The sequence below is a fragment of the Bradyrhizobium sp. OK095 genome (assembly GCF_900109945.1).
Classification (GTDB): Bacteria; Pseudomonadota; Alphaproteobacteria; order Rhizobiales; family Xanthobacteraceae; genus Bradyrhizobium.
In genome coordinates this window covers 1-57,671 of record NZ_FOBX01000008.1, presented here as the reverse complement: position 1 = coordinate 57,671, position 57,671 = coordinate 1, and the positions used below count along the sequence as shown (strand labels likewise).

The 57,671-nt window shown below is 64.4% G+C and carries 49 protein-coding genes; 15 read left to right on the top strand and 34 right to left on the bottom strand.

Annotated features, from left to right (window positions below; all coding sequences use genetic code 11):
* Positions 1 to 63: 63 nt before the first annotated feature.
* From BMW89_RS21370 to BMW89_RS21330, 9 genes are all read right to left on the bottom strand, one after another.
* A complete protein-coding gene (locus tag BMW89_RS21370; RefSeq protein ID WP_177196227.1) occupies positions 64 to 2,160 on the bottom strand; it encodes a 3-hydroxyacyl-CoA dehydrogenase NAD-binding domain-containing protein in 2,097 nt (698 codons plus the stop codon).
* 2 nt (positions 2,161 to 2,162) lie between these two features.
* Positions 2,163 to 3,446 (bottom strand): acetyl-CoA C-acetyltransferase, encoded by a 1,284-nt coding sequence (locus BMW89_RS21365; protein ID WP_092028989.1) that lies wholly within the window; start codon positions 3,444 to 3,446, stop codon positions 2,163 to 2,165.
* Positions 3,446 to 5,713: an acyl-CoA dehydrogenase gene (locus BMW89_RS21360; protein WP_177196226.1), complete on the bottom strand. Its 2,268-nt coding sequence runs from the start codon at positions 5,711 to 5,713 to the stop codon at positions 3,446 to 3,448. The genes BMW89_RS21365 and BMW89_RS21360 overlap by 1 nt, the downstream gene beginning before the upstream one ends.
* Positions 5,714 to 5,891: 178 nt before the next feature.
* Positions 5,892 to 6,515: a flavin reductase family protein gene (locus BMW89_RS21355; RefSeq protein WP_092028987.1), complete on the bottom strand. Its 624-nt coding sequence runs from the start codon at positions 6,513 to 6,515 to the stop codon at positions 5,892 to 5,894.
* A 70-nt stretch (positions 6,516 to 6,585) separates the two neighbouring features.
* Complete coding sequence (locus tag BMW89_RS21350) at positions 6,586 to 7,185, bottom strand: TetR/AcrR family transcriptional regulator (protein WP_092028986.1); 600 nt, start codon at positions 7,183 to 7,185, stop codon at positions 6,586 to 6,588.
* Positions 7,186 to 7,218: 33 nt separating this feature from the next.
* A complete protein-coding gene (locus BMW89_RS21345; protein WP_092028985.1) occupies positions 7,219 to 10,356 on the bottom strand; it encodes an efflux RND transporter permease subunit in 3,138 nt (1,045 codons plus the stop codon).
* 179 nt (positions 10,357 to 10,535) lie between these two features.
* The gene (locus BMW89_RS21340) at positions 10,536 to 11,642 is read right to left on the bottom strand and encodes an efflux RND transporter periplasmic adaptor subunit (protein WP_092028984.1); all 1,107 of its coding nucleotides are present in this window, start codon (positions 11,640 to 11,642) and stop codon (positions 10,536 to 10,538) included.
* A 144-nt stretch (positions 11,643 to 11,786) separates the two neighbouring features.
* Complete coding sequence (locus BMW89_RS21335) at positions 11,787 to 14,267, bottom strand: caspase family protein (protein WP_244547646.1); 2,481 nt, start codon at positions 14,265 to 14,267, stop codon at positions 11,787 to 11,789.
* A gap of 204 nt (positions 14,268 to 14,471) precedes the next feature.
* Positions 14,472 to 15,803 (bottom strand): MFS transporter, encoded by a 1,332-nt coding sequence (locus BMW89_RS21330; RefSeq protein WP_092028982.1) that lies wholly within the window; start codon positions 15,801 to 15,803, stop codon positions 14,472 to 14,474.
* Positions 15,804 to 15,882: 79 nt separating this feature from the next.
* On the opposite strand from BMW89_RS21330, the gene BMW89_RS21325 reads away from it, so the two are divergent.
* Positions 15,883 to 16,317, top strand: a complete 435-nt coding sequence (locus tag BMW89_RS21325) for a ribosomal maturation YjgA family protein (RefSeq protein ID WP_177196225.1) — start codon at positions 15,883 to 15,885, stop codon at positions 16,315 to 16,317.
* Here the strand turns inward: BMW89_RS21325 and BMW89_RS21320 are convergent.
* Positions 16,314 to 16,865, bottom strand: a complete 552-nt coding sequence (locus tag BMW89_RS21320; RefSeq protein ID WP_092028980.1) for a TetR/AcrR family transcriptional regulator — start codon at positions 16,863 to 16,865, stop codon at positions 16,314 to 16,316. The genes BMW89_RS21325 and BMW89_RS21320 overlap by 4 nt on opposite strands.
* A gap of 115 nt (positions 16,866 to 16,980) precedes the next feature.
* Between BMW89_RS21320 and BMW89_RS21315 the strand changes: the two genes are divergently transcribed.
* The gene (locus BMW89_RS21315) at positions 16,981 to 17,832 is read left to right on the top strand and encodes an oxidoreductase (protein ID WP_092028979.1); all 852 of its coding nucleotides are present in this window, start codon (positions 16,981 to 16,983) and stop codon (positions 17,830 to 17,832) included.
* Between the two features lie 50 nt (positions 17,833 to 17,882).
* Positions 17,883 to 18,884, top strand: coding sequence for an NADP-dependent oxidoreductase (locus BMW89_RS21310; RefSeq protein WP_092028978.1), 1,002 nt, complete (start codon positions 17,883 to 17,885; stop codon positions 18,882 to 18,884).
* A 13-nt stretch (positions 18,885 to 18,897) separates the two neighbouring features.
* Here BMW89_RS21310 and BMW89_RS21305 read toward each other — a convergent pair whose 3' ends face one another.
* The 4 genes from BMW89_RS21305 to BMW89_RS21290 form a co-directional block, all read right to left on the bottom strand.
* On the bottom strand, positions 18,898 to 20,061 hold the full coding sequence (locus BMW89_RS21305) for a winged helix-turn-helix domain-containing protein (protein ID WP_092028977.1): 1,164 nt from the start codon (positions 20,059 to 20,061) through the stop codon (positions 18,898 to 18,900).
* Between the two features lie 118 nt (positions 20,062 to 20,179).
* Entirely contained in the window at positions 20,180 to 20,434 is a 255-nt protein-coding gene (locus BMW89_RS21300) for a hypothetical protein (protein WP_092028976.1), read from the bottom strand.
* A gap of 120 nt (positions 20,435 to 20,554) precedes the next feature.
* Positions 20,555 to 20,800, bottom strand: coding sequence for a hypothetical protein (locus BMW89_RS21295; protein ID WP_092028975.1), 246 nt, complete (start codon positions 20,798 to 20,800; stop codon positions 20,555 to 20,557).
* Between the two features lie 265 nt (positions 20,801 to 21,065).
* Positions 21,066 to 22,457 carry a caspase family protein gene (locus BMW89_RS21290; protein WP_177196224.1) on the bottom strand — a complete coding sequence of 464 codons (1,392 nt, stop codon included), beginning with the start codon at positions 22,455 to 22,457 and terminating at the stop codon, positions 21,066 to 21,068.
* Between the two features lie 311 nt (positions 22,458 to 22,768).
* Here BMW89_RS21290 and BMW89_RS21285 point away from each other — a divergent pair, with 311 nt between their 5' ends.
* The gene (locus BMW89_RS21285; protein ID WP_092028973.1) at positions 22,769 to 23,410 is read left to right on the top strand and encodes an OmpA family protein; all 642 of its coding nucleotides are present in this window, start codon (positions 22,769 to 22,771) and stop codon (positions 23,408 to 23,410) included.
* A 170-nt stretch (positions 23,411 to 23,580) separates the two neighbouring features.
* On the top strand, positions 23,581 to 23,922 hold the full coding sequence (locus BMW89_RS21280) for a hypothetical protein (RefSeq protein ID WP_092028972.1): 342 nt from the start codon (positions 23,581 to 23,583) through the stop codon (positions 23,920 to 23,922).
* Positions 23,923 to 23,928: 6 nt separating this feature from the next.
* Here the strand turns inward: BMW89_RS21280 and BMW89_RS21275 are convergent, their stop codons facing one another.
* Positions 23,929 to 25,359 (bottom strand): phospholipid carrier-dependent glycosyltransferase, encoded by a 1,431-nt coding sequence (locus BMW89_RS21275; RefSeq protein ID WP_092029315.1) that lies wholly within the window; start codon positions 25,357 to 25,359, stop codon positions 23,929 to 23,931.
* A gap of 51 nt (positions 25,360 to 25,410) precedes the next feature.
* Here BMW89_RS21275 and BMW89_RS21270 point away from each other — a divergent pair, with 51 nt between their 5' ends.
* A complete protein-coding gene (locus tag BMW89_RS21270; protein ID WP_177196223.1) occupies positions 25,411 to 26,112 on the top strand; it encodes a FecR family protein in 702 nt (233 codons plus the stop codon).
* 2 nt (positions 26,113 to 26,114) lie between these two features.
* Positions 26,115 to 27,254, top strand: coding sequence for a hypothetical protein (locus BMW89_RS21265; protein ID WP_244547644.1), 1,140 nt, complete (start codon positions 26,115 to 26,117; stop codon positions 27,252 to 27,254).
* Positions 27,255 to 27,379: 125 nt separating this feature from the next.
* On the opposite strand, the gene BMW89_RS21260 is transcribed toward BMW89_RS21265, so the two are convergent.
* The 3 genes from BMW89_RS21260 to BMW89_RS21250 all read right to left on the bottom strand — a co-directional run bounded on the left by BMW89_RS21260 (position 27,380) and on the right by BMW89_RS21250 (position 28,989).
* On the bottom strand, positions 27,380 to 27,868 hold the full coding sequence (locus BMW89_RS21260) for a VOC family protein (RefSeq protein ID WP_092028969.1): 489 nt from the start codon (positions 27,866 to 27,868) through the stop codon (positions 27,380 to 27,382).
* A gap of 42 nt (positions 27,869 to 27,910) precedes the next feature.
* Complete coding sequence (locus BMW89_RS21255; RefSeq protein ID WP_092028968.1) at positions 27,911 to 28,339, bottom strand: VOC family protein; 429 nt, start codon at positions 28,337 to 28,339, stop codon at positions 27,911 to 27,913.
* A 134-nt stretch (positions 28,340 to 28,473) separates the two neighbouring features.
* On the bottom strand, positions 28,474 to 28,989 hold the full coding sequence (locus tag BMW89_RS21250; protein ID WP_092028967.1) for a cupin domain-containing protein: 516 nt from the start codon (positions 28,987 to 28,989) through the stop codon (positions 28,474 to 28,476).
* 128 nt (positions 28,990 to 29,117) lie between these two features.
* On the opposite strand from BMW89_RS21250, the gene BMW89_RS21245 reads away from it, so the two are divergent.
* Positions 29,118 to 29,336, top strand: a complete 219-nt coding sequence (locus tag BMW89_RS21245; protein ID WP_092028966.1) for a CsbD family protein — start codon at positions 29,118 to 29,120, stop codon at positions 29,334 to 29,336.
* A 69-nt stretch (positions 29,337 to 29,405) separates the two neighbouring features.
* Here the strand turns inward: BMW89_RS21245 and BMW89_RS21240 are convergent, their stop codons facing one another.
* Complete coding sequence (locus BMW89_RS21240) at positions 29,406 to 29,870, bottom strand: FKBP-type peptidyl-prolyl cis-trans isomerase (RefSeq protein ID WP_092028965.1); 465 nt, start codon at positions 29,868 to 29,870, stop codon at positions 29,406 to 29,408.
* 71 nt (positions 29,871 to 29,941) lie between these two features.
* Positions 29,942 to 31,528: a gamma-glutamyltransferase gene (gene ggt, locus BMW89_RS21235; RefSeq protein ID WP_092028964.1), complete on the bottom strand. Its 1,587-nt coding sequence runs from the start codon at positions 31,526 to 31,528 to the stop codon at positions 29,942 to 29,944.
* Positions 31,529 to 31,737: 209 nt separating this feature from the next.
* Here ggt and trhO point away from each other — a divergent pair, with 209 nt between their 5' ends.
* Both trhO and BMW89_RS21225 read left to right on the top strand, forming a co-directional pair.
* Positions 31,738 to 32,490: an oxygen-dependent tRNA uridine(34) hydroxylase TrhO gene (gene trhO, locus BMW89_RS21230; protein WP_092028963.1), complete on the top strand. Its 753-nt coding sequence runs from the start codon at positions 31,738 to 31,740 to the stop codon at positions 32,488 to 32,490.
* Complete coding sequence (locus tag BMW89_RS21225) at positions 32,480 to 32,698, top strand: SlyX family protein (protein ID WP_092028962.1); 219 nt, start codon at positions 32,480 to 32,482, stop codon at positions 32,696 to 32,698. The genes trhO and BMW89_RS21225 overlap by 11 nt, the downstream gene beginning before the upstream one ends.
* A gap of 6 nt (positions 32,699 to 32,704) precedes the next feature.
* Here BMW89_RS21225 and BMW89_RS21220 read toward each other — a convergent pair whose 3' ends face one another.
* The gene (locus BMW89_RS21220) at positions 32,705 to 34,609 is read right to left on the bottom strand and encodes a diguanylate cyclase domain-containing protein (protein WP_092028961.1); all 1,905 of its coding nucleotides are present in this window, start codon (positions 34,607 to 34,609) and stop codon (positions 32,705 to 32,707) included.
* A gap of 187 nt (positions 34,610 to 34,796) precedes the next feature.
* Complete coding sequence (locus tag BMW89_RS21215) at positions 34,797 to 35,012, bottom strand: hypothetical protein (protein ID WP_092028960.1); 216 nt, start codon at positions 35,010 to 35,012, stop codon at positions 34,797 to 34,799.
* 111 nt (positions 35,013 to 35,123) lie between these two features.
* On the opposite strand from BMW89_RS21215, the gene hemE reads away from it, so the two are divergent.
* Entirely contained in the window at positions 35,124 to 36,158 is a 1,035-nt protein-coding gene (hemE, locus tag BMW89_RS21210) for a uroporphyrinogen decarboxylase (RefSeq protein ID WP_092028959.1), read from the top strand.
* A gap of 198 nt (positions 36,159 to 36,356) precedes the next feature.
* On the opposite strand, the gene BMW89_RS21205 is transcribed toward hemE, so the two are convergent.
* The 4 genes from BMW89_RS21205 to BMW89_RS21190 all read right to left on the bottom strand — a co-directional run bounded on the left by BMW89_RS21205 (position 36,357) and on the right by BMW89_RS21190 (position 40,415).
* Complete coding sequence (locus BMW89_RS21205) at positions 36,357 to 36,998, bottom strand: response regulator transcription factor (RefSeq protein ID WP_092028958.1); 642 nt, start codon at positions 36,996 to 36,998, stop codon at positions 36,357 to 36,359.
* Positions 36,999 to 37,140: 142 nt separating this feature from the next.
* Positions 37,141 to 38,121 carry a hydroxymethylbilane synthase gene (gene hemC, locus BMW89_RS21200; RefSeq protein WP_092028957.1) on the bottom strand — a complete coding sequence of 327 codons (981 nt, stop codon included), beginning with the start codon at positions 38,119 to 38,121 and terminating at the stop codon, positions 37,141 to 37,143.
* Between the two features lie 24 nt (positions 38,122 to 38,145).
* Positions 38,146 to 39,771, bottom strand: coding sequence for a GMC family oxidoreductase (locus BMW89_RS21195; protein WP_092028956.1), 1,626 nt, complete (start codon positions 39,769 to 39,771; stop codon positions 38,146 to 38,148).
* A gap of 53 nt (positions 39,772 to 39,824) precedes the next feature.
* Positions 39,825 to 40,415 (bottom strand): TetR/AcrR family transcriptional regulator, encoded by a 591-nt coding sequence (locus tag BMW89_RS21190; RefSeq protein WP_092028955.1) that lies wholly within the window; start codon positions 40,413 to 40,415, stop codon positions 39,825 to 39,827.
* Positions 40,416 to 40,770: 355 nt separating this feature from the next.
* Between BMW89_RS21190 and BMW89_RS21185 the strand changes: the two genes are divergently transcribed.
* Positions 40,771 to 41,136, top strand: a complete 366-nt coding sequence (locus BMW89_RS21185; protein WP_092028954.1) for a nuclear transport factor 2 family protein — start codon at positions 40,771 to 40,773, stop codon at positions 41,134 to 41,136.
* Between the two features lie 10 nt (positions 41,137 to 41,146).
* On the opposite strand, the gene BMW89_RS21180 is transcribed toward BMW89_RS21185, so the two are convergent.
* Complete coding sequence (locus tag BMW89_RS21180; protein WP_177196221.1) at positions 41,147 to 45,184, bottom strand: autotransporter domain-containing protein; 4,038 nt, start codon at positions 45,182 to 45,184, stop codon at positions 41,147 to 41,149.
* Between the two features lie 620 nt (positions 45,185 to 45,804).
* On the opposite strand from BMW89_RS21180, the gene BMW89_RS21175 reads away from it, so the two are divergent.
* Entirely contained in the window at positions 45,805 to 47,766 is a 1,962-nt protein-coding gene (locus BMW89_RS21175) for a putative bifunctional diguanylate cyclase/phosphodiesterase (RefSeq protein ID WP_092028952.1), read from the top strand.
* Between the two features lie 145 nt (positions 47,767 to 47,911).
* On the opposite strand, the gene BMW89_RS21170 is transcribed toward BMW89_RS21175, so the two are convergent.
* The 4 genes from BMW89_RS21170 to pgm form a co-directional block, all read right to left on the bottom strand.
* Complete coding sequence (locus tag BMW89_RS21170; RefSeq protein ID WP_092028951.1) at positions 47,912 to 48,892, bottom strand: PDR/VanB family oxidoreductase; 981 nt, start codon at positions 48,890 to 48,892, stop codon at positions 47,912 to 47,914.
* A 10-nt stretch (positions 48,893 to 48,902) separates the two neighbouring features.
* On the bottom strand, positions 48,903 to 49,655 hold the full coding sequence (locus BMW89_RS21165) for a GntR family transcriptional regulator (protein ID WP_092028950.1): 753 nt from the start codon (positions 49,653 to 49,655) through the stop codon (positions 48,903 to 48,905).
* Between the two features lie 5 nt (positions 49,656 to 49,660).
* Entirely contained in the window at positions 49,661 to 50,710 is a 1,050-nt protein-coding gene (locus BMW89_RS21160) for an aromatic ring-hydroxylating dioxygenase subunit alpha (protein ID WP_177196220.1), read from the bottom strand.
* A 341-nt stretch (positions 50,711 to 51,051) separates the two neighbouring features.
* Positions 51,052 to 52,698 (bottom strand): phosphoglucomutase (alpha-D-glucose-1,6-bisphosphate-dependent), encoded by a 1,647-nt coding sequence (gene pgm / locus BMW89_RS21155; protein ID WP_092028948.1) that lies wholly within the window; start codon positions 52,696 to 52,698, stop codon positions 51,052 to 51,054.
* Positions 52,699 to 52,930: 232 nt separating this feature from the next.
* On the opposite strand from pgm, the gene BMW89_RS21150 reads away from it, so the two are divergent.
* A complete protein-coding gene (locus BMW89_RS21150) occupies positions 52,931 to 54,040 on the top strand; it encodes an alpha/beta hydrolase family protein (protein ID WP_092028947.1) in 1,110 nt (369 codons plus the stop codon).
* Here the strand turns inward: BMW89_RS21150 and BMW89_RS21145 are convergent.
* The gene (locus BMW89_RS21145; RefSeq protein ID WP_092028946.1) at positions 54,024 to 54,839 is read right to left on the bottom strand and encodes a response regulator transcription factor; all 816 of its coding nucleotides are present in this window, start codon (positions 54,837 to 54,839) and stop codon (positions 54,024 to 54,026) included. The genes BMW89_RS21150 and BMW89_RS21145 overlap by 17 nt on opposite strands.
* Positions 54,840 to 55,103: 264 nt before the next feature.
* Between BMW89_RS21145 and BMW89_RS21140 the strand changes: the two genes are divergently transcribed.
* Complete coding sequence (locus BMW89_RS21140) at positions 55,104 to 56,276, top strand: acyltransferase family protein (protein WP_092028945.1); 1,173 nt, start codon at positions 55,104 to 55,106, stop codon at positions 56,274 to 56,276.
* Positions 56,277 to 56,283: 7 nt separating this feature from the next.
* On the opposite strand, the gene BMW89_RS21135 is transcribed toward BMW89_RS21140, so the two are convergent.
* The gene (locus BMW89_RS21135) at positions 56,284 to 57,168 is read right to left on the bottom strand and encodes an aldose 1-epimerase family protein (protein ID WP_177196219.1); all 885 of its coding nucleotides are present in this window, start codon (positions 57,166 to 57,168) and stop codon (positions 56,284 to 56,286) included.
* A 101-nt stretch (positions 57,169 to 57,269) separates the two neighbouring features.
* A partial coding sequence (locus tag BMW89_RS21130; RefSeq protein ID WP_283805331.1) for a UDP binding domain-containing protein occupies positions 57,270 to 57,671 on the bottom strand: 402 nt, incomplete at its 5' end.

The following is a 57,671-nucleotide window of genomic DNA, read 5'->3' as shown; positions in this document are numbered from 1 at the left end:
CGGCATCGGCGATACTCCTCACGGGCTGCACCACCCATGATAGCATCCTATGCCGACACTCCCCTATTTCAAATTGTCCCAGCCCGCATCCGGCGCGAACCGCCCGCCGAATCGATCGGCGAGTTCGCGCAGGGTGGACACGATATTTTCCACGCCGCGCGTACGCGCATAGTTCAGCGGCCCGCCGCGGAACGGCGCATAACCCGTGCCGAAGATCATGGCGCCATCGACCGTATCAGGGTCATCGACGATGCCTTCGCGTAGCGCCGCGACGCAGACATTGGACATCGGCAGCACCAGGCGGTCGATCATCTGGTCGGTGACGCGCGGGCCAGTCTCGGGCAATGGAGCCTTCTCGGCCTTGCCGTCCTTCCAGGTGTAAAAGCCCTTGCCGGTCTTGCGGCCGAGCTCGCCCTTGGCGACTTTTTCGCGCAACCACGCGGGCGTGGGCGGCAGCATGTCGCCGAATTTGGTGCGCAGCATGTCGCCAACGTCGAGGCAGATATCGAGCCCGACCTGATCGGCCAGCTCGATCGGCCCCATCGGCATGCCGAACTGTTCGGCCGCAGCATCGATCAGACGCTGGTCGGTCTTCTCGTCCAGCATCACCATCGCCTCCAGCATATAGGGCGTCAGCGCGCGATTGACGAGGAAGCCGGGCGAGCTCTTCACCGGCAGCGGCAACCGGTCGATCGCGCCGACGAAGGCGAGCGCCTCTTTCAACACCTGCGCATCATTGCCGTCATGGCTGACGATTTCAACCAGTTGCAGCCGCGACACCGGGTTGAAGAAATGCAGGCCGACAAGCCGCTCCGGCCGGGCCAGCGTGGTGCGCAGATCCTGGAGCGGAATGCTCGACGTGTTGGTCGCAAGGATCGCGCCAGGCTTCATCCTTGGCTCGAGGCCGGCATAGACCTTCTGCTTCAGCGCGAGCTTTTCCGGCACCGCCTCGATGATGAGATCGGCGTTGCGGACGCCCTCGCCGTCCATGTCGGGGATGAGGCGATCGAGCGCGTCGCGCGCATCTGTCGGCTTGCGGATGATCTTGCCGTAGAGCTTGGCGGCGCGCTTCACGGCGCCCGCGATCGGTTCGGCCTTCATGTCGGCGAGCGATATGCGCAGTCCCTGCCCCGCGCACCAGGCCGCGATGTCGCCGCCCATCGCGCCGGCGCCGATGACATGGACATGCTTGATGGTGTTGCCGGGGCCTGCGGCCTTCTTCATCTGCTCGCGCAGGAAGAAAACGCGAATCAGGTTTTGCGCGGTCGGCGTCACCATCAGCTTGGCAAAGGACACCTGCTCGGCCTTCAGCATCCCGGCCTTGCTGCCGCCATGCGTCTGCCAGAGATCGATCAGCGCATGAGGCGCGGGATAATGTTCGCGGGGAGCAACCTTCGCCGCCGCCGAGCGCATCCGTTTTGCGAGCAGCCCGCGCACGGGCGAGAGGTTGGCCGCGCGCGTCAGAAGGCCCGGCCGCGCCCGCTTCAGGCGACCGAACAGCGCATCCTTCACCGCGTTGCGGACGTGGCGCTCCTGCGTCACGGTATCGACGAGGCCGATCGATTTTGCGCGGCGCGCATCGATGGTGCGGCCGGTCAGCATCAGCGCCATCGACTGGGTCGGATTGACCAGTGCTGTGAAGCGCGCGGTGCCGCCGAGGCCGGGATGCAGTCCCAGCATCACCTCCGGGAAGCCGAAGCGCGAGCCGTCGATGGCGATGCGCGACTGGCAGGCGAGCGCAACCTCCAGGCCGCCGCCGAGGCAGAAGCCATGGATGACCGCGACCGTCGGCAGTTTTAACGCCTCCAGATGATCGACCACGGCATGCGCGGCGCGGATGCGCGTTTCCACCATCTCGGGATCGGATGCGCCGCGGAATTCATTGACGTCGGCGCCGGCAATGAAGCCGGACGGTTTTGCCGAGCGGATCACGAGGCCCGCCGGGCGCTCGGTTTCGATCGCCGCGAGCACGGCGTCGAACTCCTCCATCACGTCGGATGAGAGCGTGTTGGCGCTTGTCTCGGCGCGGTCGAACAGCAGCCAGGCAACGCCGTCGGCATCGCGCGTCAGCTTGAAGTTCTTGTACGGATTGTCCGCCGTGTGCTGGGGCCCAAGCTCCAGCACGCGGTCGCCGAGCGCGGTCATGATCTTCGAATCCATGGTCACACCGCCTCGATCAGCATGGCGCCGCCAAGTCCGCCGCCGATGCACTCGGTGGCCACGCCACGCCGTGTGCCGAGCCGCTTCATCGCGTTGACGAGATGCAGCACGATGCGATTGCCGGAGGTGCCGACGGGATGGCCGAGCGAGATCGCGCCGCCATCAACGTTGAGTTTTTCACGGTCGATCTCGCCGGCGGCGCCGTCGAGCCCAAGAATCTCGCGACAGAATCTGTCGTCGTTCCAGGCGGCGAGGCAGCCGAGCACTTGCGTGGCGAAGGCTTCGTTCAATTCCCAGGTCTCGACGTCCTTGATGGTGAGGTCGTTGCGCTGGAGCATCGGCGTCGCCGACATCACGGGACCGAGCCCCATGATGCTGGGATCGAGCGCGGCCCAATGGCTGTCGACGATCGCCGCCTTCGGCGTGAGCTTATGCTTTGCCACCGCCGCGTCGGAGGCGAGGATCACCCAGGAGGCGCCGTCGGTGATCTGCGAGGAATTTCCGGCGGTGACCTGGCCCCAGGGACGTTCGAACACCGGCCGGAGTTTTGCGAGTGTCTCGGCCGTCGAATCCGGTCGTACGCCATCGTCGTGGTCGAAGAATTTTCCGTCGCGGGAGAACGCGGTCTCGACCTCGCCCTTGAGAAACCCTTCAGTCTGCGCGTGCGCGAGCCGGCGATGGCTTTCGGCGGCATAGGCATCCGACTGTGCGCGCGTAATGCCGAAGAGATGGCCGACGACCTCGGCGGTCTGGCCCATGTTGAGGTCGGTGATGGGATCGGTCAGTCCGCGCTCGAGGCCGATGATCGGCTTGAGATAACGCGGCCGCAGCTTGAACGCGGCGGCCATCTTCGCAGCCACGCCCTTGGCGGTGGCAAGGCCGGCGAACCAGCGCACGCCGGAATTCGGCCAGACCAGCGGCGCGTGGCTGAGCGCCTCGGTGCCGCCGGCCAAGATCATGTCGGCATGGCCTTCGCGGATGTAGCGGTAGGCGGTGTCGATCGACTGCATGCCGGAGCCGCAATTGATCTGCACCGTGAAGGCGACCATGTCCTCGCCCATGCCGAGCCTGAGCGCGGCGACGCGCGCCGGGTTCATCTCGTCCGCAATGACGTTGACGCAACCGAGGATGACCTGGTCGAAGTCAGTTGGCGAAAACGGCTGGCGCGCCAGCAGCGGCCGGCCGCATTGCACGGCGAGATCGACCGGCGTGAACGGCCCCGGCCCGGAGCGCGCTTTCAGAAACGGCGTCCGACTGCCGTCGACGATGAAAACCGGTCGTGCCATCAGCTCGCCGCCCTCTGTTCTCCGAGTTCCTGGAAGAACTGATGCACGTCGCCGGTTTTCTTGTAAATCGGCGACAGCGCCTCCGGTGCAAAATCGTCGACCTCGATTACTTTTGTGACGGCTTCGTGAGCCACCGCAAGCTGCTCGCCCTCGGCCTGCGTGATCACGCCCTTGGCAACGGCGTCCTTCCAGTCTCTCAAATGTGCAGCACGCATGCGCTTGGCGATCGCATCCGACCCCGTCACCAGCTTGAACGCACGCTCCAGCCGGGCAAAACCGCTGTCGTCATCGACATAAGCGAGATCCGGCGTAAGGCGCTCGCGCGCCGCTGACGGCTCCAGCACAAGGCTCGCGCATTGGTGCACGACGCGGTCGGAGGGGCCGAGCACGCGCGCACCAAAAGGTTGGACCACGAGCTTAAGGATCACAGCGACAAAACGGTTGGGCAGATTGGCGAGAATTTCGGCGAGCCGGTTCTCGATGGTCTTGAAGCCCGTCGCCATGCACCATTCCAGCGCAGCAAAATCCTCCTTCTGCCGCCCTTCGTCCTGCCAGCGTTTCAGCGCGGCCGAGAGCAGATACAGCTCGGAGAGAATGTCGCCGAAGCGCGCCGACAGCATCTCCTTGCGCTTGAGCGCGCCGCCGAGCGTGAGCAGCGCCATGTCGGCGCAGAGCGCAAATGCCGCGGAGTAGCGCGAGAGCTGGCGATAGAATGGCGTGGCGTCGCCCGCATCGGGCGCAAGCGCAAACGCACCAAAAGTCCAGCTCCGGCCGAAGGCGCGGAGCAAATTATTGAAGCTGTGGCCGACATGTTTCCAGAACGCCTTGTCGAACGCGGTGAGCCCGCGCTCGCGATCGGTGTCCGCCAGCGCATTCATCTCATCGAGCAGATAGGGATGCGCGCGGATCGCGCCCTGCCCGAACACGATGAGATTGCGCGTCAGGATGTTGGCGCCCTCGACCGTGATGCCGACGGGCACGGCGCGATGCAGATTGCCGAGATAGTTTTGCGGACCGTCGATCACCGCTTTGCCGCCATGGATGTCCATGGCGTCGTCCACCGCGATGCGCATCCGCTCGGTTGCGTGCAGCTTCATGATGCCGGAAATCACGGCGGGATGAACCCCCGCATTGAGCGCTGCGCAGGTGAGCCTGCGCGCCGCGTCGAGCTGATAGGCGGTGGCGACGATGCGCGCGAGCGGCTCCTCGACGCCCTCGAATTTGGAGATGGAGATGCCGAATTGCTCGCGGATGCGGGCATAGGCGCCGGTGGTGCGCGCGGCATAGGCGGCACCGGCAGCAGACAGCGACGGCAGCGAGATGCCGCGGCCGGCGGCGAGCGCCGTCATCAGCATCTTCCAGCCCTGCCCGAGCCGCCCCTCACCGCCGATGACGTAGTCGAGCGGGATGAAGACATCGCGGCCCCAGTTCGGGCCGTTCTGGAACACCTGCATCGACGGCAGATGGCGCTGGCCGATCTCGACGCCGGGCAAATTGGTCGGGATCAGCGCCACACTGATGCCGAGCTCTTCCTGCTGGCCCACGAGATGATCGGGGTCATAGGCCTTGAAGGCGAGGCCCAGCAGGGTCGCGACGGGGCCGAGCGTGATGTAGCGCTTGTGCCAGTTGAGCCTGAGGCCGACGACCTCACGGCCTTCGAAGGTGCCCTTGCAGATGATGCCGGTGTCGATCATCGAGGCGGCGTCGGAGCCGGCTTCGGGGCTGGTGAGACCGAAGCAGGGAATGTCGCGGCCATCGGCAAGGCGCGGCAGCCAGCGCTCTTGCTGCTCTTTCGTCCCGAAGCGCATTAGCAACTCCCCGGGGCCGAGGGAGTTCGGCACCATCACGGTGACGGCGGCCGCGATCGAGCGGGTCGAGATCTTCCGCACGACTTCCGAATGCGCATAGGGCGAGAAGCCGAGGCCGCCAAAGTCCTTCGGAATGATCATCCCGAAGAATTTTTCGCGCTTGATGAAGGCCCAGACGTCCTGCGGCAAGTCGCGCAATTCCCAAAAGATCTTCCACTCGTCGAGCATGGCGCAGAGCGCGTCGACGGGGCCGTTCAGGAAAGCCTGCTCCTCGTCGGTCAGCTTTGCCTGCGGCACCTTCAGCAGCTTCGACCAATCAGGATTGCCGGTGAAGAGATCGGCGTCCCACCAGACATCACCGGCCTCCAGCGCCTCGCGCTCGGTGTCGGACATCGCCGGCAGCACGCCGCGCGCCCAGGAGAAGATCGGCTTTGTGATGTTGTCGCGGCGGAAGCTCATGGTGGACCTCATGCATCGGCGCAGTGACAGGGCATTTTAGCGGAAACTTGCCGGCGGAAGTGAACACTTCGCGAGCTAAAAGCAGCGAATTGACGCGGCCGGGCGGCCGCCCCCGGGGACCATAACGGCCGGGGCGTGGAGGCAGTTCCGGGGAGGATGGGTCGCAGACGGGCCCGGCCTAATCCGGCCGGACCATCTCGAACATGTTTTCCGGCTTGATCTCAAAGTAGTCGCCGCGGCGGCCGGCGCGGACGATGGGGCGGGCGGCCGCCGTCTGGTAGACGCCGTCCTTGATCATGGCCTTGTCGATGTGGACGGCGACGACCTCGCCGAGCGTCAGCCAGGCATCGGCTTCCTTGCCGTCTGCGCCCTTGAGGCGGACGATGTCGGACACCTTGCACTCGAAGGCGACAGGGCTCTCGGCCACGCGCGGCACGTTGACGAGCTTGCCGGGCACGGCGGTGAGGCCCGCGATCTCGAATTCGTCGACCTCGGGGCCGACATGCGCGGCAGTGGCGTTCATGTGCTTGGCCAGATCCATCGTGGTCAGATTCCAGACGAATTCGCCGGTCTGCTTGATGTTCTCGACCGAGTCCTTCCAGTTGGTGGAGGAGAAGCCGATGATCGGTGGCACGTAGCAGAAGGCGTTGAAGAAGCTGTAGGGCGCGAGATTGACGTGGCCCTTGGTGTCGCGGGAGGAGATCCAGCCGATCGGCCGCGGCGCGATGATGGCGTTGAAGGGATCGTGCTTGAGGCCGTGGCCCTTGGAGGGCTCATAGAAGTAAAGGTCTTTGTCGGTCACGCGCTGCTTCTCCGCTATCCGCCATTCCGGGCAATGCGAAGCAGCTTATAGGGGGAAACGCCCCCGCCCGTCAGTGGCGCGGGGACAGACCCGCGATGACGAAATCGATCATCTGGTCGATGGTCGGGCCCGGCTTGGTCGCGCACTGGGCGATCATCTGGGGGTGGAAGAAACGCATCATCGCGGTGCAGACGCACATCGAGGCCAGTTGCAGGTCCGGCGCCTCGAACTCGCCGGAGGCCGTGCCTTGCGCGATCATCTGGCCGATCGCCGTGGTGATCAGCTCCATATGTGCGACGCAGACCTCCCAGTCCTCCTGCATCGCGATCTCGACCATCTCATGCAGCTTGTTGTCGCCGACATAGCGCTCGGTATTCATGCGATGGATGGTGGTCAGCAGCTCGCGGAAGCGCGGCAGCACCGGACCGGGCCTTGCCACGATCCGCTGCGCCTCGAGCTCGACCTCGCCCATCAGGCCCCGCGCCACCGACTGATGAATCGCCTTCTTCGATTCGAAGAAGCGATACACGTTGGCGGGGCTCATCCTGAGCTCCTTAGCGATGTCGCCGACCGTGGTCTTCTGGTAGCCGATCACGCGGAACAGCCGCTCGGCCACCTCGAGGATACGATCCCGGGTGTCGACTTCGATATGTTCCGAAATAAGGGCCATCAGTCAGGACTCGTTCGTCGGCAGTCTTCTCATTTATTCAGCCGCTTCAGCAAGCGGAATTGCGTGCTGGTCATCGCTCCCATGCTGCGGCGCGGTAGGTTGCTCGGAAGAACCAGCTTCGTCCAGGCTCTTCCTGAACCACAGGGCATAGAGGCCCGGCAGGTACAACAGCGTCAGGAACGTCGCCACAAACAGTCCTCCCATGATCGTGATTGCCATCGGGCCCCAGAAGGCCGAGCGCGACAGCGGGATCATGGCGAGGATCGCGGCGAGCGCGGTCAGCACCACAGGGCGGGCACGGCGGACGGTCGCCTCCACGATCGCCTCGCGGCGGGTAAGGCCGTGCGAGACGTCGGTCTCGATCTGGTCGACCAGAATGACCGCGTTGCGCATGATCATGCCGGCGAGCGCGATCAGGCCGAGCAGCGCCACGAAGCCGAACGGGGCGTTGGCGATGTTGAGGCCGAAGGAGGCGCCGACGATGCCGAGCGGCGCGGTCAGGAACACCAGGATCAGGCGTGAGAAGCTCTGCAGCTGGAACATCAGCAGCGTCAGCATCACCATGACCATCAGCGGGAAGAGGATGAAGATCGAGGCGTTGCCCTTGGCGGATTCCTCGAACGCCCCGCCCGGCTCGATCCGGTAGGCCGGCTCGAGGTTGTCCTGAATCTGCTTCAGCTTCGGGGCGATCTGGCCGGTGACGTCGGGCGCCTGCACGCCGTCGACGACGTCGGAGCGCACGGTGATCGCCATGTCGCGGTTACGCCGCCACATGATCGGCTCCTCGTGGGCATATTCGATCTTTGCGACCTGCTGGAGCGGCACGGCGACGCCGTTGCGCGAGGTGATGGTGAGATCGCCGACGCCGCCGAGGTCGAGACGTTCGGACGGGACCGCACGCGCAACCACGCCGACCTTCTCGATGCCGTCACGGATGGTCGTGACCGGTGTGCCCGAGATCAGCAGCGCGAGTGCCTGCGAGACGTCCTGCGGGGTCAGGCCCATAGCGCGGGCACGATCCTGGTCGACGACGAGCTTGAGGAACGGCGACTGCTCGTTCCAGTCGAGCTGGACGTCCTTGACGCTCTTGTTCTGCCGCATGACGTCGCGGACTTGATAGGCGATCTCGCGCACCTTGTTGGCATCGGGGCCGATCACGCGGAACTGGACCGGGAAGCCGACCGGCGGGCCGAAATTGAAGCGGTCGACGCGCACGCGCGCCTCGGACAGGAAGCCCTCGGCAGCCGCACTCTCGATCTTGGCCTTGATCCGCTCGCGCGCCTCGACACCCTTGGCGACGATGACGATCTCGGCAAAGGCCTCGTTCGGCAACTGCGGATTAAGGCCGAGCCAGAAGCGCGGCGAGCCCTGGCCGACATAGGCCGTGTAGGTCTCGATGTCCTTGTCGTCCTTCAGCAGCGTCTCGGCCGTCTTCACCGCCTTCTCAGTGACGTTGAAGGCGGTGCCCTCAGGCAGGCGCAGCTGGAGGAACAGCTCGGGCCGCTCCGACAGCGGGAAGAACTGCTGCTGGACATGACCGAAGCCGACGATCGAAGCAATGAAGATGCCGACGGTCGCGACCACCACGGTGATGCGGTGATTGACGCACCATTGCACGATGGCGCGCAGGCCGCGGTACATCCGGGTCTCGTAGACCGCGTGCGGATCGTGGTTGTGGTGCACCTTGATGTTGGGCAGCAGCATGACGCCGATATAGGGCGTGAAGATCACTGCCACGAACCAGGAGGCGACCAGCGCGATCGCCACGATCCAGAAGATGCTGCCGGCATATTCGCCGACCGCGGAATTGGCAAAGCCGATGGGGAGGAAGCCAGCGGCCGTGACCAGCGTTCCCGTGAGCATCGGAAACGCAGTGGATTCCCAGGCAAAGGACGCCGCACGATAGCGATCCCAGCCCTGCTCCATCTTCACCACCATCATCTCGACCGCGATGATGGCGTCGTCGACGAGCAGGCCTAGCGCGATGATCAGCGCGCCGAGTGTGATGCGGTGCAGATCGAGCGACAGCACATTCATGACGATGAAGACGATGCCGAGCACTAGCGGCACCGACAGCGCGACCACGATGCCAGTACGCCAGCCGAGCGCCAGGAATGAGACGAACAGCACGATGACGAGCGCTTCCATGAAGGAGTGCACGAACTCGCTGATAGCGTGCTCGACCACCTTGGGTTGGTCGGCGATGAGCTTGACGTCGACGCCCTGCGGCACCGCCTTCATGAATTCGGCCGTCGCCTTCTCGACCTCTTTGCCGAGATCGAGGATGTTGGCGCCCTTGGCGGTGACGACGCCGATGCCGATCGCGGCCTTGCCTTCCTGGCGGACGACGAAGCTCGGCGGATCGACATAGCCATGGGTGACGGTCGCGATGTCGCCGAGGCGGAACACGCGGCCATTGCTTTCGACCGGGGTCTCGGCCACGGCGTTGGCGCCGTCGAGCGCGCCGGTGACGCGCAGCGGCACGCGCTGCGACGAGGTCTCGACCGTGCCGGCCGGCGTCACATTGTTCTGCTTGGCGAGCGAATCGAACAGCGCCTGCGGGGTGATGCCGAGCGTGGCGAGCTTGGCATGGCTGAACTCAACGAAGATGCGCTCGTCCTGATTGCCGTAGACGTCGACCTTGGTCACGCCCGGCACCTTCAGGAGGCGCTGACGGAAACCTTCCGATATCTTCTTGAGCTGGGCGTAATCGGCGCCGTCGCCGGTCATCATGTAAAGGATGGAATCGACGTCGGAGAACTCGTCATTGACGACGGGCCCGATAATGCCCGAGGGCAGCTGGCCCTGCACGTCGGCGAGCTTCTTGCGCAGTAGATAGAAAAGGTACGGCACGTCCTTCGGCGGCGTGGAATCGCGGAATGTCACCTGGAGCGCGGTGAAGCCGGGCTTCGAATAGGTCTGCACCTTCTCGAAGTAAGGCAGCTCCTGAATCTTCTTCTCGATGGGATCGGCGACCTGCGCCTGCATCTCCTGCGCGGTCGCGCCCGGCCACAGCACGGAGACATTGACCACCTTCACGGTGAAGAACGGATCTTCGGCGCGACCGAGCTTCTCATAGGAAAAGAAGCCGGCGACGCCGAGTATGATCATCAGGAACAGGACCAGCGTCGGATGGCTGACGGCCCAGGCCGAAAGGTTGAAGCGCTTCATCGCTCTCTCCGAAAGATGGTCCAGTTGCAAAAAACGACAGCCACTCTGTTCAAACCGTCGTCGCGAGGCAGCGAAGCAACCCAGGGGGCTGGGCAGGTTCTGGATCGCTTCGCCGCTTCAGCCCCAGCATTTGCGCTTGGGCCGAAACTCACCTCACACGACGTAACTCGTAAAAACTTCTAGAAAGACAGCGACGACACGATCCGGACCTTCTGGCCCGGATCGAGCTTCTGCACACCGAGGGCGACGATCTTGGCGCCCTCGTCCACACCGCTGGTGATGACGACGTCGTTGCTCTCGTAGGATTTCACCACGACCGGCTTCAGCGTGACCGCGCCGTTGTCGTCGACGACGTAGAAGGAGGGCTTGCCGCCTTCGTTGAACAGCGCCGACAGCGGCAGCCGCGCAACGCGCTCGGTGGCGGCGTCGGACAGCGTCAGTGTCGCGGTCATGCCGAGCGAGACCTTGTCGTCAGCCTCGGGCAGCGAGAATTTTGCGAGATAGGTGCGTGTCGCGGAATCCGCGGTGGGCGCGATCTCGCGCAGCTTGGCCGTATATTTCTTGCCCGGCTCCGACCAGAGAGTGACGCTGGCGGCGCCCGACTTGGCACGTCCGACCAGCGTCTCAGGGATCGCGACGACCGCTTCCTTCTCGGCAAAGCGGGCGACACGGATCGAGGTCTGGCCTGCGGCAACCACCTGGCCGGGCTCGATCAGCGTCGCGGTGACGACGCCACGGGCGTCGGCGTTGAGCGTCGCGTAGGAAAGAGAATTCTTGGTCAGCTCGACCGAGCGTTGAGCGCGGTCGAGACGCGCGCGGGCCTCATCGGCGGCGGCGCGGCTCGAATCCATCGCCGCATCCGTGGTCCAGCCCTTGGCCTTCAGATCCTTGGCGCGCTGCTCGGCAGCGGAGGCCTGGGCCAGCACGCCGGTCGCAGCGGTCTGCTCGGCGACGGCCTGTTCGGCCTGGAGTTTCAGGTCGATCTCATCGAGCGTCGCGAGCGGCTGGCCGATTTCGACGGTCTGGCCGACTTCGACCAGGCGCTTGTCGACCTTGCCGGCGACGCGGAAGCCGAGATCGCTCTCAATCCGCGGCCGGACGGTGCCGACGAAGCTACGCTCCGGGGTCTCGGCATCATAATGCGCGGCTGCGACCAGAACCGGCCGCGGCGGCTCAGCCTTTTGCGCCACGGTATCATTACATCCGGCCAGGGAGGCGGCCATCAGGGCCAGCGACACACCTGCCAAGAGCCTGGAATAGCTCGATAAAACTGACCGGACGAACATCGAAGGACACTCCTGCCTCTGCAATGAGAGGAATGTCGACTAATCACTGATGAAAGTCAATATTCGTCAGTCATCAGGAAAGCGTGATCGTTAACGGGTGGTAAGGATTGGAAGCCTACCCCTGCCGCGTCGCGGCTGATGGAATCACATCCCCCGCATGACGCAGGCATTCACCCCGTTAAAGGTCCGGTTATTTCGGCCGGTTCTGCCGTTGTTGGAGCATTTGGCCCAGAGCGCTTCGACGTCCTTCACGCTGCGCTTCTGCCCGGGGGTGCCTGACGGCCCGGGCTCAGCTGCCGTGGGGCGTTCGGCAGGCGGTTTTGCCGCAACGGGCGGGGCCTCGCGCCGCGCCGGCTGCTTGGCCCGGACGCGCACGCAGGTGTTGTCGTCGCCGAGTTCGAAGCCGGCCCCGCAGGTGATTCTGACACAGTCTTCGCCGCTTGGACGGAAACCGTGCTCGCAGATCAGCGGGCAAACCCGGACCGGACGGCCGCGAACGGCGTCCAGCGCATCGAGGCTTGCAAGCTTCACATCGAATTTCGTCCCGGCATTCTTGTTGAAGAGCTGAAGCGACCGTTGCGCGGCATCGTTCCAGGCGCCGGTGACCTCAGCTTTCAGGCAGCCGACGCGACGCAGCTCTCCTTGCAGGAGACGGGGAATATCGGACGCCGTCTGCTGTGCCGGCTTGGCAGCGCCATCGACATCGGGAGACAAGGCTGCCAGTTGGGTCGCAGCTTTCGTGTCGCCCGCCTTTCCGTCGTCGGTGGCAGCCTTTGCCTGCTCCGCAAGTTGCCGCGCGCGCTCGGCTTCGGCCGCCTTCTGCTCAGCCACTTTGGCTTCCGCAGCTTTGGCCTCTGCAACTCTGGCCTCAGCAGCTTTGGCCGCGTCCTCGCGCGCTTTCTTCTCAGCCGCAAGACGTGCCTGTTCGGCAGCCCGGGCGTCTTCGGCGGCCTTGGCCTTGGCTGCCTGCTCAGCTGCCAGCCGGGTTTGCTCCTGCGCCTTTGCCTCGGCAAGCTGCCTCGCGCGCTCGGCCTCGGCCGCCCTCTGCTCCGCCGCCATAGCCTCAATAGCTTTGGCCTCAATAGCTTTGGCTGCGTCCTCTCGCGCCTTCTTGTCAGCCGTGAGACGCGCCTGTTCAGCGGCTTTGGCGTCTTCGGCGGCCTTGGCTGTCTGCTCGGCAGCGAGCCGGGTTCGCTCCTGCGCCTTTGCCTCGGCAAGCTGCCGCGTGCGCTCAGCCTCGGCCGCCCTCTGCTCGGCCGCTTTGGACTCCGCCGCCTTGGCTGCGTCTTCACGCGCCCTCTTCTCCGCCGCAAGACGCACCTGTTCGGCAGCCCGGGCGTCTTCGGCGGCCTTGGCCTTGGCTTCGGCGACCTTCGCGGCTTGCTCCTCACGGGCCTTTTTCTCGGCCGCAAGGCGCGCCTGCTCGGCAGCCTTGGCTTCCTCCGCAGCCCTGGCCTTGGCTACCTGCTCGGCGGCGAGCCGAGCTTGCTCCTGCGCCTTTGCCTCGGTGACCCGCCGCGCGCGCTCGACCTCGGCTGCCTTCTGCTCGGCTGCTTTAGCCTCCGCGGCCCTGACGGCATCCTCACGTACCTTCTTTTCGGCGGCGAGGCGCGCTTGTTCTACGGCCCTGGCAGCGTCCGCAGCCTTGGCGTCCGCAGCCTTGGCATCCGCAGCCTTCGCCGCAGCAGCCTTGTCAGCCGCGGTCCTTGCCTGCTCCTCCGCAGCCCCCGACCGCGCGGTCTCCTCCGTCAGCTTACGGCGCTGCGCCTTGGCCAGCTCGGAATAGAAGCTGTGAGGATAGGTCGCGATGAAGGATGCCCACACGTCCGGCGTACTGATCTGAAGCGCCAGTTCATAGGCGCGGCGGATCTCGGCTTCGCTATCCCTGGCCGGCGCCGCGAGTTCAACCAGCGCGAGATCCTCGCCGCCAAGCGAGCCATACAGGAACGGCTCCTGCCTGTTGTTGGTCGTCCTGAGTACCTCGTCGCGCACGAAACCGAATGCCTTGCGCAGATCCAGCCCCGGGCGCGGCAGATATTTGATCAGCGCGGCCGTGAACGGGCTGTTCTTGTTGTCGCCATCGGCGGCGGTCGATCCGGCCTTGGCCGCGAAGGCGACCAGCGTGTTGGCTCCGATTGGCTCGACGCGCGCGAGCCCGCGCTCGATCGCGCGCGACGCCGAGGTCCGCTTCATGATCTTGCTGAAGGGATTGTCCCGACAGGCATCGAGGATCACGAGCCGCAGCCGCTTGGCGGGCTCGATCACCGTCAATAGCCGGTCGAGCGGAATCGCCTCGTCAAAGGCATCGATATCGCGCTCCAGCAGCGCATCCGTCGGAATGATGTAGTTGGTCCCATCGATCTCGATGCCGTGCCCGGCAAAATAAAGCACCGCAATGTCGGCATCACGGCTGCGATCAGAGAAATCGCGCAGTGCGCGCCGCAACTCCACGACCTTGAGGTCGCGCTTGAGCTCGACAAGGTCGAAGCCGGCGCCCTTCAACGTCGCGGCCATGACCTCCGCATCGTTGGAGGGGTTCGTGAGCTTGACGACGTTCTGATAGGCGGAATTGCCGATCACCAGCGCGACACGTTTCGCCGCCAGCGCGGGTTGGGCCAAAAGCATCAGAGCGCAGAGCGCCGACGCGAATGTGCTCGCGGCCCACATCAAAATAAAGAATCCCTCAGACAGGCAATATGGAACCGTAACATCGAACGGTTGAGAAGGCGACACGGCTCGCCGAAGGAATGTGAGCGTCCTCACACAGTACGACGCCCACCCCAATCGAACGGAAACGGGTTGATGCCCGGGGACCCCGCCAGCGCTGCCTTACCGCCCCTGTTCGGCGAACTCGTGCTTGGTCTCGTGGCCGCCGACGAAGACCAAAATGCTGGCGATCAGGGGCAGCACGGCGAGCACGAGCAGGCCGGTCGAGGTCTGGCCGGTGGCTTCCTTGACCCAGCCGATCAGATAGGGCCCACCGAAGCCGGCGAGATTGCCGATCGAGTTGATCAGCGCGATCGCGCCGGCGGCCGCGGTGCCTGACAGCCAGGCGGTCGGCAGGGTCCAGAACACGCCGAAGACGCAGAACACGCCGATGGCGGCGAAGGTCAGCGCCACCATCGTCATGACGGGGTCGGTGAGATAGCTGGAGACAGCGAGCGCAATGGCGATCAGGATCATGGGCGCACCGACATGCATCACGCGCTCGCGCGTCGCATCCGAATGCCGCGCCCACAGGATCATCGCGATGGTGCCGAACACATAGGGGATCGCGGTGACAAAGCCGGTCTGCGCATTGGTGAGTCCGAACGCCTTGACGATCTGCGGCAGCCAGAACTGCATGCCATAGAGCGCGCCGACGAAGCCGAAATAGACCAGGCTCAGCATGATCACCTTCGGCGACGACAGCGCCTCACCGAGCGACAGATGCTTCACGGCCTGCTTGGCCGCGATCTCGGAATCGAGCTTCGCCTTGAGCCAGGCCTTCTGCTCGGCTGAGAGCCAGTCCGCCTTCTCCGGCCTGTCAGTGAGGTAGAACCAGGTGACGATGCCGAGCAGCACCGAGGGGATGCCCTCGAGAATGAACAGCCACTGCCAGCCCTTCAGGCCCATCGCACCGTCGAGCCCAAGCAGCAGGCCCGACACCGGCGCGCCGATCACGGTCGAGATCGGCACGGCGATGGCAAAGGCCGCGAGGAAGCGGGCGCGATATTCGGCCGGAAACCAATAGGTCAGATAAAGGATGATGCCGGGGAAGAAGCCGGCTTCGGCCACGCCGAGCAGGAAGCGCAGCACGTAGAAGCTCGTGACACCGCTGGTGAGCGCCATCAGCGCCGAGATGATGCCCCAGGTCACCATGATGCGGGCGATCCAGCGGCTGGCGCCGAACTTCTCCAGCGCCAGATTGCTTGGCACCTCGAAGATGAAATAACCGATGAAGAAGATGCCGGCGCCCCAGGAGAAGATCAGCGGCGTGAACTTGAATTCCGCGTTCATGGTCAGCGCGGCGAAGCCGAGATTGACCCGGTCGAGATAGGAGAAGAAGTAGGCCAGCACCAGGAACGGAATCAGGCGCCAGGAGATGGCGCGAATGGTCGAACTCTCGATTTCCGACTTGGCTGCGCCGGCGGAACCGGCATAGGTCGTGGTCTGGCTCATGGCTTCCCCCCGGGTTGTTGCTTTTGTGAGCTGATCCGGGGTTTTGAGCATCGCGGGCAAAGAGTCAATGGAGCAGGCAATGCACGGGACGCAGCCGGTCAACACCATTGCGCCGCTACGGACATCGCTGGTCCGCGCCGCCCTCGCGCTGGTCGTGATCGCCAGCGGACTGGGCTTGCGCTGGTACGGCTTTCCGCTCGGCCTGCCCGCCTTCGTCGTGAAGTATGGCGGCTCGCTGCTGTGGGCGACGATGGTGTTTCTGCTGGTCGGGGTTTTGCTGCCGCGACTTTCTCGGACGCAGATTGCAGCCATCGCTGTGGCAATCGCAATCTTGGTCGAGCTCTCTCGCCTTGTGCACACGCCATGGCTCGACGCGTTCCGGCTCACCGCGGCCGGCGCCTTGCTGCTCGGGCGCATCTTCTCGCTGTGGAATATCGTGGCCTACATGATCGGCATTGCGCTCGGTGTCTGGCTGGATCGGCTCATGGAGATGCGCAGGGCAGATAAAGGCTAGCCAGCCAGCTTTTTCCTGGTGGCGCGGAGAATCTCATCTGACAATTTGGGATCGCTCACGGCGCGGGCGAGCACAACCGCTCCGACCAGAGAAGCAAGGGTCACGATCGCATCCTCATCGCGCTGGCGTTGCCTCGCCCCCGGACAGATTCGGGCGCTGAGCCACCCGATCATGCCCTTCACGCCGGCGGTAAATCGTTCCCGCGCGCCCTGGCTTTGGCGCTGCATTTCAGAAGACAGGGCCGCAAACGGGCAGCCGCTTCCCGGATCGTCCCGGTGCGCCGGCGAGAGATATTCCGAAACGTAATCGCCGACCGTGGTCATTTTACTGAGTTCTCGTCCCTTGGAGGCGATTGCTTCGGCGATGGCTTCTTCGACAAGCCGCTGCTTGGAACCGAATTGGCTGTAGAGGCCGCCGTGGGTCATGCCGGCCGCTTCGGTCAGCGCGTCGACGCCGGCGCCGGAGATCCCGCGCTCCCGGATCAGGCGCGAGGCCGCCGCTAGAATCCGGTCGCGGTTGTCGGCCGCCTTTTCCTTGGAAACACGCATGTCGAAGGTCCTGAATCAGAGGGTCTTGACAATTATAATTACGACCGCCATCTAATTCAATCATTACGATCGCAATCAAAACCGACGGCGCGGCGCCGATCATCAGGAGAAGGTCATGACCAAAGCAAAGATTGCTCTCGTGACAGGTGCCTCGTCGGGCATCGGCGAAGCCACGGCGCAGCGGCTGGCGACGGCCGGCTACAAGGTCTACGGCACCAGCAGACGCGGAGTTCAGGCCGGCAAGCGATCGTTCGAGATGCTGGCCCTCGACGTGACCAGCGACGAATCCGTGGCGGCGGCGGTCGGCGAGGTGATCCGGCGTGATGGTCGCATCGATCTGCTCGTGAATAACGCCGGATTCGGCGTGGCCCCCGGCGGCGCGGAGGAGAGCTCGATCGAGCAGGCCCGGTCGATCTTCGAGACGAATTTTTTCGGGCTGATCCGGATGACGCGCGCCGTGCTGCCGCAGATGCGCCGCCAGGGCAGCGGCCGCATCATCAACATCAGCTCCGTCCTTGGCTTTCTGCCGATGCCGTATGGGGCGCTCTATGCGGCGACCAAGCACGCGGTGGAAGGCTATTCGGAATCGCTCGACCACGAGCTGCGCACGCGGGGTATCAGGGTCTCCCTCATCGAACCCGCGTACACGAAGACGCCGTTCGACGCGAACTTCATCGAGCCGGACGTCAAGATCGACGACTATCGCGAGGCACGTGCGGGCGTGAGCAGGCGGGTGAATGAGGTCATGGCAACCGCCGAATCGCCGGATGTGGTCGCCGAAACCGTGTTGAAGGCGGCGAACGCGACGCATCCGAAAATTCGGTACGCAGCCGGCAAGCTCGCGAACCGTCTGCGATTTCTTCGCAGATTTGCGCCCGCTGGCCTGGTCGATTCCGGGATTCGAAAGGACCTCCGGCTCGATGCGCCGCAGGCGTCACCGTCCCCCCGTCCCGCACGCGCTTTTTGACGGCATGCGGGCGCCGCCGCTCCCGGCGCAGACCCATCGGACACAGAGACATGAAAGCACTCACCTTCAAGCGTTATGGCAAAGCCGATCAGCTTGCGTTCATCGATACGCCCCGGCCGACGCCAAAGCCGGATGAAATTCTGGTTCAGGTCCACGCGGCCGGCTTGAATCCGATCGACAACATGATTCCGCAAGGAGCATTCAAGCCGATCCTGCGCTTTCAACTCCCGGCCACGTTGGGCAGCGATCTGGCCGGGGTCGTGGTGGAGGTCGGAAATCGCGTCACCCGCTTCAAGCCGGGCGACGAGATCTTCGCCAGCATCTTCGACCTCGGCACGGGCGCGCTCGCTGAATTCGCGGTCGTTCCCGAGACCGCCGCCGCGCTCAAGCCGCCCAACCTGGACTTTGTGCAAGCGGCGTCCATCCCGATGGTCGCACTGACGTCGTGGCAAGCGCTGAATGAGCGTGCGCGCCTCAAGCCCGGCCAAAAGGTATTCATTCCGGCAGGCTCCGGCGGCATCGGCACGTTCGCGATCCAACTCGCGAAATATCTTGGCGCCACGGTGGGAACGACGACCAGCAGCGGAAACGTCGATCTGGTGCGCAGCCTCGGCGCCGATGACGTGGTCGATTACAACAAGCAGCAGTTTGAGACGGTGCTGCGGGACTACGATGCCGTGCTGGGCACAATCAGGGGCGACGCGATCGAGAAATCCCTCGGGATCTTGAAGGGTGGAAGCACCATCGTCTCACTCATCGGACCTCCGGACGCCGCATTCGCCCGTGCCCGAGGCATGAATTTCTTCATGGTGTTCCTGTTCGGCCTGCTGAGCCGCAAGATCATCCGCGGCGCCGGAAAACGCGGCGCCGAATATTCATTCCTGTTTGTGCATCCGGACGGCGGTCAGCTCTCGCAGATCGCCGAGATTCTCAAATCGGGCCACATTCGGCCGGTGATCGACAAAGTATTCCCATTTGCGCAGGCAAAGGACGCCCTCGGCTACCTTGCAAAAGGCAGGGCCAAGGGGAAAGTCGTTGTCCAGATGAGGTAGGGTCACCCCACGCTCATTCCGCGAGCTGAAACCGCTCGAAGCGATCGAGCTCGTCCTCGATCTTGCGCTTGAGCTCCTTGCGCCCCGCGGTCTTCTTCCCCTCCCCGATCCAGGTCCATTTCTGCATCAACAGCTTCTTCGCCTGCCGGTCGGTCTTGAGGTCGAGCGCGGCGACGATCTCGTCGCCGACCAGCACGGGGAGCGCGAAATAGCCGAGCTTACGCCTGGCCTTCGGCACATAGGCCTCGAACAGATGGTTGTAGCCGAAGACGAGATTGGTGCGCTTGCGCTGGATGATCAGGGGATCGAACGGCGACAGGATGTGGACGAGATCCGGCGACACCTCGCCGCTCGCTTCAAGCGCCGCGGGCGCGGCCCAATGCTCCTGCTTGCCGGCGCCGTCGATCGCGACAGGCACGAGCTCACCGCGGCGGACTCGCGAAGCAATCAGGCCTGCGACCGCCTTCTTGCTCGGCGCATCCAAATGGCAGATCGAATCCAGGCTCACCGCACCTTGCGAGCGCAGCGCGCGGTCGAGCAGATAGACCGTGATGTCCTTGCTCGATGCCGGCTTCGGCAGCTTGTCCCAGCCGAAATGGCGGGTCATCAGCTCATAGGTCTTGAGCATACCCTGGCGCTCGCTGACGGTCGCAACGCCCGTGTAGAAGGCGAGCTGCAAGGCCCGCTTGGAGGGCTTGCGGCTCTGCCAAAGGTGCTCTTTCTCGGTGAGCACGTCGTCCTCGATGTCGCGGATCGTCAGCGGGCCGGCGCGCAGCAGCCGCATCACCTTGCGCGTGTCGGCAGGCTTCACCGAAGCATACCATCTGTGCCCTTCACGCTTGTGCTCGCGCATCGCCGGCAGGAAGAAGCGGAAATCGCCAGCCGGCACATAAGACAGCGCGTGGGTCCAGTATTCGAACACGCTTCGGTCGGCGCTCTGGGCCTGGCGCAGATCGGCGCGGCGGTAGGACGGAATGCGGCTGAAGAGGATATGGTGGTGGCAGCGCTCGATCACGTTGATGGTGTCGATCTGTACATAGCCGAGATGGGCGATCGCATCCGCCACGGCTGCCGCGCCCTCCCCGAACGGCGCGCGCTCGTCCAGCCTCTGGGCGTGGAGCCAGATCTGCCGGGCCTGCGTCGTGGTGATCGGAAGCGGTTTGGGCGAGCGTGACATTGCGAGGGGCAATGTAGCGGGATTCGCGCCGGGAAAAAGAAGCGGGCCGGAAACTACAAAAGAAAAAGCCGCGCTGCCATCTGCTGACAGCGCGGCCGGACGGTGCGCGCCTTGGCGCCTACTTCATCATCATGGCCTTCTGCGCCTTCATGTAATGCATGCAGCCGCCCTTCATCTTGCCATTGCTCATGTCCATGTTGGCCATGGCCATTTCCTTGTTGGCCGCGACCTTGGCAGGCGTGTCGGCCGTGCCCATCATCATGGCTGTCGATTTCATCATGTTATCGCCGGTGCACGCCATCATGGCGGCGGATGCGGGCGACAGGGAAAGAGCGAATGCGGCAAGGGCGGCGGCGGTCAGCAAGATCTTCATCGAAAAGTCTCCTCCGTAAAAACCAAACCGGCGCCATGCCGGTATTCGTTAGTACGTTTTTCCAGGAGGAATGTTTCGCGGAGAAGAAATTTTTCTTGCTGCGGTGCGAAGCGAATGAGCCTAGCGGCCATCCTTCGGCGCCTTGGGCCGGTCACCAACGCTGCCGGTGGCGACATCAGGCTCGCACGAGGCCCTGCCGCGCCCCTCCCCCTGGCAGCGATAGACGCTGCCGGTGAGACGGTCGACCAGCCACATGTTCTCGTCGGTCGGCCCGTCGAGGCCGGCATAGCGGGAGGTCAGCCCGGTGATCAGCGTCGACAGCAGGATCGCCACGGCAATCATCGCCGCACCGATATAGATGGGCATGGAGCTCAGCGAGACGGTCCGATCCGGCGGACCATTGCGATAGGACTGGTAATCACGCTGATAATCACTTGGCCTCGGCACTGGACGGAACTCGGCTCCCCTCGTCTACGATTGGTGGCGAGAACTCCTGCTAGGCGCGCATCTGGCCGAAAGCTTGTTCGCGGGCGGGCCATGCGGCGACGGCTTTGCGACGATCGATGTGCATAGGTTCTGACGAGATGAGGCGGCCCGAAGGACCGCCTCGACCTTTGCGATGATTCCGATCTCAACGGCGGCCGAACAATCCACCCATCATGTGACCGAACACAGCACCGGGCCCGGCCATACCGCCGCCACCACCGTGAGCGCGACGGCTGCCACCGCCGCCGGAAGAGCGGTGACGCGTCGGCTCGTCTTCGGAGTCGTCCGACGAGGAGACGCGGCTGGAGACGATCTCGGACTGCATCGCCTTGTGCTGGAGCTTGTTGAGATAGCCGGTCGCGGGATAGCCGCGCGCCGCCTGCCAGCGCTTCATCACGGAGCGGGTCTCCTCGTCGAACTTGCCGGTCGCCTTGACGTCGAAGCCGAGGCCGCTGAGGCGGCGCTGCACGTCGCGGCGCTGGTTCTTGTCGAGGCCGATCTGGTCCTCGGAGACCTGGTCGGCTGCGTCGGTGAAGGTGGCGGGATCGACGCCGGCGGTGAGATTGCGCGTCGTCGTCGAGGGCCCGTCCTGGAGCGCGGCAATGCGGGCGAGCGCCAGCGGCTTGAAGGTGCCGTTCGGGTAGTTAGTGAGGTAGGCGTTGAGCTCCTCGATCTTGTTGGTGTCCTTGATCGAGCGCCAGAACTCGAGCTCGACTTCACCGGCCTGGGCGACTGGCATCGGCGTAGCCACATCCGTCGTGCTCGCGGCAGCCGGATTGAGATAGACCGTGCCGGTGAGATTGGTGTGGCCCCAGGGCAGCTGCGCCTTGTTGGTCTCGTCATTGACCTGGGCGCGGACCTTGGTCATCGCCTGCTGGATCTCGAGGCCGGGGGACGCGATGTTGGCAAGGAGCGCGCGGGTAAAGGGGCTGTTGGTGCCGGCCTCGCCGTCGAGCGCGGTCTGGCCAGGACCGGTCGCGAACGCGATCAGCGTGCCCTCGCCCGACTTCATCTCGGCAAGGCCGCTTACGACGTTGACGGACCGCGTCGCCTTGGCCGAACGGATTTTTGCGGCAAAGGGATTGTCGCGGCAGGCATCGAGGAACACGAGCTTCACCTTGGCATCCGCCATGGTCTGCTCCAGCGTCAGATCGACATTGATCGCCGCGCCGAGCTTGACGTCCATCTCGGATTTGAGGTCGGCGTCGATAGGCAGCAGGTAATTGGTGCCGTTCACCGCGATGCCGTGGCCGGCATAAAAGAACAGCGCCACATCGGCGCCTTCGCTCTTCTTGCCGAACTCGAGCAGCTTCGCCGTCATGGCGTCGCGGGTGAGGTTACTGCCCTCGACCACATCGAAGCCGACATTGCGCAGCACCCGCGCCATCGACTTGGCGTCGATCGCGGGGTTCGGGAGCTGCGGGACATTCTTGTAGGCGGCGTTGCCGACCACGAAGGCAACGCGCTTGTCCGCGAGCGCCGCGTGACCGCTGAAGACGAAGGCTGCGAGAGACATTGCCGCGAGCAAGAAACGCATGGTCTTTCTCCCCAGATCCAGAACCACCGATGCGCCCAGTGTGATCTCCCCCACGGTCGCTGAATGTGATCTAGATCACGTTGGGATAGCCGCAGATCAAACCGGCCCCAAAAAAGACTCGACGATACCTGTTCGGCTGCTCAGGCAGCCCTCCCTGGCCCCGGTCGCGCGGTCCGAAACGCCGCAAAATGCGCTAGGATAGGCTCGGAAGCCCCTCTCGCCACCGTGACCAGGATCACATCAGGGCCTTTGAACCTGCCCTAGGCTCGCAGCATCAAATCGCCATCAGGCGTAACAGCGAGGATACGACAATGACCCGTTTTGATAAGTTCTTTGCACTGAAGGCGATTACCCTCACGGCCGCGCTGTCGATGACGGCGGGCTTGGCGCTGGCCGGCGACAGCAACGTCTCCGCAGGCCAGATCCTGGATGCGCTGAAGCCGAAGCCGGCGACCCGCGGCCTGTCCGCCGGTCCGCAGGCCGATCCGGCGGTGCAGGCCAAGGAGGCGACGTTCCTGAACACCGTGCGCAACCGCTCGACCCGGTCGCTCTCGATGGGCGAGCGCGACCAGATCGCCGAGCTCGCGGCGACCAAGCCGAAGATCGATCTGGAGATCCAGTTCGACTACAATTCGGCCGACATCGCCAAGACCTCGGTGCCGTCCGTGCAGGCGCTCGGCAAGGCACTGTCCGATCCGGCGCTGAAGGGCTCGACCTTCGTGGTCGCTGGCCACACGGATGCGGTCGGCACCGAAGAGTACAACCAAGGCCTCTCCGAACGGCGCGCCGACACCATCAAGAAATACCTGGTGCAGACCTACGGCCTCACCGGCACCGATCTCGTCACGGTTGGCTACGGCAAGACCAAGCTGAAGGACACCGCCAACGGCGCCGACCCGGTCAACCGCCGCGTCCAGGTGGTGAACATGGATACCAAGACCGCGTCGAAGTGATCGCTACATCGACAGGCTGCTTGCCGCTCGAGCGGCGGGCGGCCTGCATCAAATCAGAGAGCACGACCGGCACGATGACGCGGTAGCACCACGCTTGCCCATTTTTCGTGGGACGCGCCGCATGGCCTCTTTCGATATGGCCTCTTTGGATTGATTTTAGGACAGGTCCCATGAAGACGCACACTTTCGGAATTGCCGTCGCAAGCCTTTTCCTGACCATGTCGACGCTGCCGGGCCGGGCTGACGACACGGCGACAGCGCCGGGTTCGGCTCCCGCAGCTGCGCAGCCCGCGCAACCTCCCGAAAGCGTACCGCGTCCGGCAATCGTTCCGAAGACCGCCGAACCGGTCGCGCCACAGGCGTCGAGCGAGCCCGCGCCGCGGACGGCGCCACGGCGATATGTCCAACGCCATCACCGCCGCTACGCTTACTGGCGGCCTTTCCCGGTCTACTGGCCGCACGTCTACCGCAGCCAAATTGTCTGGAATCGGATTCCCTGGTTCAGGTTCTGAGCGGCGTCAGATCCAGCTCGAGAACAGCATCAGCCGGTTGAAGGTCTGCATTGACGTGCCGATGAAGGCCGCCGAGATCGGCAGCATCACCGCAAAGCCAATGGCGGCGACGCCGACATAGGCCCACAGCAACCAGCGCGGCAGGCCCTCCCTGCGCAACACATAGACCAGTGCAAGCGACGCGACGGCTGCCGCCGGCAAATAGTAGTAGATGAAGCCGAGCGTGCGCGGCAGCAGCGCCCAGGCGAGCCACGAGCCGAAATAGAACGCTGCGATCAGGAACGCATCCCAGCGGCGCGCGACGACGACGTCGCACAGCACCACCGCGAGCGCGGGCAGTGCCAACCACAGCACCAGCGGGTTGCCGAGGAAGACGATCGCGGAGACGTTGTCCTCCGCGGTCTTGTCGAACAGGAACCACACCGGGCGCGCCAGCAGCGGCCAGGACGGCCACGAGCTCATATAGGTATGGCCGGCGATCGCAGTCGTCGTGTTGTCGGCAAAGATCCGGCGCTGCGCCTCGATCAGATCCGGCAGCGACAATCCATAGAGCGGAACGAAGCTGGCGAGATATGCCAGCGCCGGCAGCACGGCAAAGCAGAGCGCGACATGAGCCGCGCGAAAGTCGGGCCAGAGATCGGGCCGATACCAATCGTCCGGCTTCGCGTCAGCGAACAGTGTACGCCAGCCCTGCATCAGCCGGATCAACGCGACGATGGCGATGCAGACGCCGAGCGGAAACAGGCCGCTCCATTTGCAGGCCGCGGCGAGACCGAATAGCGCTCCCGCGAGCGCGAACACCGCATGCGGCCGTTGCTTCCGAAATCCATGCATGAATGCGGCAATCGCGAGCAGGCCGAAGCCCAGCGCAAAGATGTCGAGCATCGCGATGCGCGCCTGCACGTAGACCATCTGGTTGAACGCAGCGATCAGCGCCGCCGCGATCGCGGGCCCTTGCGCGGCAAACAGCGCAAGCCCGCACAGATAGATCGCGACGATCGCGAGCGCGCCGAACAAGGTCGCCGGGTAGCGCCAGCCGAGCGCATTGTCGCCGAAGGCCGCGATCGATGTCGCCATCAGCTCTTTGGCCAGCGGCGGATGCATCGGATTGAGCATTGGTTGCGACATCGATGGCGCCAGCATCTGCCGCGCAGCCGGCACATAATGCACCTCGTCAAAGACGAACTTCTCCGGCGTCGTCAGGCCGATCAGCAGCGCCAGATGCGAGATCAGGAAGATTGCGACAGCAATCACTGCGCTCCGCGACATCTTCGGAACCGCAGGCAATTCGAGCGACTGCTGTGGGGCTATTTTGCGTGGCAAATCTGCTTCACCGCGGAGAAAAACAAAGACGGCACTTTTCATTGAACGCATTCTGCCGCAACTGTCACTAAGCATAACGCAGGACCCGCGCCGCTTGTGATAATTTCGCCACATCGGAAGCGCGCGCGATCCGGTACGATCAGGGGCACATCGATCGGTTGCGAAATGAATTTGCGTTTCTGGCTTTTCCCAACTCTGTTGTCGGCCGCATTGTGCGCATCGCTTGGCGCGCAAGCGCAGACACGCGTCGGCGAAGCCGTATTGATCCAGAACGACGTGGCGCGCGTGGCCGCGACCACCACGCCGATCAATGTCGGCGACAGCATGCTGCGTGACGAGACCGTGCGCACCGGCGCCGACAGCGCGGCACGCTTCGTCATGGCCGACAGCACCAACCTGTCGCTCGGCCCCAGCGCCACGCTGAAGCTCGACCGCACCGTCTTCAACGACGAGCACAGCTATCGCGACGTCGCGATCCGCATGACGACAGGCGCATTCCGTTTCGTCACCGGACATTCGGAGAAGACCGCCTACAAGATCACGACACCGCTCGCGACCATCGGCGTGCGCGGCACCACGCTCGACATCCTCTCCCAGCGCGGGCGCTCCGTCGTCGTGCTGCAGGACGGTGCCGCCAGCGTCTGCACGACGAGCTTCCAGTGCGTGCAGCTGACCCAGCCCGGCGACACCGCTGTGATCACCTCGACCGGCGGCAAGATCTTAATCAGCAAGACCAACACGCCGCCATGGACCTTTGCAGCGAACTGCGCTGCGAGTGCCGGGCTGTGCTCGGTCAACCAATATGCCGATGCCTCGCCGACCATCACGCCCGCCGTCCATGACGACGGCATGCTGTGCGGACGGTGATGATGGCGAACGTCAGGCGCTTCATCCTCGCCGCTACATTGACCGCGACTGCCGCGTTTGCGTTTCTCGCGTTCGATGCGCGATCGGCCACCCTCCAGGCGGCGGAGTGCGAATCCGAGTGCGGTGGGCCGACGCCCTACCCGACCTATTCGCCGTCGCCGACGCCGACATACACGCCGACTCCTTCTCCTTCGCCGAGCCCCTATCCGTCGCCCTCGCCGAGCCCGTATCCACCGACGGGCCCGACCGGCGCGGATTCCAGCGGCAATTCGATCGGCGGCCTCGCCAACCAGCGCTTCAACCAGATGATCACCAACCGGGTGCTCGGCACGGTGCTGCTCGGCGTCAACGAGCAGGTCAATTGCAGTGATTGCATCAGCGCGTTCGGCTCGGCCGGCTCGTTCTCGGCCGGCATCCACGGCCGCAAGGAGCTCACCAACAATCTGTCGCTGCTCGCGGGCATCGCCTACACGCAATACAACGAAGGCGGCTACCACATCACCAGCGCGCCGATCGGCGCCTTCGCGCTGCGCTACGACTTCACCGACTGGGGCTCGTCGCGCCCGTTCTTCGACATCGGCACCATCCTGACGCCGTGGGAGAAGGCGCGCTACACCCGCAGCTACAACACCAGCCTCGGCCCGGTCACCGTCTCCGGCTCGACCAACGCCTCGAACTACGCCGTCTACGGCCGCGCCGGCTGGATGAGCCGGGTGTCACCGCGCGACGAGGTCGCCGCCTCGATCGAGGTCTGGCAGCTCTGGCAGCGCGTCTCCGGCTACTCGGACAGCGCAGTGGCGTTCAATCCGTTCGACGCCAATATTGCGACCGGCACCGATCGCACCAGCCTCGTCAAGATCGGCGGCCAGTGGACGCATCTGTTCGGGAGCAACATCGAGACCAATATCAATGGCGGCTGGGTGCAGTCCTTCGCCAGCCATAGCGGCATCGTCGCCACCGTGACCGGCGACGGCACGGTGGTGCCCACCATGGGCAACCAGGGCTGGTTCGAATATGGCGGCCGCCTCGGCTTCCGCGTGCAGAAGGGCTGGATCGTGGACCTCTTCGCCAACGGCACGCTGGGCCCGCAGCCGGTCGGCAACACCATCCACGGTGGCGTGGGGCTGCGGATCAATTATTAGCGGCGCGGGCACAGTCTCGTAGGGTGGGCAAAGCGAAGCGTGCCCACCACTTCTCTCTCAACCGAGGCAGATGGTGGGCACGGCGCAAGCGCGCCTTTGCCCACCCTACGGCACCTGCGTTGGCCTCACGCCGCCGACTTGCCCTCGAACGCGCGGCGCAGCACTTCCACATCCAGCTTCACCATCTTCAGCATGGCCTGCATCGCGCGCGCGGCCGCAGCCTTGTCGGGGCTCGTGAGGAACTCGAACATCACCTTCGGCACGATTTGCCAGGACACGCCGTAGCGGTCATGGAGCCAGCCGCACTGCTCTTCCTTGCCGCCATGAGCCAGGAACGCATTCCAGACGCTGTCGACCTGGGCCTGATCGTCGCAATGGATCATCAGCGAGAGGGCGTGAGTGTATTCCATCTTCATGCCGCCGTTGAGCGCGACCAGCGGCTGCCCCGCCACCGTGAACTCGACGACGAGCACCGAGCCTGTCTTGCCCGACGGGTTGTCCGAAACGTTGCGCTGAACGTGCGTGATCTCCGAATTCGGAACCAGCGAGACGTAGAACTTCGCGGCTTCCTCGGCGTCGCCGTTAAACCACATGCAGGGCACGACCTTGGACATCGTCAATACTCCTCTTGGTTGTTCGATCTCGTCGGGCGTCGATCAGGCGTTCGCCATCGCGGGCTGGGCGGGGGCCGCCGCGAGGTCCATCCAGTTCACACCCCACATATGGCCATCCGGATCCTCGAAGCTGCGGCCGTACATGAAGCTGTACTCATCCTTCGGGCTGGGATCGGCCACCCCGCCCATCGCCTCGGCTTTGCCGACGATATCGTCGACCTCGTTGCGACTGTCCGCGGACAGGCAGAACAGCGCCTGGTTTGAGGTCTTTGCATCCGCGATCGGCTTCGGCGTGAACTGGCGGAATTTGTCGTGCGTCGTCAGCATGACGTAGATGGTCTCGGAAAAGACCATGCAGCTCGCCGTGTCGTCGCTGAACTGCGGGTTCCTGGTTGCACCGACCGCTTCGTAAAATACGGTCGCGCGCTTGAGGTCGGTCACCGGCAGATTGAGGAAGATCATCCTGGGCATAGAAAGCTCCTTGGGCGGGGTTCTGCCCAAGGACGGATGGGCCGGCGGCCACCCGACATCGCTTCCGGATATTTTTTAGAGGCCGCATCTGCGTGGTTCTGTCGCACAGAACCAGCAGGCGTTTCGGCAGCGCCTTACTTCTTCTCGTTGGGATCCCGGTGAATGGGATCGACCCACAGCACGGTCTCGGGCTTCTCGATCGGCTCGATGTCGAGATTGATCGCGACCGCCTCGCCATCGCTGCGCACCAGCACGCATTCCAGCACCTCGTCCGGGCTGGCGTTGATCTCCTGATGCGGCACGTAGGGCGGCACGAAGATGAAATCGCCGGGGCCGGCCTCCGCGGTGAATTGCAGGCTCTCGCCCCAGCGCATCCGCGCCTTGCCCTTCACCACATAGATGACGCTTTCGAGATGGCCGTGGTGATGCGCACCGGTCTTGGCGTCGGGCTTGATGCTGACGGTGCCCGCCCACAATTTCTGCGCGCCGACGCGGGCGAAATTGATCGCGGCCGCGCGGTCCATGCCGGCCGTGGACGGCACGTTGGTATCGAGCTGATTGCCGGGAATGACGCGCACGCCGTCATGTTTCCAGCGATCGTCATGATGATCGTGGTCATGGTGGGAATGCGTGTGGTCATGGCCGGTCATGATTCTTGCTTTCTGTTGGTTCCGTGCGGGCGAAACTAACCCAAAGCCGCGACATCAAGCCATACCAAAATCGGAACTCTCGTAGTCATCGGGCGTTGTTATCGCGAGCAAACCGAAAGGAGAATTTCATGGGTAGCACGAGCGACAAGATCAAGGGCACCGCCAACGAAGCCATCGGCAAGGCCAAGCAGGGCATCGGTGAAGCCACCGGTTCCGAGCGCCTGCAGGGCGAAGGCGTTGTCCAGGAAGTGAAGGGCAAGGGCCAGAAGGCCATGGGCGACGCCAAGGATTCCGCGAAGGAAGCGATTGACCGTGCCGCTGCGGCAGCAAAGCGCGCAGCCGAGTAGCGCGTACAAGACTGAAAATGAAAAGACCGGCCGAAAGGCCGGTCCTTTTGTTTGCGTGGTGACCTGCGCTCACTTCACCGCGAGCAATTCCACGTCGAACATCAGCGTCGCGTTCGGCGGGATCACGCCGCCGGCGCCGCGGGCGCCGTAGCCAAGTTGCGGCGGGATGATCAGCGTGCGCTTGCCGCCGACCTTCATCGTGGCGACGCCCTCATCCCAGCCGCCGATGACGCGGCCCTTGCCGATCGGGAATTCGAACGGCTCGTTGCGATCGACCGACGAGTCGAATTTCTTGCCCTTCTGGCCGTTCTCATAAAGCCAGCCGGTGTAGTGCATCACGCAGATCTGGCCGGGTTTCGGCGAGGCGCCGGTGCCGACGACGCTGTCGATGGTCTGCAAGCCTGAAGCTGTGGTCATGGTCTTTCCTGCGGTCTGGGCCGAGGCCGTGGTGGAAACGAAGCCGGACACGCCGCCGATCACAGTGATCGCGAGTGCCGACATGATGGCGAGGAGCACGCGCTGGAAACGCTGCATAGAACACCTTCCGTTTGAGGCGGGAGGTGTCTAGCGCAATGCGATGGTCGTTTCCAGCCCTCGAACCTCGATCAATAGCCGAGCGCGCAGCCGTCCTTGCGCGGGTCGGAACCGCCGGTGAGCGTACCCTTGTCCCAATCGATCCAGATTGCCTGGGCGCCGCCGAGCGGACCGACCACGCTGGTGGTCTTGTGGCCAAGCTTCTTGAGGCCCTCGACGATCTCGGCCGGGACGCTGTCCTCGAGCTGGTATTGGCCCTCGTAGTGCAGACCACGCGGCATGTCGATCGCCTCCTGCACGTCGCAGCCATAGTCGAGCATGTTGGTCAGGAGATGAGTCTGACCGGTCGGCTGATATTGTCCACCCATCACCGCGAACGGCATCACGGAGCGGCCGCCCTTGGTGAGCAGGCCCGGCATGATCGTGTGCAGCGGGCGCTTGCCGCCTTCGATGCAGTTGGGATGGCCGGGCTGGATCCGGAAGCCGCCAGCGCGGTTCTGCAACAGCACGCCGGTCTTGTTGGAGACGATGGCCGAGCCGAAGGAATGCGCGACCGAGTTGATGAACGAGCAGACGTTGCGGTCCTTGTCCACCACCGTGATGTAGATGGTCGAGGGATTCATCGGCGGCGCGACGTTCGGAAGGTCGAGCATGCCGTCCATGCGGATCTTGCTGATGTACTCGTCGGCAAAGCCCTTTTCGAGCATCTCGGCGACGTTGATCTTCATGTGCTCGGGAGAAGCGATATGCATCTCGCGGTTCATGTAGGCGATGCGCGCGGCTTCGGCTTCGAGATGGAAACGCTCGACGCTGAGCGGCGCGTACTTGGTCAGGTCGAAGCGCGAGAGGATGTTGAGCATCAGCAGCGCGGTCACGCCCGGGCCGTTCGGCGGGCACTGCCAGACGTCGTGGCCCTTGTACATGGTGCCGATCGGCGTCGTGGTCTCGGTGGTGTGCGCGGCGAAATCGTCGAGCGTGTGCAGGCCGCCGATGCCGCGCAGGGTCTCGACCATGTCCTCCGCGATCGCGCCCTTGTAGAAGGCATCGCGGCCGTCCTTGGCGATCGCACGCAGCGTCTTGCCGAGCTCGGCCTGGCGGATGACGTCGCCGGCCACCGGCGGCTTGCCGCCCGGCAGCAGGTAACGCGGAGTGTTGGTGCCAGCTTTCAGCTTCTCGAACTGGTTCTTCCAGTCGAAGGCGATACGGGGCGCAACGACATAGCCCTCCTCGGCCGCCTTGATCGCGGGCTGGAGCAGCCGGTCGAAGCCGAACTTGCCGTGATCGCGCAGCACGGTCGCAAACGCGTCGATCACGCCGGGGACCGAGACCGCATGCGCCGAGGTCAGCGGCACGGACGTGATCTTGCGCTCAAGATACCAGTCGGCATTCGCCGCCTTGGGCGCCCGGCCGGAGCCGTTATAGGCGACGATCTTGCCCTCGCCGCGCGGCTGGATCAGCGCAAAGCAGTCGCCGCCGATGCCGGTCGATTGCGGCTCGATCACGCCGAGCACGGCCGAACCCGCCACCGCCGCGTCCACTGCCGTGCCGCCCTCGCGCAGCACCTCGATCGCGGCCAGCGAGGCCTGCGGATGCGAGGTCGCGACCATCGCGTTGGTGGCGTGGACCGTGGACCTGCCGGGGAAGTGGAAGTTTCTCATCGAATTCTTGCTCTCGTTAGGGCCCTTGGGGCCGTGGGCGCACTTGGCGCGCCATCTCGGAAAAACCCGGCCTACATGACACATTCCGGCCCATCCGGGCAATGCTGGCATACCAGGGAAATGGCTGCCATCCGCTGGGCGTATAGACGGCTGTTAACCTTCGGCCATGCGGGTTTTCTGGGCGCTGCCCGCCTGCTAAACGAGCCGCCATGATCACCAAGGTCGCCGCCTTCTATCAATTCGCCGCCCTGCCCGATTACCGCGAGCTGCGCGAGCCGCTGCGCGCGTTCTGCGCCGGCCTTTCGCTGAAGGGCAGCGTGCTGCTGGCGGGCGAAGGCATCAACGGCACGATCGCCGGCGCGCCCGAGGCGATCGATGCCTTCACCCACGAGCTCGCACACGGCGTCCTGTTCGACGGCCGGTTGAACAATCTCGAACTGAAATTCTCGACTGCCGAAGCGATGCCGTTCGGCCGGCTCAAGGTGCGGCTGAAGAAGGAGATCGTCACGCTCGGGGACGAGGCCGCCGATCCGACGCGGCAGGTCGGCACGTATGTCGAGGCCGCCGAGTGGAACGGGTTGATCTCGGCACCCGACACACTGGTGCTCGACACCCGCAACGCCTTCGAAGTGGCGATGGGGACGTTCGAGGGCGCGCTCGATCCCGACATCAAGAGCTTTGGCGAGTTCAAGGATTTTGCCGCGCAAAAGCTCGATCCGGCGAAGCATCGCAAAATCGCGATGTTCTGCACCGGCGGCATCCGCTGCGAGAAGGCGAGCGCGCATCTGCTGGCGCGCGGCTTTGCCGAGGTCTATCACCTCAAGGGTGGCATTCTGAAATATCTGGAAGAAGTGCCGGAGGCGCAGAGCCGCTGGCGCGGCGAATGTTTTGTGTTCGACGAGCGCGTCGCGCTCAGTCATGGCTTGCGTGAACGGGACAAGGGGCACGGCCGTGACGAATGAGATCAAGAGTCTGGGCGAGCGCATCGACGCGCTGGAGACGCGCATCGCCTATCAGGACGACACCATCGAGACGCTGAACCAGACCATCACCGCGCAGTGGAAGCAGATCGACGCGCTGACGCGGAAGATCACGGAGCTCGGCGACCGGCTTCAGGAAGCCGAGGCGAATACGCCGGGCGCAGCCAACGAGCGCCCGCCGCATTATTGAGCTCTCTTACTCGCCGACCGCCCTGGGCAGCAGGCGCGCCACCTCGACCGACATCATCAGGCGGTCGCGTCCGGCTTCCTTCGCCGCATAGAGCGCCTGATCGGCGGCCTCGACGAGTGTGCCGATGCCGGCGGTGCGCTCCAGCGCCGGCCGGCAGGTGGCTCCGCCAACCGAAGCGGTGACGTAGCCCGCCCCGAGATTAGCGCCGTGGACGAGGCCCGCCTCGCGGATTGCGCGCCGGATCCGCTCGCCAATCCGGGCACAGCCGGCGGCATCGGTGTTCGGCAGCAGCATGGCGAACTCCTCGCCGCCATAGCGTGCCGCGAGGTCGCCGGGACGCTTCATCTCGGCCGCGATGACCTGCGCCACCACGCGCAGGCAGGCATCGCCCGCGGGGTGGCCGTATTCGTCGTTGTAGGACTTGAAGTGATCGACGTCGATCATCAGCAGAGCGAGGCTGGAGCGGTCGCGATAGGCGCGCGCCCATTCCTCGTTGAGCCGCTCGTCGAAGCGGCGGCGGTTGGCGAGCCCGGTGAGGCTGTCCTCGATCGCGAGCGTCTCGAGCCGGGTCTCCAGCTTCTTCTGCTCGGTGATGTCGCGCGAGATCGCAACCAAGCCGTCGACCTTGCCGTTGTCCTTGCGCGTCACCCGCATGGTCGATTCGAGCCAGACCTCGGAATTCGTCCGGTGCACATTGCGATAGGTGAGCCGGGCCTCCTCCGTATCGCCGCGCTTCATGGCATCGACCACGGCCTGGACGTGCGGCCGGTCTTCCTCATGAATACCAGCGAGCGCGGGCGTACCAATCAGCTGGTTGGCGCGCCAGCCGACGACGCGGCTGGACGACGGCGAGACATAGCGCAGCTTCTCGTCGAGCCCGATGCGCGTCACCATGTCGCTGGAGCCTTCCGCGAGCAGGCGGAAATGCGCTTCCTTCTCGACCAGCGCCGCAGCCATGCGCTGCCCGCGCTGCAACTGCCGCACCAGCACCGCGCCGATGACCGCGATCAGCATCACCAGCGCGAGCACGTAGAGCATGCGGGAAATCGCGGCTGCGCGCCAGGGCGCCAGCAGTTCGTCCTTGTCGACGGTGGCGAGTAGAACCAGTGGGTAACGGCCAGAGCGCTTGAAGAAGCTGACGCGTTCGGCGCCGTCCAGCGGCGACTTGAAATGGTAGGCGCCGAAGGGCCGCTGCAGGCTGGCGTCGCGGAAAAGCTGGGTGTCGGCAACGCTGCGGCCGACGAATTTGTCGTTGCCGGGGTTGCGCGCGATGATTATGCCGTCGCCGTACATCAGCGTCACCGAGCTGTTGCGGCCGATCTCGAACTGCTCGTAGAAGTGCGAAAGATATTTCGAGCTGATGGCCGCAAGCACGACGCCGCCAAAACTGCCGTCCGGCTTGTTGAAGCGCCGCGACAGCGTGACGACCCATTCGCCGTCGATCGCGCTCTTCACGGGTCGGCCGACATGGGCCTCTCGTTTCGGGGACAGCTGATGATAGCGGAAGAACGCATCGTCGCTGAATGTCGAGCCGATTGTACCGGGTGACGTCAGCGAATTGCCCTGGTCGTCGATGACCGCGAGGCTGTGCACGCGGTCCATCGCCGTCTTGCGCGCCTCCAGAAGATTTCTGAGCTTGGCGATGGTGTCAGGATCGGTGCCGTCAATCTCCAGCCGGCTGACCACACCGACCACCCCGTAGTCGAGCAGGTCGAAGCTGTCTTCGGCATGCTGGGTCAGCGAGCGCGCGACATTCGCCATCTCGGTTTCGGCGCCCCTGAGCACCTGGTCGCGCGCGGCCCATTCACGCCAGCCACTGACGCCGAGGATAGTCGCGCAGGTCAGCACGACGAACGCCGCCGCGCGCAGCGGCAGGCGGCTCCATCCGGCTCTCTGTGAGGCGACGTTCATGCAGCAGGAATCTCCGATCGCCGGAACTTCTGCCGCTTCTGTTATTGAACCCTGAAACGCTTTCCGACATTCGCCGGGATATGCGGGTTTTCCCGTACTCCTACGGACCGGGGCTTCCGCAGATCACTAACAAGGCCTTAGCAAGCCTATCGGAAACCGGCGCCCCCTGCCTGCGCTGAAGATCGCGCTAGCTGAAGATCGCCTTAACCTTGTCCCAGAGCGAAGGGTTATCGGCATCGGCATCGGCCTTCGAGGGCGTGGGCTGCGCGGCGCTCACGGGATCGGACGCCGGGAAGGTATCTTCCAACCCGGTATCGAGCCTGGCATGGCGATCGGCGGCGAGTGCCTCATGCAGATTGTCGGCGTGTTTGTCGTGCGGCGCGGGATTGAATGTCTCAGCCATGGAATTCCTCCTCCATTGGCGGATCAACGCGGCGGATTTGCACTGGTTCCCCTGTTCCGCTTTGGCCTCTCCCGGTGTATCAGGAGCCTCAATTCTGCATCAGGACAGTTCGTGCCCCAGTCTGCGACAAAGCCCTTCATCGACGTGCTCTCCGGCCAGCGGCAAGCCGTCCCACCCATCTGGATGATGCGGCAGGCCGGCCGCTATCTGCCTGAGTATCGCGAGGTGCGGGCCAAGGCCGGCGGTTTCCTCGATCTCTGCTTCAATCCGGAGCTGGCCGCCGAAGTCACGCTGCAACCGATCCGCCGGTTCGGCTTCGATGCGGCGATCATCTTCTCCGACATCCTGGTGATCCCCTATGCGCTCGGCCGCTCCGTGCGCTTCGAGGTTGGCGAAGGTCCGCGGCTCGAGCCGCTCGATGATCCCGCCAAGGTCGCAACGCTCGCCGCGCATGCCGATTTCGGCAAGCTCGCGCCGGTGTTCGACGCGCTGAAGATCGTGCGCGGTGCGCTCGATGAAAAAATCGCGCTGATCGGCTTCTGCGGTGCGCCGTGGACGGTTGCGACCTACATGGTCGCGGGCCAAGGCACGCCCGACCAGGCGCCGGCGCGGATGATGGCCTACCGGCATCCGGAAGCGTTTTCGAAGATCATCGACGTGCTGGTCGAGAGCTCGATCGAATATCTGCTGAGGCAGCTCGCTGCCGGCGCCAACGCCTTGCAGATCTTCGACACCTGGGCTGGCGTGTTGCCACCGGCCGAGTTCGCGCGCTGGTCGGTCGAGCCGACCCGGCGCATCATCGAGGGCGTGCGCGCAAAAGTGCCGGATGCGAAGATCATCGGCTTTCCGCGTGGCGCCGGTGCGCAATTGCCGGGTTATGTCGAGGCGACTGGCGTCAACGCCGTCAGCATCGACTGGACCGCGGAGCCCGCCTTCATCCGCGAGCGTGTGCAGAGCAAAGTCGCCGTGCAGGGCAATCTCGATCCGCTGGCGCTCATCACCGGCGGCGCCGCGCTCGACCACGCGGTCGACAACGTGCTGGCGAATTTTGCGCAAGGTCGGTTCATCTTCAATCTCGGCCACGGCATCCAGCCGGAGACGCCGATCGCCAATGTCGAGCAGATGCTGAAGCGCGTGCGGGGATAATTTGTCGTGCCGCTCGGGTGCGGAAACAAAAACCGCAAAACAACCCCATGCACAGTACAAATCATTGAAGAATTTCGTCCGACGTGGCGTTGCGCCCGGCGACGCGCACGTTTGACACGTCGGGCAAAACAGGCGCACTATGGCATGATCGCACGATGAGCTTCGAAGCAGGCTGGCGCCGACTGCCGCGCTCCGTCGTCAATGAACGGTTTCAGTGTCGCGGGCGGCAGACTGGTCCTTGAAGGCCCCTGCCCCTTCAAAGACCATGATCGAAAGCTGCGCGATCGTTTTCACACCCGCCTTCCGCATGATGCTGGCGCGATGGTCCTCGACCGTTCGCGGACTGATTCCAAATTTGCGCGCAATCACCTTGCTCGACGACCCCGCGATCAGATGATCCAACACCTCGGTTTCGCGCCTGGTGAGCCCGCGGGATTGCTTGAAATAGTCGATCGGGCTTGCCGCACGGGCAGGTAAGCCGGCACTGGCCGACACGATCCGCGCGATCAAATCTCCCGGACTGAAGGGCTTCTCGACGAAGTCAGCCGCCCCAATCCGGAGTGCGCGCACGGCGGTCGGGATATCGCCCTGACCCGATACCATGAGAACTGGCGCGGGATAGGTCCGATCGGTCAGCTGTCCAAGGATGTCCAGACCTGACTTTCCCGGCAGGCACAAATCGAGCAGGATGCATGCCGGAGCCGTATAGCGGGCCTTGGCAATAAGGGCATCGCCGTCCGCAAAGAATATCGGCTGATACCCGGCTCCCTCGAGGACGACCCTGAGCATCGCTCGCATCGTCAGATCATCTTCGAGAATGAAGATTTCGTTCGCGGTCATGATTGCTGCCCTTCCTGCTCAAACCGCGACTGCTATGCGCTGGTCGCCGCGGCAGGAAAAGCGAAAGACATCAAGACAGTTCTCGATCCGATAACGACAAGTTTGCGCAAAATTGCATCGGGTTAGGCTGGAATTAACGCGCTCACCGCGGCCGGCTGCGCTCGATGATCTCGGCGGCACCGTGACCCAGCAGATCCAGTCCCACCGCACGGCCGAGCTCACGCGGCCGATTGGCGGGACCTGCGCGCGAAGCTTCGATGATGGTGTTGCCGGAGAGGTCGAGCACGGAGGCCGTGAGCGACATCTGATCGCCTGCGATGGTCGAGAAGCCCGCAATCGGCGAATTGCAGTGGCCGTTCAGCACCCACAGCACCTCGCGCTCGGCATCGGCGCAGGCGTGCGCAGCGGGATCATCGATCGATGACAGGATTTTTCGCGTTTCCCAGTCCTGCGCGGCACATTCGACGGCGACGATGCCCTGCCCTGCCGCGGGCAGCATCTCCGCCGCGGTAAACTCGTAGGCGATGCGGCCGGAGAGACCGACGCGGTCGAGGCCCGAGCGTGCCATGATCAGCGCATCCGCAGGTCCCACCGCGCCGCCATCGGGCAGCCGCTGCATCTCGCCATTATCCAGCTTTCGCACGCGCGTATCAGCTGCGCCGCGGAAGTGGATGATTTCGACATCGGGAAACAGCCGCCGTACATAGGCCGCGCGGCGCACCGCGTTGGTGCCAATTTTAAAACCTTTGCCGCGGGACTGGCGCAACGCCTCCAGCGTCACGCCACCGCGCAGCACCAGCGCATCGCTTGCGGGATCGCGCGACAGGGTGGCGCCGATGACGAGGCCGGGCGTGTCCTCGTTGCCAGGCATGTCCTTCAGCGAATGCATCGCCGCCTGGAGCTCGCCCGAGAGCACGGCAGCGCGGATCTGCGCCACGAAGGCGCCGCCCTTGCCGCCATGCGGCAGCAGCTTGCTGGTCTGGTCGAGGTCACCTGTGGTGTCGAACTTGACGATCTCGACGTCGAGACCGGGCACGGCGGCAGTCAGGCGGCGCGCGATCTCCTCCGTCTGTGCCAGCGCCATCGCGCTCTTGCGGGTGCCGATCTTGAATCGCGTAGCCAAGTCCAAATCCTCTCAAGCGCGAATTTACCGCGCATCCTCCAATATCATGTCGGAGGCCTTTTCGGCGATCATGATGATCGGCGCGTTGGTGTTCCCCGAGACGAGGTCCGGCATGATCGAGCCATCGACGACGCGGAGGCCTTCGAGCCCCCTCACCTTCAGCCGCTGGTCCACCACCGCGAGCGCGTCATTGCCCATACGACAGGTCGAGGTCGGATGGTAGATGGTGCTGCCGCGCTCACGGCAATAATCCAGGAGCTCGGCGTCCGTGGATACCTTCGCCCCGGGATCGTACTCGCCAGCCACGAACGGCTTCAGCGCCGGCGCATTCAATATCCTGCGCAGGATCTTCAGACCTTCGACGTTGGTGGTGCGGTCGGTCTCGGTCGACATGTAGTTGATGCGGATCTCCGGCGGCACGGTCGGGTCGGCGCTCCTGATGCGCAAGGAGCCGCGGCTTTCGGGCCGGAGCTGGCACACCGACGCCGTGAAACCGGAAAAATCGTGCAGCTTCTCGCCCATCTTGTCGGTCGAGAACGGCAGGAAATGGACCTGGATGTCGGGCGAGGCCAGCCGCGGGTTGGTCTTGAAGAACGCGCCGGCCGTGCCGGCCGCGATCGTCAGCCAGCCTTTCCGGAACAGCGCATAGCGCGCACCGGCCAGCGTACGGCGGAGCGGATTGTTGACGGTATCGTTGAGCGTGATCTTCTGCGAGCAACGCATCACGATGCGGACCTGCATGTGGTCCTGGAGATCATGGCCGACGCCTTGCGCATCGAGCACCACGTCGATGCCATGCTTGCGCAGGAGATCGGCGGGGCCCACGCCGGAGAGCTGCAAGAGCTGCGGCGAATTGTAGGCGCCGCTCGACAACACGATCTCCCTGCGTGCTCGCGCACGGCGCACAATTGCACCTTGCCGGTATTCGACGCCGACCGCGCGGCGGCCCTCGAACAGCACGCGCTGGCCGAGCGCCTCGGTCTCGACCTTGAGATTGCTGCGTGTCCTGGCGGGCCCGAGATAGGCCACCGCCGTCGAGGCGCGGCGGCCGTTGCGGGTCGTGGTCTGGAACAGGCCGACGCCTTCCTGCGTGGCGCCGTTGAAATCAGGATTGTAGGGCAGACCGGTCTCGACCGCGGCATCCATGAAGGCCTTCGACAACGGATCGGTCACGACCATGTTCGACACCGGCAGCGGCCCGCCGCTGCCGTGATATTGATCGGCGCCGCGCGTCTGGTTCTCGGCCTTCTTGAAATAGGGCAGCACGTCGTCATAGCCCCAGCCGGCATTGCCGTGCTGGCGCCAGCGGTCGTAATCCTCGTGCTGGCCGCGGACATAGAGCAGGCCGTTGATCGAGCTCGATCCGCCCAGCGTTTTTCCACGCGGCTGGAACACTTGCCGCCCCTTCAGCTCGGGCTCAGGCTCGGTCTGGTACATCCAGTTGACGGTCTTCTCCTTGAAAAGCTTTCCGTAGCCGAGCGGCACGTGGATCCAGATGTTGGAATCTTTTGGGCCGGCCTCGAGCAATAGCACCGAATGTTTGCCGTTCGCAGAGAGCCGGTTGGCGAGCACACAGCCGGCGGAGCCGGCGCCGACGATGATGTAGTCGAACTCGGGATCGGACGGTGCGAGAGAGGAATTTGCGTTCATGCGCTACGCTTCTTCTTGTTGGTGTGGGCGTTTCCGTTGCGTGATTAGCACAATCATGCGCGCACGCGCAGCGCCTCGACCAGCGACTTGAACGCACGGGCATATTCCGCGCCCGCCCTTGCGATATCGGCGCGTCCGGCGCAGGCGACCGCGGCCTCCGTCACCGCGCCGAGCAGCAGCCGCGCCAGCGGCTCGACCGGTTGCTTTGCGATCAGGCCGGCCTCCATCGCCGCCGACAGCGCACGCGGCATCTTGCCGCCAAAGTGCTTTGCGTCGATCTCGCGCCAGCGTTCCCAGCCGAGCACGGCCGGGCCGTCGCGCAAGATGATCTGACCGGTCGGGCCTTTGGCGGTCGCGGCAAAATAATGCTGGGTACCGGCGACCATCGCCGCCAGCACGTCCTTCTCGGCCCGCGCGGCGCTGTCGATCTCGATGACGAGATCGCGCGAGACCAGATCAAACACGGCTTCGAACACCGCCTCCTTGGTCTTGAAGTGGTGATAGACGGCGCCCTTGGCGATACCGGCCGCCTCCGCGATCTCGTCCATGGTGGTGGCGGCAAAGCCTTGCGTCCCGAACAGCCGACGCGCCGCCGTCAGGATTGCCTCAATCGTCGCTGTCCGCCGCTCCGCCTGCTTTGCCATATCGTCTCGTCTAAAGCGTGATGGGTTGAAGTCGAAGCGAGTTAAGCCACCAAGCGGCGCTCTTTCCGTTCCCTCCCCCCTTGCGGGGGAGGGGCAGGGAGAGGGGTGCCGCACGGGGATTCTTTCCGTCGCACACACTCTCGGTCCGTCATCAACAACTGGCACTCTTTGCTGGGCTACCCCTCTCCCTAGCCCTTCCCCGCAAGGGGGGAGGGAACACACCTCCGTCGGAGCGCTGGCTGAGCTTCATCTCGTCGATTTCGTCTAATCCAATTCGTCTCAGGCGGCCAGTTGACTTTTCGACTGACGGTCGGTATTTACCGACCATCAGTCGGTTTTCTTCAAGAGGTGCCGCATGCCGAGCCGTGAGATCGTGGAAGCCTTTGCGCAGCGTCTTGAGGCCGGGGAGTTTGTCGAAGCGATCGAGCAGTTCTACACGCCTGATGCCGCGACTTATGAGAACAACGCCGCGCCGATGGTCGGCCGCGACAAGCTCGTCGCCAAGGAGCGCGGCGTGCTCGCAGCCTCCAAGGAGGTCAAGGCGGTTCGCATCGGCCCGAGCATGATCGAGGGCGACCATGTCGCGACGCGCTGGAGCTTCAGCTTCACGAATGCCGAAGGCGTCACGCGGACGCTGGACGAGATCGCGTGGCAGACCTGGCAGGGCGACAAGTTGACCGAGGAGCGGTTCTACTACGACCCGAAGCAGCTGGGGCGGTAACGTCCCCTCCTCACCAGGCGTAACGCACCACTCCCTTGCCGGCATAGCTGCGCGTGACGTTGGAGAATTCACCTTCGAACGTCGCAGCCGCCGCCCAGCCGTTCAGCCACTTCTTCTCGGCTGATGCGGTGACCAGCGCCGCATCGGACGCCATCGCGGCGCCGTTCACGACGAAGCTGGCGCCGGGCAAGGTCTGGAACGTGGCCCCGATCGAACGGTTGGAATTGAAGTCGTGCGCCCAGGCGACACGGCCGCGCAGCGTGACGATCCCGTCGGTCTGGGCGAACGCCTTGTCGGTGCGCAGGCCGAGCTCGCTGCGGGTCGCCGTGACGCTCTTGGCGCCATAGGCGAGCGCGAACTGGTTGCTGCCTGAGATCGCCTGCTCGGCATAGGACGGCAGGTCGAACGCCGTGACCTGCGCGGCTGCGTACGGCGTCAGGCCGATGCCTTGCGAGACGAATCGATAGCCGCCTTCGAGCCGGCCCGAATAAGTGTTGGCCTTGAACTCGGCGCGCAGGCGATCGACGCCGGCAACCGTCACAGTGCGGTCGGTGACGATGTCCTGCCAGCCATAGGCCAGCGCACCCGTGATGTAGGCGGGGCCGGCATTGTGGCGGAAGAAGGCGCCAGCCTGGAACAGGTCCGAGCGCCCGCCGCCGAGATTGTTGACCACGGAGAAATTGGTGCCGCCGCCGGCGAGCGCGAAGCCGATCAGCGTGTCGCGCGACAGGCGATAATCCGCGCCGACGGCCGTGGCGTAGAGAGAGCTCGTGGTGGTGTTGGAGCCGACGGCCGTGTTGCCGTCGGTCTGCTGCGAACCGCCGAAACCGGCCGCCCAGACGCTCCAGCGCTGCTCGAAGGCTGGAGCGACCGGCGCCTTGGTGTAAGCGGCAAAGGCATCGCGTGCGCCGCCCGAACGTCCCTTCCCGGTCGCGGCGTAAGCCATGCTCTCGTCGGCATAAGCATTCGGCGCGCCGCCGGCACTGACGGGATCGCCGCGGCCGGCGACGAACGGGTCGGTCATCACGCCCATGAACTGGGTCATCGCGTTGAACGTCGTCTGCTGCGGCGCGCTGCCGACTTCGCCCGAGATCTGCGTCAGCCCCGAAGGCGTGAGGCCGCCGAACGCCATCGGGATGCCGCCGGTGGTGTTGAAGAAGTTGACGATCGTGTTGCTGACATTCTGCTGGTTGGTGTTCAGGCCTCCCGACGGCGGGGCAAAGCTCAGCGTGAGATTCAGATAGGCGTGGGTGCCGTCGTTGCTCGCGCTGACGCTGAAGCCCGAAGGCAGGCCGAGGGTGGAGACGGCGGAATTGAACGATCCGGTGATGCTGCCGGCAGTCAGGACCGTGTATTTTTTTGCGACGTAGCTGCCGGCCGCGAAGCTCGCACCCAGGGTCGCGCCGCCGAGATTGGCATTGCCGGTGACGATGCTGGAGGTGGACGTGGCCGGGGTCACTTCCACGAGATACGTCGCGGCGGCGTTCAAGACGAGGCTTCCGGAGACGGTCATGACGCCGCCCACCACGCCCTGCCCCGGCGCAAACAGCCCGTTGACGGTGACACTGCCGACAGTGCCGATGCCCGAGAGGCTGCCTGCGGCATTCACCGTGGTCATTGACGAGCTGGCAATCGAACCATCGACCCTCAGCACGCCACTGTCGACCGTGGTCGTTCCGCCGTAGCTGCTGGTGCCCGTCAGCACCTCCGTGCCGCTGGACAGGATCAGATTGCCGGTGCCCTGGATGGCGCCGGCGAAGGTCTGCGCGCCACCCGAGATCGTCAACGTCTTGGCACCGAGGTTCACGGTGCTCCCGCCGACACCCGAGAGGCCGGCAATCGAAAGACCGGTGGTGACGCCGGAGATGTCGAGCGTTCCCGCCGCGTTGGTGAGGCTCACCGCACCGCCGATGGTGCCGCTGCCGGTCACGAACACCGTGCCGCCGGAGATCGTCGCCGCCCCGCTGATCGTGGCGGAATTGTTGAAGGTGCCGCCGTTGTTGTTCAGCGTCGTGATCGAGCCGGTGCCGTTGTTGTTGAACGTTCCGGACGTGTTGGTCACGCCAGCCATCGTGCCGCCGTTGCCCACCGTGCCGCCATTGTTCGTGGTGGCGCCTTGGACGAAGCCGAAGTTGTTGAACGTGCCGCCCGTCAACCCGAGGGTGCTCGCGAACGTACCGGCATTCTGCACGGTGCCTGAAGACACGGTCGCAGCACCCGTGACCCTGCCCTGATTGTCGTTCTGGAACAGGCCGCCATTGTTGGTCAGCGTCGTGATCGTGGCGTTGTTGTTGTTGTTGAACGTTCCGGAGGTGTTAATCGCGCCGGCCATCGTGCCGTTGTTGTTCACCGTGCCGCCGTTGTTCGTCGTTGCGCCCTGGACCTGGCCGCCGGCGTTGTTGGTGAACGCGCCGCCGGTCAGGCCGAGCGTGCTGGAGAACGTGCCGTCGTTGGTCACGGTGCCCGCGGATATCGTCGCCGCGCCAGAGACTGTGGCGCTCCCATTGTAGAAGGTGCCACCATTGTTGTTCAGCGTCGTGATCGAACCGCCGTAATTGTTGAACGTTCCAGAGGTGTTGGTCACGCCGGCCATCACAGCGTAATTGTTCACCGCACCGCCGTTGTTCGTGGTCGCGCCCTGGACCTGAGCACTGCCACCCGAGTTCGTGAGGGTGCCGGCCGAGACCGTCACGGCACCGGAAATCGTTCCCTGGTTGTCGAAGATGCCACCGTTGTTGTTCAGTGTCGTGATCGAACCTTCGAAGTAATTGGCGAACGCTCCGGACGTGTTGACGACGCCAGCCATGGATCCGTGGTTACCCGCGATGATCCCGTTGTTGGTGGTGGTGCCCTGCACCTGGCCGCCAATCTGGTTGATGAACGAGCCGCCCGTCAGGCCGAGCGTGCTGGCGATCGTACCGTAATTTAACAGGGAACCCGCCGAAACGGTTGCAGCGCCGGAGATCGTTGCGCCGGAGAAATTGGCGGAGTTACCGCCACTGATGCTCAGCGTCGTGATCGAACCGCCGCTATTGTTGTTGAAGATGCCGGAGATTTGGGTCACCCCGGTCATGGTGGCGTTGTTGCTCACCGTGCCACCGTTGTTCGTGGTCATCCCCTGGACCTGACCGCCGGTGTTGTTCGTGAACGTACCGCCCGTCACGCCGAGCGTGCTGGCGAACGTGCCGGCGTTGGTGATGGAGCCGGACGACAGGGTCGCTGCCCCGTTGACATTCGCCCCGGTGCTGTTGGCGAACGTGCCGCCATTGTTGTTCAGCGTGGTGATCGACCCGCCGTTGTTGTTGTTGAAGTTGCCGGAGGTGTTGGTCACGCCCGCCATAGAGGCGTTGTTGTTGATCGTGCCGCCGTTGTTGGTGCTCGCCCCCTGGACCTGGCCGCCAATGTTGTTCGTAAAGGAGCCGCCCGTCATTCCCAGCGTGCCGGTGATCGTTCCCGAGTTGGTGGTGCCGCCGGCGGACTGGGACTCTGAGCCGTTGACAGTCCCCGTGTTGCTGAATGTCCCGGAGTTCGTGACGTCACCCGTCAGCGTGGAGTTGTTCGTGAATGTCGCGGCGTTGGTGATCGTCGAGGTCAGCGAACCACTGTTCACCAATGTGCCGGCGGTGATGCTGGTCGTCGTGAACGCGTTGGTCCCGCTCAGCGTCAGCGTGCTCGCGCCGGCCTGCGAGATTCCAGCACCGGTCATGTTATTGCTGATCGAGATGGCCTGGCCGAAATTGGCCGTGTTGAACAGGTTCGGACCGGCGCCGCTGAAGTTCACCGCCTGGCCGGAAATGGTGTAGCTCTGGGACACTGACGTGAACCACCACGAATCCGGGGTGATCGGGCCGGCAGTGACCGTGACCGTCGTAGTGCCCGACGAGTCGAATTGCGCGGACAGGCCGGCATTCACCGGCGGCCCACCCGGCCAGTTGGCACCGGCGTTATAATCTGCGCTAGCGCCGCTCCAGATGAAAGTCTGGGCCTGCGCCGAAACCGAGAAGAAGCAACTCGCGAGCGCCGTGGTCGCGAGCAGCAGGCGCTTCATTCCCATTCCAACCAACATAATTCCAAATTCCAAAAATCGCGCTTAGATTGATAACGGGAACCGAAAGTTCACACTATGTCCAATGGGCAACAGTTCGCGGCAATCGGATACCAACGGTCGAATTTCGTACACACGGCCGCGACCAAATGCATATTCGTGCGCTAGATGGGAATCCAGCGGCAGATTTGACGTGGCGGCAGGCTGACGAAGAGCGGCTGCGGCTCGAAGCAGCCGGGGTGGTGACTGCGCAAACCCGGCAAACTGCTGTCATCGCCCGGCCTCGACGGGGCGATCCAGTACTCCGAGACGGATGTGATTCACTCGATAGGCCGCGTCGTACTGGATGCCCCGCCCTCCGTCCGCAATTGCGCACCAGGCGGGGCATGACAGCGGAGTTGGTGGCGAACACTCTTCTTGCAGCGAACGCGTTTCCGCGCGCTACAGCCGTAACGCGGCACGCCGCATTTGTATCGATTTGTTATCGATACTTCGCGCGAACACGCAGAAGTGGTCACGGCGGGCGTGGTGAACGGGGATAATTCATAGTTCGTCAAAGCTTTACGGCGAATTCTCCCGATCGAGCCGAAACAAGAACGGCCCATGCTGCTGCAGGCTCTGGAATGCGGACTCAACTGACCAGCTTTTTCGCGCGGCTGTTCGCCGGCGATCTGTCGGTGCTCGGCGGTCCCGCAGCCGACGACGCCATGGCTGGCCATATCCGCGCCGAACAGATGGCGCTGGTGCTCGGCTATTCGGTCGGCATCATGCTCGCCAATGCCTGCAACGCCGTCGTGCTGGCGATTGCCCTGTGGCATTCCCCGGACTGGAAGCTCGCGCTGATCTGGGCCGTCATCGTCGCCGGTGCCGCGATCGCGTTCGGGCTGCAATCCCACGCCTCGCGCCGGATCACCAAACCGCAATTCGTCTCACGCCGCGCCATGCATCGGCTGGTGCGCAATGCGTTCGTCCTCGGTGCCGCCTGGGGCATCGTGCCGGTCGCCTTCTTCGCCGACGCCTCCTCCGGCGGCCAGCTCGTCATCACCTGCCTCTGCTCGGGAATGCTGGCCGGCGGCGCACTGGCCTTCGCCACCATTCCGGTCGCGGCCATCGCCTTCACGGCCCCGATCTTCGTCGGTATCGCCATCTGCCTCAGCCGGGACGGCGATCCCGCCTATGTGCTGATGGCGATCCTGGTGGTGGTCTACGGAAGCGTGCTGCTGCGCGCCGTGTTCGTCAATTCATTCTCGTTTGCACGGCGCGTGATCCGGCAGGTCGAGGCCGAGCGCACAGTGCGGCAGGATCCGCTTACGCTCCTGCCCAACCGCTTCGCCTTCAACGAGACACTCGATGCCGCGCTAAAACGCCTTGCGCTGTCGGGCGAAGAGTTCGCGGTGCTGCTGCTCGACCTCGATCGCTTCAAGGAGGTCAACGACAAGTTCGGCCACCCCGCCGGCGACGAATTTCTGGTCCAGATCGCAAGCCGGCTGCAACGCTGCACGCGCGCGGCCGAGCACGTCGCGCGCATCGGCGGCGACGAGTTCGCGCTGGTGATGGCCAATCTGACACGGCCCGAGGATGCGCTCGAGATCGCCGAGCGCTTTGTCGCGGCCTTCGCCGAGCCGTTCCCGATCGAGGGCCGCCAGATCGCGGGCGCGACCAGCGTCGGCATCGTGCTGGCGCCGCGCGACGGCAACACGCAGCTCGACATCATGAAGAATGCGGATGCCGCGCTCTATCGCGCCAAGAAGGCCGGACCCGGCACGGTCTGCTTCTTCGAGGAAGCGGACGACAGGGTTTCGCGTGACCGCAAGGCGCTGCAAGCGGATCTCGAGGGCGCCATCGCGCGCGACGAGCTGTTTTTGGTATTCCAGCCGTTCCTCGACCTGGCCGCGAACCGTATCACCGGCTTCGAGGCGCTGCTGCGCTGGCAGCATCCCCAGCGCGGATTGGTGCCGCCGAGCGAGTTCATCGGGATTGCGGAGGAGACCGGGCTGATCCACGAGATCGGCGAATGGGTGATCCGGCGAGCCTGCGCGACGCTGTCGGATTGGCCCGAAGACATCAGGGTCGCCGTGAACTTTTCCGCGGCGCAGTTTCACAACACCGGCATTCTCCAGACCATCGTGCAGGCGCTGGCCGATGCAAAAGTCTCGCCCAGCCGGCTGGAGATCGAGATCACGGAATCGATGCTGCTGTCGAAATACGGCTCAGCGGGCTCGATCCTGAACGCGCTGCTCGAGCTCGGCGTCACCGTGGCGCTCGACGATTTCGGCACCGGCTTCTCCTCGCTCACTTACTTGCGCAAGCTGCCGTTCAGCCGCATCAAGATCGACCAGTCTTTCATCCGCGACATGCTGGTGCAGCCCGACTGCGCCGCGATCGTGAAGTCGGTGATCTCGCTGGCGCGGGATCTCGACATCGACGTGGTCGCCGAAGGCGTCGAGACCGCCGACCAGCTCGAATATCTCAGGCAGATCGCTTGCGACGAAGTGCAGGGCTATCTGATCAGCCGGCCGGTGGCGGCCGATGCGGTTTTGAAGCTGCTGGATACGAAGAAGCTGCGGGCGACGTTCGCGGCGTGAGTTATCTTGTGCGGCCATCCTTCGAGACGCCCGCCTTTGGCGGGCTCCTCAGGATGAGGTCTTGTGCCGCGGCCCGAATGTTGGACCCTCATGGTGAGGAGCCCACAAAGCGGGCGTCTCGAACCATGAAGGCCGAACTGCCTCCTCAAACCGCATCCGCCCGCAGCAACGTATCGACCGTGATCGTGCCCCGCGCCCGCGAAACGCAGGTGCAGATCTTCTCGTTGCTCTGCTTCTGGTGATCGCTGAAGAAGACGTCGCGATGGTCGATCTCGCCGTCGACCTCGACCACATCGATGGCGCACAGGCCGCATTCGCCGCGCTTGCAGTCGTACATCACGTCGTGTCCGCTGGCGTTGAGCACGTCGAGCATCGAGCGCTCACGCGGGATTTCGAGCTCGACATCGGAGCCCTTCAGGCGCACGCGAAACGTCTCGGTCGGCAGCGTGCCGCTGGAGCCGAAGGTTTCGTAACGGAGATCGGGCAACGGATGGCCGGCGCCGATCCAGGCGTGGCGCGCGGCATCCAGCATCCGCATCGGGCCGCAGAACAGCGCCAATGCGCCTTGCGGCAATGACGCGAACTGCGCGTCGAGATCGAGCCGCTTACCCTCATCACTCGCATGAACGACCAGACGATCGCCGAGCATCCCTGAGAGATCGTCGAGATAGGCGGCCTCGCCGCGCGAGCGCACGGCGTAGTGCAGCGTCACATCGGCCCCACGCCGCGCCAGGGCTTGCGCCGCGCCGACGATCGGCGTGATGCCGATGCCGCCCGCAATGAGGCAATAGTGCTGGCGGGCCCAATCGACCGCAAGCAGCGAGGCGGGCTGCGTGATATCGAGCCGTGCACCCGGCTGTAAAGACCACATGTAGCGCGAGCCGCCACGCGAATCCTCGGCGCGGCGCACTGCGATCCGCAAGCCGCGTGGCGAGGCCTCGCCGACCAGCGAATAGGACCGCGTCTCAGGCAGGCCGGCGATGGTCACGCTGACATTGATGTGGCTGCCGACCGGATAGGCCGCGCCGTCGAACTGATCGGGGCGGATCAGGAATTCGCGGATGCCGGGGGCGAGATCGCGCGTGGAGACGAGCGTCGCCGGAATCCAGGTTTCGATGAAGCGCATGGCACTCCCCTCAATCGGTTGCGGTCCTGATCAGCGCGAGCGCCGGCAAAAGATCGAGATGGGTGCGGTTGCGCAACGCGAGCCGCAGATTGCGCACGGCCAGCCGCGCATGCTCGCGCATCACGGCTTCGGCGCGGGCGCCCTCGCGGTTCTCGATGGCGTCGATGACGACGCGGTGGTGCTCCTGCCCGATGATCAGGATCTGTTGCGCCTCCGGCAATGCCGACTGCGCCATCACGAAACCGCTTGGGGAAGCGAACGGCAGTGCGGAAGCGCGGTCGATCTGCCGAATCAGCGGCGGACTGCGCGACAGCTCGGTGAGCAGCGCGTGGAAGCGCGCGTTCAGCGCGACATAGGACGAGAACGCATCGACCGAGATCGGGACCTGGCGCAGCAGCTCGTCGATCGCCGCGAGGCATTCCTTCAGCGGCTCGAGCTCGCGCGCGGAGACGCCGCGCTCGGCCGCGAAGCGCGCGGCGAGGCCTTCGAGCGTGCCGCGCAGCTCGATGGAATCGGAGATGTCACGCTCGGAAAACGCCTTGACCATGAAGCCACCGGAAGGGATCGCCTCCAGCAGGCCCTCCTCCTCCAGCCGCACCAGCGCCATGCGCACCGGCGTGCGCGAGGCACCCGTCGTCTCCACCGCCTGGAGTTCGGAGATGCGTTCGCCCGCACGCAGAGAGCCCGAAAGAATCTGGTCGCGCAGCGCCAGCTGCGCCTTCACGGTCTGCGAGACGGAGCGGTCGACCTCACGCTCGGCCATGTCGGCTACTCCGCGGCCTGAAGATGCTGCGGCGGATTTTCCTTTGCCACCATTTTGTCGATCAGCTTGCGCGTCCACATCGCGCCGGCATCGATGTTGAGGTTGTAGAAGATGCGATCGGGATTCTCGTCCATCGCGCGCTGCTGCGCCTCGAGGATCAGCTCGTCCTCGTGGAAGATGCCGGAGACGCCCTCGCGGATCTCGGTGGTGATGCGCTGCTCGCCGATCTGGTAGTTGCGCACGAAGGCCCAGAAATAATGGCAGGTCTTGTCGGTCTCGGGCGTGATGGTGTTGAGCACGAAACCGTTGACGCCCTGCGAGCGGTCGCCTTCCGGCGCGCCGGTGCCTGTGGGCGCCACGCCGACATCGATCGCGATGGTGCACGGTGCTTCGAAACGGATGATCTGCCAGCGGTCGACCAGGCCGGACTTGCCGAGCTGCTTGGCCCAGAACGGCGGCGCCTCGATGCCGCGCATCCAGCGCGTTACCGTCACCGTCTTCTCGCCATGGGTGACGTCGAACGGCGCCTCAGTGACCGCTTCATTGCCGATTGAAGAGCCATGCACGAAGGTTTCGTGGGTGAGGTCCATGAGATTGTCGAGCACGAGACGGTAGTCGCAATTGACGTGAATGGTCTTGCCGTCGCCGGCCCATGCGGGATCGTGATTCCAGTGCATGTCAGGCACCAGCGCAGGGTCGGCGAGCGCGGGATCGCCCATCCAGAGCCAGATGTAGCGGTGGCGCTCGACCACGGGATAGGCGCGCACGCAGGCTGACGGGTTGATGGTCTCCTGCGAGGGCATGAAGGTGCAGCGGCCCTGCGCGTTGTATTTCAGGCCATGATAGCCGCAGACGACGGTGTCGCCTTCGAGCCGGCCCTTCGACAGCGGCACCAGGCGGTGCCAGCAGGCATCCTCCAGCGCGGCCACCGCGCCGTCGGCCTTGCGATACATCACGACATGCTTGCCGCAGATCGTCCGCGGCAACAGCGCCGGCTTGACGTCAGCGTCCCAGGCGGCGGCGTACCAGGCGTTCATGGGGAAGGGTTTTGTCACCGGCGATCTCCCAAGGCTTATGTATGCGTTGTGTATACAATAGCGGAGAGAAAGAACCGTTCAAGGCCTAATTTTGCTTACCTAGATACCAATACGGAACATTATGTATACATTATTGAGGGATACTTCACCCTCTCCTGGAGGGGCGTAATCGCATATGACAGCCGGAGGGCGCCGAACGTGCTCGGCCTGCATGGTTCGAGACGCCCGCTTTGGCGGGCTCCTCACCATGAGGGTCTGATATCTCGCCGCAAAACGCGACCTCATCCTGAGGGCCCGCCGTAGGCGGGCGTCTCGAAGGATGGCCGCGGGCGAGCTTCGCCGCGCTTGCCTCGCGTACCCTACGCCCCGAACACCTTCTTCAGCCCGGCCTGGGCCTCGTCCTGAATCCGCTTCAGGTGCTCGGTGCTGCGGAAGCTCTCGGCGTAGATCTTGTAGACGTCCTCGGTCCCGGACGGCCTTGCGGCGAACCAGCCGAAATCGGTTTCGACCTTGATGCCGCCGAACGATTGGCCGTTGCCGGGCGCCTTGCTCAGCGTGGCGCGGACGGGGTCGCCGGCGAGATCCTTCAGGCCGAGTTGCTCGGGGGTGACGGACTTCAGAACGTTCTTCTGCGGCGTGGTGGCGGCGACGTCGATGCGGGCGTAATGGGGCACGCCGAGCTCGGCGGTGAGGTCATTGAAGAGCTGGCTCGGGTCGCGGCCGGTCTTCGCCATGATCTCGGCGGCGAGCAGGCCGAGGATGACGCCGTCCTTGTCGGTGGTCCAGACCCCGCCGTCGCGGCGCAGGAACGAGGCGCCTGCACTCTCCTCGCCACCGAAACCAAAACCGCCCGTGAGGAGGCCGTCGACGAACCATTTGAAGCCGACCGGCGTCTCGACCAGCTTGCGGCCGAGTTTTTTGGCGACGCGATCGATGATCGAGCTCGACACCACGGTCTTGCCGATCGCAGCGTCCTTGCCCCAGCTCGGCCGATGCGCGAACAGATAGGAGATCGCGGTCGCCAGATAATGGTTCGGATTCATCAGGCCGCCGGTGCGCGTGACGATGCCGTGGCGATCGGCATCGGTGTCGTTGGCAAAGGCGACGTCGAAGCGGTCACGCATCGCAATCAGGCTTGCCATCGCGTAAGGCGAGGAGCAGTCCATGCGGACCTTGCCGTCCCAGTCGACGGTCATGAAGCGGAAGGTCGGATCGATCGCCTCGTTCACGACCGTGGCCTTCAGGCCGTAGCGTTCGATGATCGGATGCCAGTAATGCACCGCGGCGCCGCCGAGCGGATCGATGCCGATATTGATGCCGGCGGATTTGACGAGGTCGAGATCGACGACATTGCCGAGATCGGCGACGTAGGGCGTGATGAAGTCGTAAGGGTGCACGTTCGCGGATTTACGTGCCTTGGCGTAGTCGATACGCTTCACGCCCTTCAGACCATCGGCGAGATAGGCGTTGGCGCGTTTCTCGACCACGGAGGTCGCGTCGGTGTCGGCGGGGCCGCCATGCGGCGGATTGTATTTGTAGCCGCCGTCCTCCGGCGGATTGTGCGAGGGCGTGACGACGACGCCGTCGGCAAGACCGGAGGTGCGGCCCTTGTTGTAAGTCAGGATCGCATGCGAGATCACGGGCGTCGGCGTGTAGCCGCCGTCCTTGTCGATCATGATGTCGACGCCGTTGGCCGCAAACACCTCGACGGCGCTGACCAGCGCCGGCTCGGCCAGCGCATGGGTGTCGATGCCGATGAAGAGCGGACCGGTCAGGCCCTTCTCTTTTCTGTAGTCGCAGATCGCCTGCGTGGTCGCGAGGATATGGCCCTCGTTAAAAGTGTTCTTGAAGGAGGTGCCGCGATGGCCGGAGGTGCCGAACGCCACCCGCTGCGCGGGATCGGCGACATCAGGCTTGCCGGCAAAATAGGCCGTTACCAGCCGCGGAACGTTGGTGAGCGCGTCCGGCGAGACAAGCTTGCCCGCCGCGGGATGAACATCAGCCACTGAAATATCCTCGTCCTGTCGCAGAGATTGCGGAGCAGCATAGCATCGGCGGGCCTCTCGCCAAACCACAACACGCGCGATGGGGAAGGCGTTCCCTGGGCGTGTGGTGACGGTGCTGTAGCCCGCATGAGCGAAGCGATATGCGGGACCACCTGCCCCGGATGTCGCTTCGCTCATCCGGGCTACGGGACCGTGCTATGCTCCACGCCATCGAAGCCTCTCGAATCGTCCCATGATCCCTTCGCGAACACTGCTTCTGCTGATCGCCGGCCTTGTGATGGCCGGCACGCCGGCGCGCGCCGCCGAGTTCTACACCGAGGATCTGCGCATCCCGATGACGGAGGCGGGGCCGCAGGGGCTGGAGGCGTTTCTGGTGCGGCCGGCGGGGACGAAGCGCTATCCGCTGGCGCTGCTCAGCCACGGCTCGCCGCGCAGTTTTGACGACCGCGCGACGATGTCGGCGCATAAATATTACGGCATTGCGCTCGAATATGCCCGGCGCGGCTTTGCCGCGCTGATCGTGATGCGGCGCGGCTACGGCACTTCGCCCGGCGGCCGCGTCGACAGCGTCGGCGGCTGCACCAATGCGGCTTACCTGCCGGCAGCCGCGGTTGCGGTGGCGGATTTGCGCGCCGCGATCGACGCGATGGCGCGCAGGTCCGACGTGACGACCTCAGGCATGATCGCGGCCGGCCATTCCGCCGGCGGGCTCGCCACCGTCGCGCTGACCGCGCAGGCGCCTGCGGGTCTCGTTGCCGCGATCAGCTTTGCCGGCGGCCGCGGCTCGCGCGACGACGAGGACGTCTGCAACGAAGATGGCCTGGCGCAGGCCTTCGCCAGCTTCGGCAAGACCTCGCGCGTGCCGATGCTGTGGGTCTACGCGACCAATGATTCGTTCTTCGGCCCCGACCTCGCGCGCCGGCTCTATGACGGATTTCGCGGCAATGGCGGCAACGCGAAATTCATCGCGGCGCCGCCTTATGGCGACGATGGCCACTACCTCTATTCCGTGGTCGGGCGACCGCAATGGACGCCGTATGTGGATGGCTTCCTGCGCGAGCGCGGGCTCGGCCACGACGTCCTGAGCCCGCCGGATCCGTTACCGCCGCCGGACCAGCTCAACGCAGCTGCGCGGGTCGAGTTCGGGCGCTATCTCGCCAGCACCATGCCGCACAAGGCCTTTGCGGTGTCGCCGAACGGCGGTTACGGTTGGCGTTCGGGCCGGACCACCACCGACGATGCCCAGCGTGATTCGCTTGGCGCCTGCATGAAATGGTCGCCCACCTGCACGCTCTATGCGATCGACGACCGGCTGGCCGGCGCGACTAGAGCCGCTCGCTGAGCGCGAGCTTGTAACCGACGCCGGTGACGGTCGCGATCACGGGCGTGCCGCTGCCGACGAGCTTGCGGCGCAGCCGCGCCACCAGCGCATCGACGGTGCGGATGTCGACCTCGGCCTGACGGTTGCTGACGACCTCGATCAGATAGTCGCGGCTGAGCGGCCTTCCATCGGCGCCGACGAGGGCGGCGAGCAGGTCGAATTCGGCGCGGGTGAGCGCCACCGGCTTGCCGTCGCTGCCGAGCAGCTCGCGCCGCGTCAGGTCGATGATCCAGTCGCCGAAGGCGATCGAATTGTGGTTGCGCGCCGCCTTGCGGTCGATCGAGCGCCGCCGCAGCACGCTGCGCGCGCGCGCGAGCAGGTCGCGCAGATTGATCGGCTTGGTGACGTAATGATCGCCGGCGATCTCGAGGCCGAGGATGCGATCGACATCGGTATCGCGGCGGGTCACGAAGATGATGCCGGCGTTGCTGGTCGCCTGGATCTCCTTGGCGAGCTCAAAGCCGTCGCCATCAGGCAACTGCACGTCGAGGAAAACCAGATCGGTCCGCGCCCGCAGCGCCTGGCGGCATTCCGCGCAGGAGCCGGCGCCGATCACGTCAAAATTGTTCTCGCTGAAATAGCCGACCAGCATGGTCCGCGTCACGGGATCGTCTTCGACGACGATCAGCCGCTCACGGCCAATGGGACGCACTTCCTGACGTGCGGAATCAGTCACGATGTTGGATGTCCTGTGTGCCTGCGGCCCGGCCTGAAAATTCAAGTCGTCGCGCAAAGCGCCGTCCTGTGAACGAACATTCACGACTGGTTCGAGCCCCGAATTGCCTGATGGAATACTAGGCGTGTTGTGCAGCCCAAACAATATTGGTCACGGTATTGAAGTATTAAGTATGAACTGCCCCACAATTCTCACCCAGCGCATCGCTAGCTCCGAAATACGTCGAGATCCGTTTGTCGCTGTGTCGGTTCAACCGCCGGTTAACGTAAAGAAGGTGTTTAGCTTCGGAACAGCCGGCCGCGCCGCTATGGTCCGCGCTTGCAGATAGCAAACCACGGAGCAGGCGTGATGCAGGGGCAGGCCCGGTTGGCTGCCGGTCGAACCGAGGACGGCGCAACGCGCCTCAACCGTTCGCACAGCCTCGACTTCCTGCGCGGTCTCGCCATCGTCGGCGTGATGGCGATCCACGTCTCACAGTCGTTCCCGTCGAACATCCACGCCGTCGACTACGCCTTCATGTGCGGCTGGACCGGCGTCAATTTGTTCTACTTCGTCAGCGCCATGACGATGTGCCTGATGTGGACACAGCGCACCGAAACGAACCCGACACGCAAATTCTACATCCGCCGCTTCCTGCGCATCGCGCCGCTGTTCTGGCTCGCGATCCCGCTCTATCTCGTCATCAACGGCACCGGCCCAAGCTACAACGCCCCCAACGGCGTCGGCCCGCTTCAGGTGATCCTGACCGCGACCTTCCTGCACGGCTTCTGGCCGGACAGCGTCAACAGCGTGGTGCCGGGCGACTGGTCGATCGCGGCGGAGATGATTTTCTATCTCGTGTTTCCAGTCGTGATCACGGCCTTCGGATCGCGCCGCCATCTCTATCTCGCTCTGGCGATCGTGCTGCACCTCGTCAATGTCTGCCTGTTCAAGCCATGGGCCTTCGCGCTGTTCTCGGCCTATTACGGAGCGGGCAACGAAGCCTTCGTCTGGAACGCGCTGCACCTCAGCTTCCTGAACCAGCTTCCGGTCTTCCTCGTGGGCTGCGCGCTGTTCTTCGCGCTACGCGATGGCTTTGCCAAGTTGGACGCCGCGATCTTCGCCATCTTCATCGCACTGTCGTTCGTCGCCGATCGCGCGACCGGCTCGCACGAGTTCAACTATTTGATGATCAACCTCGTGCTCGGCGCGGGCGTTGCCGGCTGTATCCACTTCGCGATCCGCCTGCAGCCGCTGGAAGCCCTCGGCCGCAATTCCTACTCGATGTATTTGTCGCACTTCGCGGTGATCTTTGGCTTGCGCCAGATCTGGCCGCTCGCGGACGGACTGGTCTCGCTACTGATCGCCTATGTCGTCACCGCCGCGCTCAGCTATCTCGTCGCGCGCGCGACATGGCACCTGGTCGAGCGACACGCGCAGGATTTGGCGCATCGCCTGACGTCGGCGACAACGAAGGCTGCGCGCGCGGAGCCCGTCACGGCCGCAGGCATTGCGCTGAACGGCCGCAGCGCCGGCGCGTAAATCGCTCTCACGACGAGCCCACCTCGATCCGGTACGACAGCTCTTCTTCCGCGCCCGGTGCGATGTGCATCAGGCCCGGCTTGTCGCTGAACTCACCGTCGAAATTCCTGGGACTGGCATAGCCGCGCCAGGGCTCGATGCAGAGAAACGGCGCACCCGATGGTTTCGACCAGACGCCGAGCTCGCGAAAGCCGCGCCATGACATTTTGAGCCACGGACCGGCGTGCGGCCCGGCCGCATAGCGGACTGCATGGCTGTTGACGGGATCGAGGATGACGGCGTCGTTGGTGAACAGGGATTCCGACAGAGGAAGCACCGTGCCTCTGACGGGGCTCGGATCCGTTGCCGCGAGCAGCAATCCGCCCTCGACACGGCGAACCGGGGACGGCTCCTCGTCCGAGAACGTCAGCGCGTAGCTCTCCTTCGGCACGCCAGCCTGAAGCGGCCAGTTGAAGGCGGGATGGCCACCGAGCGACACTGGCAATGTCTCCGCTCCGGTGTTGACGACCGTGAATGAGAGATCGAGACCAGTGCCGTCGATCGTATAGGTGGCTGTCAGGCGGAATGCGAACGGATAGAGCGCGCGCGTCGCCGCGCTGTCCTCGAGCACCAGGGCACAGCTGCTCTCGCCGCGCTCCCCCCACGCAAAGCGGCTGTCGCGCGCAAAGCCGTGCTGGGTCATCCGGTAGGTTTTGCCCCGGTGCCGCATTTCGTCATTGGCGAGGCGCCCGACGATCGGGAACAGCAGCGGCGCATGGCGCACCCACGCCGGCCCGGCCTGCCAGACGAATTCGGTGCCGCTACCGTCCTTCAGCGAGCACAACTCGGCGCCCTGCGCCTTGATGGTCGCGGTGAGCCCGCCGCTGCGGATCGTGTGCGTATCGTCGGTCATGACCATCTCCATCGCGGCAGCCGCGACCGGAATCATATCGCATCAGAAACGATTTCGCCCGCCTTATGATGGGCGGGCGAAGATCAGTGCCGTAGAAGCTGTCAGGCCCGAGATGAGCGCCCGATGCTCTCATAGACGAATCCGGCGGCGGCCATCTCTTCGGGGCGGTAGATGTTGCGAAGGTCGACCACGACGGGCTGCGCCATGATGCTCTTCAGGCGGTCGAGATCGAGCGCGCGGAACTGCGTCCATTCAGTGACGACGACGAGTGCATCTGCACCTTGCGCGCAGGAATAGGCATCCTCACAATAAGTAATGTCGGGCAGCTCGCTCTTGGCCTGCTCCATGCCGACAGGATCGTAGGCTTTCACCTTCGCGCCCATGTCGATCAGGCCGGTGACGAGAGGGATCGACGGCGCATCGCGCATGTCGTCGGTGTCAGGCTTGAAGGTGAGCCCGAGCACGGCGACGGTCTTGCCGCGCAAGCTACCGCCGAGCGCCTG

Coding starts and splice junctions, on each gene's coding strand:
- BMW89_RS21370 (WP_177196227.1), bottom strand. CDS start 2,160: ATGGATTCGAAGATCATGACCGCGCTCGGCGACCGCGTGCTGGAGCTT.
- BMW89_RS21365 (WP_092028989.1), bottom strand. CDS start 3,446: ATGGCACGACCGGTTTTCATCGTCGACGGCAGTCGGACGCCGTTTCTG.
- BMW89_RS21360 (WP_177196226.1), bottom strand. CDS start 5,713: ATGAGCTTCCGCCGCGACAACATCACAAAGCCGATCTTCTCCTGGGCG.
- BMW89_RS21350 (WP_092028986.1), bottom strand. CDS start 7,185: ATGGCCCTTATTTCGGAACATATCGAAGTCGACACCCGGGATCGTATC.
- BMW89_RS21345 (WP_092028985.1), bottom strand. CDS start 10,356: ATGAAGCGCTTCAACCTTTCGGCCTGGGCCGTCAGCCATCCGACGCTG.
- BMW89_RS21340 (WP_092028984.1), bottom strand. CDS start 11,642: ATGTTCGTCCGGTCAGTTTTATCGAGCTATTCCAGGCTCTTGGCAGGT.
- BMW89_RS21335 (WP_244547646.1), bottom strand. CDS start 14,267: ATGCTTTTGGCCCAACCCGCGCTGGCGGCGAAACGTGTCGCGCTGGTG.
- BMW89_RS21330 (WP_092028982.1), bottom strand. CDS start 15,803: ATGAGCCAGACCACGACCTATGCCGGTTCCGCCGGCGCAGCCAAGTCG.
- BMW89_RS21325 (WP_177196225.1), top strand. CDS start 15,883: ATGCACGGGACGCAGCCGGTCAACACCATTGCGCCGCTACGGACATCG.
- BMW89_RS21320 (WP_092028980.1), bottom strand. CDS start 16,865: ATGCGTGTTTCCAAGGAAAAGGCGGCCGACAACCGCGACCGGATTCTA.
- BMW89_RS21315 (WP_092028979.1), top strand. CDS start 16,981: ATGACCAAAGCAAAGATTGCTCTCGTGACAGGTGCCTCGTCGGGCATC.
- BMW89_RS21310 (WP_092028978.1), top strand. CDS start 17,883: ATGAAAGCACTCACCTTCAAGCGTTATGGCAAAGCCGATCAGCTTGCG.
- BMW89_RS21305 (WP_092028977.1), bottom strand. CDS start 20,061: ATGTCACGCTCGCCCAAACCGCTTCCGATCACCACGACGCAGGCCCGG.
- BMW89_RS21300 (WP_092028976.1), bottom strand. CDS start 20,434: ATGAAGATCTTGCTGACCGCCGCCGCCCTTGCCGCATTCGCTCTTTCC.
- BMW89_RS21295 (WP_092028975.1), bottom strand. CDS start 20,800: ATGCCCATCTATATCGGTGCGGCGATGATTGCCGTGGCGATCCTGCTG.
- BMW89_RS21290 (WP_177196224.1), bottom strand. CDS start 22,457: ATGCGTTTCTTGCTCGCGGCAATGTCTCTCGCAGCCTTCGTCTTCAGC.
- BMW89_RS21285 (WP_092028973.1), top strand. CDS start 22,769: ATGACCCGTTTTGATAAGTTCTTTGCACTGAAGGCGATTACCCTCACG.
- BMW89_RS21280 (WP_092028972.1), top strand. CDS start 23,581: ATGAAGACGCACACTTTCGGAATTGCCGTCGCAAGCCTTTTCCTGACC.
- BMW89_RS21275 (WP_092029315.1), bottom strand. CDS start 25,359: ATGTGGCGAAATTATCACAAGCGGCGCGGGTCCTGCGTTATGCTTAGT.
- BMW89_RS21270 (WP_177196223.1), top strand. CDS start 25,411: ATGAATTTGCGTTTCTGGCTTTTCCCAACTCTGTTGTCGGCCGCATTG.
- BMW89_RS21265 (WP_244547644.1), top strand. CDS start 26,115: ATGGCGAACGTCAGGCGCTTCATCCTCGCCGCTACATTGACCGCGACT.
- BMW89_RS21260 (WP_092028969.1), bottom strand. CDS start 27,868: ATGTCCAAGGTCGTGCCCTGCATGTGGTTTAACGGCGACGCCGAGGAA.
- BMW89_RS21255 (WP_092028968.1), bottom strand. CDS start 28,339: ATGCCCAGGATGATCTTCCTCAATCTGCCGGTGACCGACCTCAAGCGC.
- BMW89_RS21250 (WP_092028967.1), bottom strand. CDS start 28,989: ATGACCGGCCATGACCACACGCATTCCCACCATGACCACGATCATCAT.
- BMW89_RS21245 (WP_092028966.1), top strand. CDS start 29,118: ATGGGTAGCACGAGCGACAAGATCAAGGGCACCGCCAACGAAGCCATC.
- BMW89_RS21240 (WP_092028965.1), bottom strand. CDS start 29,870: ATGCAGCGTTTCCAGCGCGTGCTCCTCGCCATCATGTCGGCACTCGCG.
- ggt (WP_092028964.1), bottom strand. CDS start 31,528: ATGAGAAACTTCCACTTCCCCGGCAGGTCCACGGTCCACGCCACCAAC.
- trhO (WP_092028963.1), top strand. CDS start 31,738: ATGATCACCAAGGTCGCCGCCTTCTATCAATTCGCCGCCCTGCCCGAT.
- BMW89_RS21220 (WP_092028961.1), bottom strand. CDS start 34,609: ATGAACGTCGCCTCACAGAGAGCCGGATGGAGCCGCCTGCCGCTGCGC.
- BMW89_RS21215 (WP_092028960.1), bottom strand. CDS start 35,012: ATGGCTGAGACATTCAATCCCGCGCCGCACGACAAACACGCCGACAAT.
- BMW89_RS21205 (WP_092028958.1), bottom strand. CDS start 36,998: ATGACCGCGAACGAAATCTTCATTCTCGAAGATGATCTGACGATGCGA.
- BMW89_RS21195 (WP_092028956.1), bottom strand. CDS start 39,771: ATGAACGCAAATTCCTCTCTCGCACCGTCCGATCCCGAGTTCGACTAC.
- BMW89_RS21190 (WP_092028955.1), bottom strand. CDS start 40,415: ATGGCAAAGCAGGCGGAGCGGCGGACAGCGACGATTGAGGCAATCCTG.
- BMW89_RS21185 (WP_092028954.1), top strand. CDS start 40,771: ATGCCGAGCCGTGAGATCGTGGAAGCCTTTGCGCAGCGTCTTGAGGCC.
- BMW89_RS21180 (WP_177196221.1), bottom strand. CDS start 45,184: ATGAAGCGCCTGCTGCTCGCGACCACGGCGCTCGCGAGTTGCTTCTTC.
- BMW89_RS21175 (WP_092028952.1), top strand. CDS start 45,805: ATGCGGACTCAACTGACCAGCTTTTTCGCGCGGCTGTTCGCCGGCGAT.
- BMW89_RS21170 (WP_092028951.1), bottom strand. CDS start 48,892: ATGCGCTTCATCGAAACCTGGATTCCGGCGACGCTCGTCTCCACGCGC.
- BMW89_RS21165 (WP_092028950.1), bottom strand. CDS start 49,655: ATGGCCGAGCGTGAGGTCGACCGCTCCGTCTCGCAGACCGTGAAGGCG.
- BMW89_RS21150 (WP_092028947.1), top strand. CDS start 52,931: ATGATCCCTTCGCGAACACTGCTTCTGCTGATCGCCGGCCTTGTGATG.
- BMW89_RS21140 (WP_092028945.1), top strand. CDS start 55,104: ATGCAGGGGCAGGCCCGGTTGGCTGCCGGTCGAACCGAGGACGGCGCA.
- BMW89_RS21135 (WP_177196219.1), bottom strand. CDS start 57,168: ATGACCGACGATACGCACACGATCCGCAGCGGCGGGCTCACCGCGACC.